This is a genomic window from Mesorhizobium sp. M0189 (assembly GCF_040322135.1).
Lineage (GTDB): Bacteria > Pseudomonadota > Alphaproteobacteria > Rhizobiales > Rhizobiaceae > Mesorhizobium.
Genome location: NZ_JAMYSW010000002.1, coordinates 282,938 through 336,858 on the forward strand (window position 1 = coordinate 282,938; position 53,921 = coordinate 336,858).

63 protein-coding genes and 1 pseudogene (2 of these 64 running past the window's edge) are annotated in these 53,921 nt (G+C 62.9%); 26 read left to right on the top strand and 38 right to left on the bottom strand.

Going from position 1 to position 53,921, the window contains the following annotated elements:
- The 9 genes from NKJ09_RS04205 to NKJ09_RS04245 all read left to right on the top strand — a co-directional run.
- Positions 1-196, top strand: partial view of a hypothetical protein gene (locus NKJ09_RS04205; protein ID WP_245278505.1) — the 3' portion only. Its footprint begins 194 nt before the window's first position; only the last 196 of its 390 coding nucleotides appear in the window; its start codon lies beyond the left edge, outside the window; its stop codon occupies positions 194-196.
- The gene (locus tag NKJ09_RS04210; RefSeq protein WP_352493895.1) at positions 193-1,413 is read left to right on the top strand and encodes an NRAMP family divalent metal transporter; all 1,221 of its coding nucleotides are present in this window, start codon (positions 193-195) and stop codon (positions 1,411-1,413) included. Before NKJ09_RS04205 ends, NKJ09_RS04210 begins: the two co-directional genes overlap by 4 nt.
- Positions 1,413-1,775, top strand: a complete 363-nt coding sequence (locus tag NKJ09_RS04215) for a hypothetical protein (protein ID WP_352493896.1) — start codon at positions 1,413-1,415, stop codon at positions 1,773-1,775. The genes NKJ09_RS04210 and NKJ09_RS04215 overlap by 1 nt, the downstream gene beginning before the upstream one ends.
- Positions 1,775-2,113 (top strand): hypothetical protein, encoded by a 339-nt coding sequence (locus tag NKJ09_RS04220; RefSeq protein WP_352493897.1) that lies wholly within the window; start codon positions 1,775-1,777, stop codon positions 2,111-2,113. Before NKJ09_RS04215 ends, NKJ09_RS04220 begins: the two co-directional genes overlap by 1 nt.
- Positions 2,114-2,137: 24 nt before the next feature.
- Positions 2,138-3,436: an SDR family oxidoreductase gene (locus NKJ09_RS04225; RefSeq protein WP_352762359.1), complete on the top strand. Its 1,299-nt coding sequence runs from the start codon at positions 2,138-2,140 to the stop codon at positions 3,434-3,436.
- On the top strand, positions 3,436-3,909 hold the full coding sequence (locus tag NKJ09_RS04230; RefSeq protein WP_352493899.1) for a DUF2269 family protein: 474 nt from the start codon (positions 3,436-3,438) through the stop codon (positions 3,907-3,909). Before NKJ09_RS04225 ends, NKJ09_RS04230 begins: the two co-directional genes overlap by 1 nt.
- Before the next feature lie 270 nt (positions 3,910-4,179).
- The gene (locus tag NKJ09_RS04235; protein ID WP_245278485.1) at positions 4,180-4,908 is read left to right on the top strand and encodes a hypothetical protein; all 729 of its coding nucleotides are present in this window, start codon (positions 4,180-4,182) and stop codon (positions 4,906-4,908) included.
- Positions 4,905-5,300 (top strand): phage holin family protein, encoded by a 396-nt coding sequence (locus NKJ09_RS04240; protein WP_352493900.1) that lies wholly within the window; start codon positions 4,905-4,907, stop codon positions 5,298-5,300. The genes NKJ09_RS04235 and NKJ09_RS04240 overlap by 4 nt, the downstream gene beginning before the upstream one ends.
- Positions 5,297-6,211 (top strand): hypothetical protein, encoded by a 915-nt coding sequence (locus NKJ09_RS04245; protein ID WP_352493901.1) that lies wholly within the window; start codon positions 5,297-5,299, stop codon positions 6,209-6,211. The genes NKJ09_RS04240 and NKJ09_RS04245 overlap by 4 nt, the downstream gene beginning before the upstream one ends.
- A gap of 311 nt (positions 6,212-6,522) precedes the next feature.
- On the opposite strand, the gene NKJ09_RS04250 is transcribed toward NKJ09_RS04245, so the two are convergent.
- The 3 genes from NKJ09_RS04250 to NKJ09_RS04260 form a co-directional block, all read right to left on the bottom strand.
- A complete protein-coding gene (locus tag NKJ09_RS04250; protein ID WP_352482843.1) occupies positions 6,523-7,044 on the bottom strand; it encodes a ferritin-like domain-containing protein in 522 nt (173 codons plus the stop codon).
- A gap of 81 nt (positions 7,045-7,125) precedes the next feature.
- Complete coding sequence (locus tag NKJ09_RS04255) at positions 7,126-7,401, bottom strand: hypothetical protein (protein WP_352482842.1); 276 nt, start codon at positions 7,399-7,401, stop codon at positions 7,126-7,128.
- Between the two features lie 166 nt (positions 7,402-7,567).
- A complete protein-coding gene (locus tag NKJ09_RS04260) occupies positions 7,568-8,653 on the bottom strand; it encodes a M20/M25/M40 family metallo-hydrolase (RefSeq protein ID WP_352482841.1) in 1,086 nt (361 codons plus the stop codon).
- A 452-nt stretch (positions 8,654-9,105) separates the two neighbouring features.
- Between NKJ09_RS04260 and NKJ09_RS04265 the strand changes: the two genes are divergently transcribed.
- The 9 genes from NKJ09_RS04265 (at position 9,106) to NKJ09_RS04305 (ending at position 16,236) form a co-directional block, all read left to right on the top strand.
- Entirely contained in the window at positions 9,106-9,204 is a 99-nt protein-coding gene (locus tag NKJ09_RS04265; RefSeq protein WP_352482840.1) for a pyrroloquinoline quinone precursor peptide PqqA, read from the top strand.
- 87 nt (positions 9,205-9,291) lie between these two features.
- Positions 9,292-10,224, top strand: coding sequence for a pyrroloquinoline quinone biosynthesis protein PqqB (gene pqqB, locus NKJ09_RS04270; RefSeq protein WP_352482839.1), 933 nt, complete (start codon positions 9,292-9,294; stop codon positions 10,222-10,224).
- A gap of 14 nt (positions 10,225-10,238) precedes the next feature.
- Positions 10,239-10,979 (top strand): pyrroloquinoline-quinone synthase PqqC, encoded by a 741-nt coding sequence (gene pqqC / locus NKJ09_RS04275; protein ID WP_352493902.1) that lies wholly within the window; start codon positions 10,239-10,241, stop codon positions 10,977-10,979.
- Positions 10,976-11,272 carry a pyrroloquinoline quinone biosynthesis peptide chaperone PqqD gene (gene pqqD / locus NKJ09_RS04280; protein ID WP_023716589.1) on the top strand — a complete coding sequence of 99 codons (297 nt, stop codon included), beginning with the start codon at positions 10,976-10,978 and terminating at the stop codon, positions 11,270-11,272. The genes pqqC and pqqD overlap by 4 nt, the downstream gene beginning before the upstream one ends.
- Complete coding sequence (gene pqqE, locus NKJ09_RS04285) at positions 11,242-12,387, top strand: pyrroloquinoline quinone biosynthesis protein PqqE (protein WP_051409553.1); 1,146 nt, start codon at positions 11,242-11,244, stop codon at positions 12,385-12,387. The genes pqqD and pqqE overlap by 31 nt, the downstream gene beginning before the upstream one ends.
- A gap of 192 nt (positions 12,388-12,579) precedes the next feature.
- Entirely contained in the window at positions 12,580-13,758 is a 1,179-nt protein-coding gene (locus tag NKJ09_RS04290) for a lanthanide ABC transporter ABC transporter substrate-binding protein PedA1 (RefSeq protein WP_352762363.1), read from the top strand.
- Positions 13,746-14,714 carry a PQQ-dependent catabolism-associated beta-propeller protein gene (locus NKJ09_RS04295; RefSeq protein WP_023716592.1) on the top strand — a complete coding sequence of 323 codons (969 nt, stop codon included), beginning with the start codon at positions 13,746-13,748 and terminating at the stop codon, positions 14,712-14,714. Before NKJ09_RS04290 ends, NKJ09_RS04295 begins: the two co-directional genes overlap by 13 nt.
- Positions 14,711-15,436, top strand: a complete 726-nt coding sequence (locus NKJ09_RS04300) for a lanthanide ABC transporter ATP-binding protein PedB/LutE (protein ID WP_023716593.1) — start codon at positions 14,711-14,713, stop codon at positions 15,434-15,436. The genes NKJ09_RS04295 and NKJ09_RS04300 overlap by 4 nt, the downstream gene beginning before the upstream one ends.
- Positions 15,433-16,236, top strand: coding sequence for a lanthanide ABC transporter permease protein PedC (locus tag NKJ09_RS04305; protein ID WP_023716594.1), 804 nt, complete (start codon positions 15,433-15,435; stop codon positions 16,234-16,236). The genes NKJ09_RS04300 and NKJ09_RS04305 overlap by 4 nt, the downstream gene beginning before the upstream one ends.
- Positions 16,237-16,239: 3 nt before the next feature.
- Here the strand turns inward: NKJ09_RS04305 and NKJ09_RS04310 are convergent, their stop codons facing one another.
- The 10 genes from NKJ09_RS04310 to NKJ09_RS04355 all read right to left on the bottom strand — a co-directional run bounded on the left by NKJ09_RS04310 (position 16,240) and on the right by NKJ09_RS04355 (position 25,461).
- Positions 16,240-16,653, bottom strand: coding sequence for a c-type cytochrome (locus NKJ09_RS04310; protein ID WP_352482833.1), 414 nt, complete (start codon positions 16,651-16,653; stop codon positions 16,240-16,242).
- Entirely contained in the window at positions 16,634-17,512 is an 879-nt protein-coding gene (locus NKJ09_RS04315; protein WP_352482832.1) for a cytochrome c oxidase assembly protein, read from the bottom strand. Before NKJ09_RS04315 ends, NKJ09_RS04310 begins: the two co-directional genes overlap by 20 nt.
- Positions 17,509-17,811, bottom strand: a complete 303-nt coding sequence (locus tag NKJ09_RS04320) for a hypothetical protein (protein ID WP_352547417.1) — start codon at positions 17,809-17,811, stop codon at positions 17,509-17,511. Before NKJ09_RS04320 ends, NKJ09_RS04315 begins: the two co-directional genes overlap by 4 nt.
- Before the next feature lie 40 nt (positions 17,812-17,851).
- On the bottom strand, positions 17,852-18,457 hold the full coding sequence (locus tag NKJ09_RS04325) for a cytochrome c oxidase subunit 3 (RefSeq protein WP_352482830.1): 606 nt from the start codon (positions 18,455-18,457) through the stop codon (positions 17,852-17,854).
- The gene (gene ctaD, locus NKJ09_RS04330) at positions 18,454-20,430 is read right to left on the bottom strand and encodes a cytochrome c oxidase subunit I (RefSeq protein ID WP_352482829.1); all 1,977 of its coding nucleotides are present in this window, start codon (positions 20,428-20,430) and stop codon (positions 18,454-18,456) included. The genes NKJ09_RS04325 and ctaD overlap by 4 nt, the downstream gene beginning before the upstream one ends.
- Positions 20,427-21,401 carry a cytochrome c oxidase subunit II gene (gene coxB / locus NKJ09_RS04335; RefSeq protein ID WP_352482828.1) on the bottom strand — a complete coding sequence of 325 codons (975 nt, stop codon included), beginning with the start codon at positions 21,399-21,401 and terminating at the stop codon, positions 20,427-20,429. The genes ctaD and coxB overlap by 4 nt, the downstream gene beginning before the upstream one ends.
- 38 nt (positions 21,402-21,439) lie before the next feature.
- Positions 21,440-21,973: a c-type cytochrome gene (locus NKJ09_RS04340; RefSeq protein WP_023716601.1), complete on the bottom strand. Its 534-nt coding sequence runs from the start codon at positions 21,971-21,973 to the stop codon at positions 21,440-21,442.
- Positions 21,970-22,839, bottom strand: a complete 870-nt coding sequence (locus NKJ09_RS04345) for a substrate-binding domain-containing protein (RefSeq protein WP_352482827.1) — start codon at positions 22,837-22,839, stop codon at positions 21,970-21,972. Before NKJ09_RS04345 ends, NKJ09_RS04340 begins: the two co-directional genes overlap by 4 nt.
- Positions 22,820-24,613 carry a methanol/ethanol family PQQ-dependent dehydrogenase gene (locus NKJ09_RS04350; RefSeq protein ID WP_502901760.1) on the bottom strand — a complete coding sequence of 598 codons (1,794 nt, stop codon included), beginning with the start codon at positions 24,611-24,613 and terminating at the stop codon, positions 22,820-22,822. Before NKJ09_RS04350 ends, NKJ09_RS04345 begins: the two co-directional genes overlap by 20 nt.
- 71 nt (positions 24,614-24,684) lie before the next feature.
- Positions 24,685-25,461, bottom strand: coding sequence for a heme-binding protein (locus tag NKJ09_RS04355; protein WP_023716604.1), 777 nt, complete (start codon positions 25,459-25,461; stop codon positions 24,685-24,687).
- Between the two features lie 212 nt (positions 25,462-25,673).
- Between NKJ09_RS04355 and NKJ09_RS04360 the strand changes: the two genes are divergently transcribed.
- From NKJ09_RS04360 to NKJ09_RS04375, 4 genes are all read left to right on the top strand, one after another.
- Positions 25,674-26,504, top strand: a complete 831-nt coding sequence (locus tag NKJ09_RS04360) for an SIR2 family NAD-dependent protein deacylase (protein WP_502895875.1) — start codon at positions 25,674-25,676, stop codon at positions 26,502-26,504.
- Between the two features lie 84 nt (positions 26,505-26,588).
- Positions 26,589-26,774: a hypothetical protein gene (locus NKJ09_RS04365; RefSeq protein ID WP_352482822.1), complete on the top strand. Its 186-nt coding sequence runs from the start codon at positions 26,589-26,591 to the stop codon at positions 26,772-26,774.
- 49 nt (positions 26,775-26,823) lie between these two features.
- On the top strand, positions 26,824-27,414 hold the full coding sequence (locus NKJ09_RS04370; protein WP_352494026.1) for a LysE family translocator: 591 nt from the start codon (positions 26,824-26,826) through the stop codon (positions 27,412-27,414).
- An 85-nt stretch (positions 27,415-27,499) separates the two neighbouring features.
- Complete coding sequence (locus NKJ09_RS04375) at positions 27,500-27,997, top strand: hypothetical protein (RefSeq protein ID WP_352493906.1); 498 nt, start codon at positions 27,500-27,502, stop codon at positions 27,995-27,997.
- Positions 27,998-28,026: 29 nt separating this feature from the next.
- Here the strand turns inward: NKJ09_RS04375 and NKJ09_RS04380 are convergent, their stop codons facing one another.
- The 3 genes from NKJ09_RS04380 to NKJ09_RS04390 form a co-directional block, all read right to left on the bottom strand.
- Positions 28,027-28,326, bottom strand: coding sequence for a DUF982 domain-containing protein (locus tag NKJ09_RS04380; protein WP_352482820.1), 300 nt, complete (start codon positions 28,324-28,326; stop codon positions 28,027-28,029).
- A 70-nt stretch (positions 28,327-28,396) separates the two neighbouring features.
- A complete protein-coding gene (locus NKJ09_RS04385; protein WP_352493907.1) occupies positions 28,397-28,690 on the bottom strand; it encodes a DUF982 domain-containing protein in 294 nt (97 codons plus the stop codon).
- A gap of 127 nt (positions 28,691-28,817) precedes the next feature.
- Positions 28,818-29,021, bottom strand: a complete 204-nt coding sequence (locus NKJ09_RS04390; RefSeq protein ID WP_023676144.1) for a hypothetical protein — start codon at positions 29,019-29,021, stop codon at positions 28,818-28,820.
- A 290-nt stretch (positions 29,022-29,311) separates the two neighbouring features.
- Between NKJ09_RS04390 and NKJ09_RS04395 the strand changes: the two genes are divergently transcribed.
- Entirely contained in the window at positions 29,312-29,896 is a 585-nt protein-coding gene (locus NKJ09_RS04395; protein ID WP_036244131.1) for a sigma-70 family RNA polymerase sigma factor, read from the top strand.
- Positions 29,897-29,907: 11 nt separating this feature from the next.
- Here the strand turns inward: NKJ09_RS04395 and NKJ09_RS04400 are convergent, their stop codons facing one another.
- The 12 genes and pseudogenes from NKJ09_RS04400 to NKJ09_RS04455 form a co-directional block, all read right to left on the bottom strand.
- Complete coding sequence (locus NKJ09_RS04400) at positions 29,908-30,084, bottom strand: hypothetical protein (protein ID WP_352762370.1); 177 nt, start codon at positions 30,082-30,084, stop codon at positions 29,908-29,910.
- 179 nt (positions 30,085-30,263) lie between these two features.
- A complete protein-coding gene (locus NKJ09_RS04405; RefSeq protein ID WP_352494027.1) occupies positions 30,264-30,482 on the bottom strand; it encodes a hypothetical protein in 219 nt (72 codons plus the stop codon).
- 222 nt (positions 30,483-30,704) lie between these two features.
- Positions 30,705-31,472: pseudogene (locus NKJ09_RS04410) on the bottom strand (class I SAM-dependent methyltransferase); the annotation flags it as partial.
- Positions 31,469-32,458 carry a GNAT family N-acetyltransferase gene (locus tag NKJ09_RS04415; protein WP_352493908.1) on the bottom strand — a complete coding sequence of 330 codons (990 nt, stop codon included), beginning with the start codon at positions 32,456-32,458 and terminating at the stop codon, positions 31,469-31,471. The pseudogene NKJ09_RS04410 and the gene NKJ09_RS04415, both read right to left, overlap by 4 nt.
- Before the next feature lie 7 nt (positions 32,459-32,465).
- On the bottom strand, positions 32,466-33,530 hold the full coding sequence (locus NKJ09_RS04420; protein ID WP_352493909.1) for a glycosyltransferase: 1,065 nt from the start codon (positions 33,528-33,530) through the stop codon (positions 32,466-32,468).
- Between the two features lie 20 nt (positions 33,531-33,550).
- Positions 33,551-34,483, bottom strand: coding sequence for a glycoside hydrolase 5 family protein (locus NKJ09_RS04425; RefSeq protein ID WP_023716616.1), 933 nt, complete (start codon positions 34,481-34,483; stop codon positions 33,551-33,553).
- Positions 34,476-35,237: a TIGR04290 family methyltransferase gene (locus NKJ09_RS04430; RefSeq protein WP_023716617.1), complete on the bottom strand. Its 762-nt coding sequence runs from the start codon at positions 35,235-35,237 to the stop codon at positions 34,476-34,478. Before NKJ09_RS04430 ends, NKJ09_RS04425 begins: the two co-directional genes overlap by 8 nt.
- Before the next feature lie 2 nt (positions 35,238-35,239).
- Positions 35,240-36,040: a nucleotidyltransferase family protein gene (locus tag NKJ09_RS04435; RefSeq protein ID WP_023716618.1), complete on the bottom strand. Its 801-nt coding sequence runs from the start codon at positions 36,038-36,040 to the stop codon at positions 35,240-35,242.
- Positions 36,040-37,143: a CgeB family protein gene (locus tag NKJ09_RS04440; RefSeq protein ID WP_023716619.1), complete on the bottom strand. Its 1,104-nt coding sequence runs from the start codon at positions 37,141-37,143 to the stop codon at positions 36,040-36,042. The genes NKJ09_RS04435 and NKJ09_RS04440 overlap by 1 nt, the downstream gene beginning before the upstream one ends.
- A gap of 14 nt (positions 37,144-37,157) precedes the next feature.
- Positions 37,158-37,754 carry a histidine phosphatase family protein gene (locus NKJ09_RS04445; protein ID WP_023716620.1) on the bottom strand — a complete coding sequence of 199 codons (597 nt, stop codon included), beginning with the start codon at positions 37,752-37,754 and terminating at the stop codon, positions 37,158-37,160.
- Positions 37,751-38,854 carry an inositol-3-phosphate synthase gene (locus tag NKJ09_RS04450; RefSeq protein ID WP_352493910.1) on the bottom strand — a complete coding sequence of 368 codons (1,104 nt, stop codon included), beginning with the start codon at positions 38,852-38,854 and terminating at the stop codon, positions 37,751-37,753. Before NKJ09_RS04450 ends, NKJ09_RS04445 begins: the two co-directional genes overlap by 4 nt.
- A gap of 213 nt (positions 38,855-39,067) precedes the next feature.
- The gene (locus tag NKJ09_RS04455; RefSeq protein WP_352609245.1) at positions 39,068-39,265 is read right to left on the bottom strand and encodes a hypothetical protein; all 198 of its coding nucleotides are present in this window, start codon (positions 39,263-39,265) and stop codon (positions 39,068-39,070) included.
- 63 nt (positions 39,266-39,328) lie between these two features.
- Here NKJ09_RS04455 and NKJ09_RS04460 point away from each other — a divergent pair, with 63 nt between their 5' ends.
- Positions 39,329-40,846 (top strand): hypothetical protein, encoded by a 1,518-nt coding sequence (locus NKJ09_RS04460; RefSeq protein ID WP_352609244.1) that lies wholly within the window; start codon positions 39,329-39,331, stop codon positions 40,844-40,846.
- A 251-nt stretch (positions 40,847-41,097) separates the two neighbouring features.
- On the opposite strand, the gene NKJ09_RS04465 is transcribed toward NKJ09_RS04460, so the two are convergent.
- From NKJ09_RS04465 to NKJ09_RS04500, 8 genes are read right to left on the bottom strand one after another with little or no spacing between them, the layout of a single operon-like run.
- Positions 41,098-42,144 (bottom strand): UDP-glucuronic acid decarboxylase family protein, encoded by a 1,047-nt coding sequence (locus NKJ09_RS04465; protein WP_352493912.1) that lies wholly within the window; start codon positions 42,142-42,144, stop codon positions 41,098-41,100.
- A gap of 23 nt (positions 42,145-42,167) precedes the next feature.
- Positions 42,168-43,277 (bottom strand): CgeB family protein, encoded by a 1,110-nt coding sequence (locus NKJ09_RS04470; RefSeq protein ID WP_352482807.1) that lies wholly within the window; start codon positions 43,275-43,277, stop codon positions 42,168-42,170.
- On the bottom strand, positions 43,274-44,368 hold the full coding sequence (locus NKJ09_RS04475) for a CgeB family protein (protein WP_352482806.1): 1,095 nt from the start codon (positions 44,366-44,368) through the stop codon (positions 43,274-43,276). Before NKJ09_RS04475 ends, NKJ09_RS04470 begins: the two co-directional genes overlap by 4 nt.
- Positions 44,365-45,495 (bottom strand): CgeB family protein, encoded by a 1,131-nt coding sequence (locus NKJ09_RS04480; RefSeq protein ID WP_352482805.1) that lies wholly within the window; start codon positions 45,493-45,495, stop codon positions 44,365-44,367. Before NKJ09_RS04480 ends, NKJ09_RS04475 begins: the two co-directional genes overlap by 4 nt.
- A gap of 2 nt (positions 45,496-45,497) precedes the next feature.
- The gene (locus tag NKJ09_RS04485; RefSeq protein ID WP_352482804.1) at positions 45,498-46,598 is read right to left on the bottom strand and encodes a glycosyltransferase family 4 protein; all 1,101 of its coding nucleotides are present in this window, start codon (positions 46,596-46,598) and stop codon (positions 45,498-45,500) included.
- On the bottom strand, positions 46,583-47,875 hold the full coding sequence (locus NKJ09_RS04490; RefSeq protein WP_352482803.1) for a TIGR04295 family B12-binding domain-containing radical SAM protein: 1,293 nt from the start codon (positions 47,873-47,875) through the stop codon (positions 46,583-46,585). The genes NKJ09_RS04485 and NKJ09_RS04490 overlap by 16 nt, the downstream gene beginning before the upstream one ends.
- Positions 47,872-48,951, bottom strand: a complete 1,080-nt coding sequence (locus tag NKJ09_RS04495) for an NAD-dependent epimerase/dehydratase family protein (RefSeq protein ID WP_352482802.1) — start codon at positions 48,949-48,951, stop codon at positions 47,872-47,874. Before NKJ09_RS04495 ends, NKJ09_RS04490 begins: the two co-directional genes overlap by 4 nt.
- Positions 48,948-50,054 carry an NAD-dependent epimerase/dehydratase family protein gene (locus tag NKJ09_RS04500; protein WP_352493913.1) on the bottom strand — a complete coding sequence of 369 codons (1,107 nt, stop codon included), beginning with the start codon at positions 50,052-50,054 and terminating at the stop codon, positions 48,948-48,950. Before NKJ09_RS04500 ends, NKJ09_RS04495 begins: the two co-directional genes overlap by 4 nt.
- A gap of 238 nt (positions 50,055-50,292) precedes the next feature.
- On the opposite strand from NKJ09_RS04500, the gene NKJ09_RS04505 reads away from it, so the two are divergent.
- Positions 50,293-50,565 carry a hypothetical protein gene (locus NKJ09_RS04505; RefSeq protein ID WP_023716631.1) on the top strand — a complete coding sequence of 91 codons (273 nt, stop codon included), beginning with the start codon at positions 50,293-50,295 and terminating at the stop codon, positions 50,563-50,565.
- Between the two features lie 29 nt (positions 50,566-50,594).
- On the opposite strand, the gene NKJ09_RS04510 is transcribed toward NKJ09_RS04505, so the two are convergent.
- Together NKJ09_RS04510 and NKJ09_RS04515 are read right to left on the bottom strand one after the other, a co-directional pair.
- Positions 50,595-51,191 (bottom strand): response regulator, encoded by a 597-nt coding sequence (locus NKJ09_RS04510; RefSeq protein WP_352493914.1) that lies wholly within the window; start codon positions 51,189-51,191, stop codon positions 50,595-50,597.
- Between the two features lies 1 nt (position 51,192).
- Positions 51,193-51,390: a hypothetical protein gene (locus NKJ09_RS04515; protein WP_352493915.1), complete on the bottom strand. Its 198-nt coding sequence runs from the start codon at positions 51,388-51,390 to the stop codon at positions 51,193-51,195.
- A gap of 148 nt (positions 51,391-51,538) precedes the next feature.
- On the opposite strand from NKJ09_RS04515, the gene NKJ09_RS04520 reads away from it, so the two are divergent.
- Positions 51,539-53,921 carry the 5' portion of a CheR family methyltransferase gene (locus tag NKJ09_RS04520; protein WP_352493916.1) on the top strand. It continues 722 nt past the right edge of the window, so the window shows 2,383 of its 3,105 coding nt (coding positions 1-2,383); it begins with the start codon at positions 51,539-51,541; its stop codon lies beyond the right edge, outside the window.

Here is a 53,921-nt window from a genome sequence, read left to right on the forward strand (position 1 = left end):
CGCCAAGTCGCCTGAGCCCAGCGAGCAAGCCGGTCTGACGACGGCGGTCGGACAGCTTTCGGCGGCGGTAACACGCGCAGCGACCGCAGTGCAGAACGGCAACCGTTCGGACGTGGAACACGCGCAACAGGATCTGCGGGCCGCCGCCGCCGATCTGAGCGCGTCCTACGCCAGATATTTCGCGCCGAAATCATGAAGAAGCTACTCGAAATATCGCTCGGCGTCGTCACCAGCGTTGGCGGCTTTCTCGAGGTCGGATCGATGGCGACCGCAGCTCAGGCCGGCGCGGCGTTCAGGTTCCAGCTGATATGGGCCGTCGTCCTGGGCACGATCTGCATCATCTTCCTGGTCGAAATGGCCGGACGCTTCGCCGCCGTTAGCCATCACACCATCGTCGACGGGATCCGGGAACGGTTTGGCTTCAACGCCTTTCTGTGGCCGCTGCTTGCGACTTTGCTGGTCAACTTCCTGGTCATGGCAGCCGAAATCGGCGGTGTTGCCATTGCGCTCGAGCTCGCCACCGGCATCGGCTTTCAGTGGTGGGCGCTGCCGGTCGCTTTTCTGGCATGGCTGTTCCTTTGGAAAGGCACGTTCGGATTCATCGAAAAAGGTGTCGCGGTCCTCGGGCTGGTCACGCTGTGCTTCGTGGTTGGCGCCGTCATGCTGAAGCCCGATTGGGGGCAGGTTGCGGCCGGTGCCGTGCCCACTCTGCCCGAGCACGACGCGGCCAATTACTGGTTCATGGCGGTCAGCATTCTTGGTGCATCGATCTCGCCCTATTTGTTCATGTTCTATTCGTCGGGAGCGATCGAGGACCAATGGGACAAGAGCTATCTCGGAGCCAATCGGGCCATTGCCGGCTTGGGCATGTGTTTTGGCGGCACAATCGCTATCGGTGTGTTGATCGTGGCAGCACTGGTGCTGGCAGCGCACGGCATTGAGCAGATCGACGACTACCACCAACTGCCGCTGATGCTGATTCCGATCTTCGGTTTCTGGGGGTTCGTCCTATTCGTTGCTTCACTAGGCATAGCTTGCTTCGGTGCCGCGCTCGAAATCGGGCTGCAGCAAGCGTACCTTGTGGCGCAGGGCTTCGGCTGGACCTGGGGCGAGGACCTGAAACCGCGCGACGATCCCGGCTTCAGCACCGTCTATACGATCTCGTTGTTTCTCGCCGCCATTCCGATCGCATTGGGTCTCGATCCGCTGAAGCTCACCATCTTTTCCATGGCTCTGACGGCCGCCAGCCTGCCGCTGACCGTGGTTCCGTTCCTCTTCCTGCTGAACGACGAGCGTTATGTCGGCGAGCACCGCAATGGGCTGATCGCGAATGCAGCGGTCATCTTCATCATAGCGCTCGGTTTCGTGCTCGCAGTCGTGACTATTCCTTTACAGATATTCGGAGGCACTTGATGGATTTGCTGCGCGACATCCTGGACAAGCAAGTGGTCGACCGCGAGCAGGTCAAGATCGGCAAGGTGGACGGGCTGGTGGCCGAACTCGGGCCAGGCAAGCCGCCAAAAATTATTGCGGTCGAGCTCGGTTCGATCACGCTGGCGCGCCGGCTTGGCCAGCGGCCCGGGCGCTGGATGGCGCGGCTTGCGGCAAGGCTCGGCGGCAGGCGCCATGCCGAGCCGCACCGCATCGCATGGAACAAGGTGCGCGACATCGGCGTCGACATCGAGTTCGATATCGACGTCCGCGAAACGGCGATTTTCGACTGGCAGGACTGGCTGCGCGATCATGTCATTGGGCGTATCCCGGGAGCTGGATGATGGCCACCGTCAATCTTGAGCAATTGGCTGGCAGGAATGTGCTTTCGCAGCGCGGCAAAAGCATCGGCCATATCGAGGAGATACGCGCCGAACCGGATGGCGATGACCTCGTGGTTACCGAGTACCATGTCGGCATCTACGCAGCATTCGAGCGCCTGTCCGCTTCTGCCATCGGCACAGCGGTCCTCGACGTCTTTCGAATGCGCAGTCGCGACAGCATGTACCGCATTCCCTGGGACAAGCTCGACATCTCCGACCCGGCGCGGCCGCGGTTGTTATGCACGAAGGAAGAACTTTCCGCTATGAAGGGGAGTATCGAGGGCGATAAGCGGGAATGAACGATACTGTCCCGCCGTCGGAGAATGGGGTCCAGTGTGAAAGTTCTGGTTGCCGGCGCCACCGGCCTGATCGGTGCCTCGGTCGTCGCACGCCTTCTTTCCGAAGGGCATGAGGTGATCGGCTTGGTCCGCAGCCCCGGCGCAAACCGGGCCGGCAATTATCAGTTGCTGGTGCTGGACATCGCGGTGGCGCTGCAGCCCGAAGACTGGTTGCCGCATCTCACGGGCATCGACGCCGTCGTCAATTGTGCCGGCGTTCTGCAGGACAGCCCCCGTGAAAAGACGCGGGAAGTCCATCGCGATGCGGCGGCAGCACTCTTCCTCGCCTGTGCGAGGGTAGGGGTTGCTCGGGTGATCCACTTCTCGGCGATAGGCGTCGATCGGGCGCAGCCTTCGACGTTCTCGGCGACGAAACTGGCCGGCGACCAAGCGCTAATGGCGCTTGATCTGAACTGGGTGATCCTGCGCCCGTCCGTGGTGCTCGGGCGGCCGGTGTTTGGAGCCAGCGCATTGTTTCGGGGTCTCGCCTCGCTGCCGGTGCTGCCGTCCATGCCCGGCACCGGCCGGCTCCAGGTGGTACAACTCGACGACGTGGTCTCAACCGTCGTCTTCCTTCTCGCTCCCGCCAGTCCGTCTCGCGTCGTGCTGGAACTTGCCGGTCCCGAACAGCTGACCCTGGACGAGGTCGTCGGCAGCTATCGCCGATGGCTCGGCTGGGCCCCAGCGGCCACGTTTGTGCTTCCGGAACCGCTTGCGAGCCTCCTCTACCGCCTCGGCGACTTTGCCGCGATGTTCGGCTGGCGCCCACCAATGCGCACCAACGCGGCCAGGGAGATCGCCCGAGGGGCGGTTGGAGATCCCTCCAACTGGACCGCCTTGACCGGCATACGGCCGCAAACCCTGGCGGGTTTCCTCGCGCTCAATCCGGCAACGGTGCAGGAAAAATGGTTTGCCCGCCTGTATTTCATCAAGCCTGCGATCTTCGTCGTCCTGCCCTTCTTCTGGATCGTGACGGGTGTTGTGTCGCTGACCACCGGCTATAACGGTGGCATCGATCTGATGCAAAGCACTGGGGCTGGCATCTTGTCGGCACCTACCGTGATCGTCGGCGCTCTGGCCGACATCGCCATCGGCGCGCTCATAGCTTGGCGGTCGACGACGCGAAAAGGCCTCTATGGCGGCATCGCGCTCTCGCTCCTCTACTTGGCCATCGGAAGTTTCCTGCGCCCGGAGCTGTGGAACGAACCGCTTGGGCCGTTCCTCAAAGTGTTGCCGATTCTGGTGCTGCACTTTGTGGCGTTGGCAGTGCTGGAGGAGCGTTGATGCTCTATTTCCTGCTGAAATTTCTGCATGTCATCGGCGCAGCCGTGCTGCTTGGCACCGGCGCCGGCATCGCTTTCTTCATGCTGCTCGCCCACAGGACGGGCAATACGTCAACGGTTGCGGCGGTGGCGCGCATGGTCGTCGTAGCCGACTTTCTTTTCACAGCGACGGCCGTCGTCGCGCAGCCGCTGACGGGCGCCGCGCTCGCCTGGCAGGCAGGCTACTCGCTGTCGGAAGGTTGGATCGTGCTTTCGATCACGCTCTATATCTTCACCGGAATGTTCTGGCTCCCGGTCGTCTGGATGCAGATGGAGATGCGCAAGCTGGCCTCGCAAGCCGCCGCTGCAGGCGCGCCGTTGCCGCCACGGTATCATCGGCTCTTCTGGCTGTGGTTCGCCTTCGGCTTCCCCGCCTTCGCTGCCGTACTCGGAATTTTCTGGCTGATGATCGCGCGGCCTGCGATTGAGTGGTAGGTCGCAGGCAGGTCCCACTGCGATAATGCCCAGTCAAAGCACTGCGGAAAAATTCCCGGCCCATGCAGCGCGAATATCTGCCGGAACGGACCTGCGTCTCGACCTGTAAGTCGCGCCGGACTCCGGTCTCGTATCATTTCCAACCGCGCTCACCGCCATCGGCACAGGACAAGATCCCGTCTTGAGGCGGGTTAGGCTTCGCTTACCAAAAAAGATGACGTCCGAGGGAACACGGGAAGCACAGGCAAGTTCGGTGCGCAGTGGAGGAGATTGCGCCATGAACAGTGTTATTTATCTCATCGGCCTCGTCGTCGTCGTGCTTGCGATCCTCTCCTTCCTCGGATTCCACTAGGAGACACCATGCAGGACCAGGACGATCAGGGCCGTCAGCCGGCCGATTTCGAGACAGCCAGAAGCGAGCTTTCGGAAAGACTACAACGGGAAAAGCAGACCGCGACGGAAGCGCTCCACGATGCGCGTGACGAGATCACCAGGAAAGCCGGAGATTACGCATCGGAAGCAAAGCAAGCATTGTTCAACAAGGCGGAGGGAACGCAGCGCGACGTGAGCGCCAACCTCAAGGCCTTCAGCGGCGCATTGCGCGCGGCAAGCGAGCATCTTGCCAACAATGATCAACGGACCGCTTCGAAATTCGCCCTTGACGCCGCAGGCGGGCTCGAGCGGCTTTCCTCGTCCCTGAAGGATAAACCGTTCGACGAGGTGCTTGGCGAAATTCAGTCGTTCGGCCGCGAAAACTCGGGCGCGCTGATCGCCGGTTCGGTATTGGCAGGCCTCGCGTTGGGGCGGTTCATCAAGAGCTCGCCACCCTCTGCCCAAACCGGAGCACCGGGCCAGTCGGAAACAGGCCGGGCGCCCGAGACGGGTCCTCGCTCGAATGAGTTCGGATGGCAATCGGCAGAGGCAGTTGAGCCGGCCCCGCTAGGATCCGATCAATCCGGCGATGACTGGGCCAATGCAAGCCTGGAGCGAAACCCATGACTGACAATCAGGACACTCGCAGCCTGACAACCCTTGTCAGCGATCTGGCACAGCAGGTCACAACACTGCTTCAAACCGAAAGCAGGCTGTTGCGGGCTGAAATGTCGGAAAAGGTAAGCAAGGTCGGCGCCGGCGCCGTGGAGGTAATGGGAGGCGTCATTTGCCTGCTTGCCGCCCTGATGGTGCTTTTGCAGGCGCTGGTGATTGCCTTGGCGAGCGCCGGGCTGGGGGCCGGATGGTCCTCGCTGCTGGTCGGCGTCGTGGTGGCAGTACTGGGCGTCGTACTCTTGCGGTCCGGCAAGGCAAGCATGGCTCCCTCAGAGTTGACCCCCGACCGGACACAAGACCAACTTAAACGCGACGCACGCGTGATCAAGGAACAGATAAGATGACCGACAAATCCGCAGCCGAGTTGGAACGCGATGCTGATATTGCTCGCGCCAGAGTGGCAGATACCGCAGACTCGATCCGCAGCAAGATGACACCGGGCCAACTGATCGACGAATTCACCGGGATGTTCAGCGGCGAGGGATCCGCCATGCTCAGCAATCTTAAGACTCAGGTCAGGGACAATCCGTTGCCGCTTACATTGGTCGGCGCGGGCCTGGCCTGGCTGATGCTTGGCAAGGGCACGTCGGTAGACAGTTCAGCACTTGGTGCCTATTCGACCGGCAGGGAACATGACGCCACCCGAAACTTCTCTGACCAGAGGGGCTTGGGCGGGGCCTGGCAGGGCTCACGCGGCGATGAGTACGGTGCCGAGGGCGAAGGTTCCGCCGGCTCCATGCTCTCCGATGCCGCTCGTTCGGTCGCTTCCGTGGCAGGCGGTGCGACTGAGGCTGTGGCAGACGTTGCGAGCGGCGCCAAAGAAAGATTGACAAGCACGGCCGGGCAGGTCGGCTCGGCCGCCACCGATATCACGGGGCGGGTGCGTCAGTCGGCGCAGGACCTGTTCCAGCGCGAACCTCTGGCAATGGCCGCGGTGGGCCTTGCCGTGGGCACCGCCATCGGCGTGATGCTGCCTCACACCGCCGCGGAAGACGCGCAACTCGGCCCCTACCGCGACAAGCTTCGTGACAGTGCCGAAGAAGTCTTTGAAGAAGGCGTGGAACAAGCCAAGCAGGTCGCCGCCGAAGCATATGAGACTGTAAAGGAAGAGGCTGACCGACAGGGTTCCAGCGGCGACGCCGAGACGTTGGTCGACCGCGTCGAGAAAGTCGTGAAAAAGACGGCAAGCAAAACCGAGGAAGCCATTCGCGATCGTTTGCCGGAGACCGACGAGGCTCCCAAATCGACGTCATAGCGCTGCCACCGGTCGTTCCTGGTGATTTCGACCGCGGGTCGCCTTGCGGTGGGAACATCGAAGTCGGCCAGGAGTCCGCAACCTTCCGCAGACAAATGGGATCGCGGCGTTCAAGCCATCAGAACCGGGGCGCTCCGATCCGTTCGGATTCTTAGCTCTGAATCCGTTCGGTTCTTCGGGCTCCAAGGAAGCGTGTCTGGCCGACGCGTGGCGCGCGGTCCTTAGCAGCACTTCCGATCCCAGAAAAAACAACCACCCCGTCAATTCGGCTGGGGTGGTTGTCAGGAATTCCTCTTCCCCAGCGGGGCGGCCTAACTCTTGGCGGTCTCTCCCGCCTCACGCAGCCTGGCGTATTGCAAGGTGACGGCGCGAAGGTTCTGCTTCAACCAGTCGGCCATTTTTTCTTCTTCGCTGAGATTCTGCTGAAGAGAGTTGGTTGCCTGACTAAACCCTCCGGCTTCGGCGAGTACGAGCAATGAGTTGTAGGCGGCGATCTCGTAATTTTCGAATGCAAAGTTGGCGAAGCTGTTCTTGAGGATTTCGTCGCCGGCTACGGAATGTCCCATCGCCGCCATGCTGCCGACCATCGACATGGCCGTGTCTTTCAATGTGGAATGGTCCTCGCCGAGGCCATCCAGAATGGATTCCAGCCGGGCGATCTGCCCTTCGGTCTCCGTGATATGCTGCTGCAGGCGATCGGCGACCTGCGGATAGTTCTCGATCCGCTTGACCTGAGGCTTCATGATCGAAAGTGCCTGGTTCTCCATGGCGTGGGCGTTGCGCAGCCCAACAATGAAGATCGAACGGGTTTCGGAGTTGACGTCAGTGTCCATAGGATTTCCTCGCGATTTGATTTGTAGAACCAAACCTCGGCTTCGCCGATTTGTTCCTGGCGAGATTTGATGGACTCGTACCTATCCTTGCTCTTTAAGCAGCGCTGCACAAACATCGCTCACGACCTGCGGCAGGACGTCGAAAGCATAGCCGATGTGAAGCCGCTCAGGCGGCGTGTGGTAGTCTCGTCCCCACGGACCGATATTGATGGTGGGAATGTTGGCTAGCCCACCTGACTTCGGCCAGCGAATGCCGTCCCGCCACATCGGCGTGTTGCGGGCGACGACCTTGAGACCGGACTCGGCCGCCTCGCCAAAGAAGCTCATATCCGAGATGCCGGCGAAATAAATCCGCACAGCCGATTGCCGAGCCATAGCGGGCGCTTGCGTCGGCCGCGACGTCCGAAGCGATCGCCCGCAGCCGCGCCGCTGCCGGCCGGTCCGAAAGGTTCGTGGGCAAGTAAGGTATCGAGCCGAAGCCGGTGACGATTGCCGGTCCCGGCAAGCGGCTCAATCGCCATGCCTAGTCGGTGACCAGCCGGCATTGCTCCGGCAGTGGAAGATCGCGGGCGGCAAGCGAAGCCCCAACGGCGCCAAGCCTCGATCTTGCCTCCGCGTCGAGACGGTCCAGCACTGCCTCGTAACGATGCAGGGGGATTGTTTCGAGGAGATCGATCGCGGCGCTGCCGTGCTGGAAGTGCCGCCGCCGCTTCAACTCCGCCAGGCAGGCCGAAGCAGCATCGGCGCAAAGCCGGTCGAAGCGTTCGAGCACCTCATCCGGCGTCCGGCGATAGCTCAGCACGTTGAAGGTGGCGAACGCCGCAGCCGGCGTGGTCACGTCATAGCCGGACTTGCCGTCGCGAATGCTGAGCAGACTCGGCGGTGTACCCGGAAGCGACCGGGAGTCGTCGGTCAGCTCCGATGCCCATTCCACCCGGGCGGCTATGGCCGCGGCAATGGTCGCCGCATTCAGGCCACTCAACGGAAAGCCGCTATGCGCGGGAACGCCGACGACATGGGCCGTCGGAAGCAGCTTGCCGACCGTTCCAAGCGCGATGACGCGACCCTTGCTGCCGTCCCCGTCGTCGGCGATCGCATCGAGATTGATCGCCGCGAAAATGTCCAACTCGTGCTCGCCGGCTATCTCGGTGAGAACCTGTGCCGCTTTGCGCGCACCGGCAGAATTGTTCTCTTCGTCGGGAACCGCGATAAACAGAAAGTTTCCCGCCGCGTTGGTGCTTTCGGCGAATGCGGCGCAAACCGCCAGCCCGGCGGCCAAACCGGCCTTCATGTCGAGCAGCCCGCGGCCGGCGAGAAACTCCCCCGAGGCGAAGTCGTCCCGCGCCCGCCTCACGGCAGGCGCCTCGGCCATGGCCAAAGTTTTTCTTAGCGCTTGGGTGAGTTGTTGCGGCTGGGTGGCCAGATCCTCCAGATCGCCATAGTCGCGCGTCGTGACGGTGTCGTAGTGACCGGTCAGCACGATGGTGGCGCGGCCAGTACCGCGGACCAGCATCGCCACGCAATGGCGGCCATCTTCCGGCTCGACCTCTATGGTCCAGGTTCCGCGTGGCGAAACGCGGCTTCGCGGCGTAACTCGTCTGCCAGCCACGGGCCGAACGAGGCTTCGCCGCCGGTCCCGGTGACGCTCTTCTGCTCGGTCAATGCGATGGCCCAGCGCATGGCGCGCCCGGACAGGCTGCTTTTCGCCTCACCGTTCATCATTGTGCCCGATACAAGATGCAGGAGAACGAGCTTAGCGCCAGCAGGGCGATTTCCTCAAGAGTTGCGTTGCGCCGGCTTACATCCTCCTGGCTTCGTCAGAAGCCGGTTGTTTCACCGGGGCTTGCTTCTGGTCACAGGTGGCCGGCCGATGCTGTAAGCTTCGCGCGAACATCCGCCACCCCGGTTCCGCTTTCGGTTGATCTGTCTTTTCTTTGACGCGAGCGTCCGACGCCCAATCCGAAAGAGCACCCCTCGCATACCCTGTCGGGAACAAAGCTTGGGCTGCGTGCTTATGGGATTGGCTGCGGTATTTCCAAGGCAGCCAGATCGGAGAAAGACATGAAGAAGAAGACTTGGAAGAAGCCCGTCATGTGCGAAGTCGCGGCGGGAATGGAGATATCGCGCTATTTGCCTGCCGAAATCACCACAAAGAAATGACATTACGCAACCGGCGGGTACGGCATCGGCTGTGCTCGACCGGTTCGCGACATTGCTGGAATAGAGAAACGCGGAGTTTGTCACGGCGTGTGGATTAGGATCATCGGGTCCGCCGCGGGTGGCGGTTTTCCTCAGTGGAACGCCAACGACAGGCTGAACAGGGCCGCGCGGGCGGGTAATCCTGGGGTCCGCCCGCGTCTTCAGACGAGTGTTGCGGCATCTCCAGACGGGCGACACTGGGTGCTTTTCAATGCCTCTCCCGATATCCGCCAGCAGATTGCTGAAAACCCTGAACTCCAACCGCATCCGGAGATGTCGGCACGCGCCACACCGCTGGCAGCCGTCGTCCTGACCGGCGCCGAGATCGACCAGATTTCGGGGCTCCTCAGCTTGCGTGAGCGGCAACCCTTCGCTCTTTATGCAACGGAGCAGGTTCTGGCGGTTATCGCCTCCAATTCGATCTTCGATGTCCTCGATGCTCAGATTGTTTCGCGCCGCTGCCTTCCTCCTGAAGGCTTCATCGATCTTTGCGATGCCGAGGGCGCGGAAATCGGCATCCGCATCGAGGTGTTTTCCGTTCCTGGCAAGGTGGCGCTCTTTCTTGAAGATGGCGGCCGACAGGATCCGGAGCTCCGTTCCGCCGATGGCGGCACGATCGGGGTTCGTCTGATGGAGGGGAGCCGCTCGCTGCTCTTCATTCCCGCTTGTACAGCCGTCGATGAATCGCTGCGGCAACGGATTGCCGGCGCCGACATGGTTCTCCTCGACGGCACAGTGTTCACGGACGACGAGCTGATCACGGCCGGCGTGGGCGTGAAGACCGGCGCGCGCATGGGACACATCGCCATGTCCGGACCGAACGGTGCGATCGCATGTCTGAACCACCTGCCGGTCGACCGCCGGATTTTCATCCATATCAACAACACAAATCCGGTTCTGGACGAGGAATCGCCCGAACACGCGGCGGTGCGCGCAGCTGGATGGGAGATTGCGCAAGACCGGATGGAGCTCATGCTGTGAACGATTTTTCCGACGTGGTCGGCCGCGGCCTCAATGAACAAGATTTGCGCACAGTCCTTCTGCAGGTCGGCCGCGAGCGTTATCACAACCGACACCCCTACCATCGCAGAATGGTGGAGGGAGCGATGTCGAAGACCGAGCTGCAGGCCTGGGCGCTCAACCGCTACTGCTATCAGGCGGCCATCCCGCGCAAGGACGCCACCATCCTGTCCTACGCCGAGGATCCGGCATTCAGGGCCGCATGGCGCAAGCGCATCGAGGACCATGACGGCGAGGACGGCCGGAGTGGCGGAATTGCGCGCTGGCTGCATCTCGCGACGTCGCTCGGCCTTGAGTCGGAAGAGGTGAAAAGCCAAAGGCTGGCGCTGCCGGCAACACGCTTCGCGGTGCAGGCGTATGTCAATTTCTGCGCGTCCCATACGCTGCTCGAAGCAGTTGCTTCCTCCCTCACCGAACTCTTCTCGCCCGATATTATCGCAGAACGCGTGCCAGCGATGCTGGCGCGATACGACTTCGTCAGGGCCGACACGCTCGCCTATTTCGATCGGCGGCCCGATCAGGCCGCACGCGATTCCGATTTCGCGCTGGGCTACGTGCTTCGCTACGCCGATACGCCGGAACGTCAGCAGAAGGTTGTCGACGCCTTGGTCTTCAAGTGCGATGTGCTCTGGGCGATGCTCGACGCGCTCGACTACGCATATGGGCGTGACGGCGTCATACCCCCTGGCTGCTTCCGGCCGGAGACCAACGGATGACAGCGGACCGCCGGAGAGGGATTGTATCGGCGCAATCTCGCCCGCGCCTCGCGCCCTATGTACGCCTGCGTTTCGATCCCGTCCGGAATGCCTGGGCGGTGCTGGCACCCGAGCGCGTTCTGTGGCCCGATGCAATCGGACTGGACATCCTCCGGCGCTGTGACGGCAAGACGTCAATCAGTGCCATTGTGAGGGAGCTTGCTTGCGAATATGACGGTCAGGGCCAGGAAATCGACGCCGACGTCGGCGCCTTCCTGCAGGAATGGGCAGACCGGCTGTTGGTGCGGCTGTGACGCAGGCGCCGTTCCCTCCGATCGCGATGCTGGCTGAGCTGACGCATCGCTGCCCTCTGCAGTGCCCCTACTGCTCCAATCCCATTGATTTGCTGAAAGCCGACCGTGAAATGGAGACGGAACGCTGGCTCGACGTGTTCGAGCAAGTGGCGGCTATGGGCGTTCTTCAAGTGCATCTTTCGGGCGGCGAGCCGACGCTGCGCCGGGACCTCGAACAATTCGTGTCAACGCTGTCGCAAACCGGTGTCTACACCAACCTCATCACGGCCGGCGTCGGCCTTGCCGGCATCCGTCTGGAAGCACTTGCCAGCGCGGGGCTAGACCATGTTCAGGTGAGCTTCCAGGGTGCCAATGCCGAAACCACCGCGCGGATCGGACGCCATTCCGGCGCCCACGCGCAAAAGCTCGCTGCCGCCAGACATGCGCGGGCCCTCGGACTGGCGCTGACGATCAATGCGCCGATCCATCGGCACAACATCGCGGAAATTCCCGATTACATCGACCTGGCGCTCTCGCTCGGCGCCGAGCGGCTGGAGATTGCCAACGTGCAATATGCCGGCTGGGCGTTGCTCAATCGTCGCTACCTGCTGCCCGACGGCGCCTCGATAGAGCATCAGGTCGCGACCGTGGAGGCCGCACGGGCACGTCTTGTCGGCGTGCTGGAGATCGATTTCGTGGTGGCGGATCATTTTGCGACCTATCCCAAGCCCTGCATGGGCGGCTGGGGGCGCGATGCTTTCGTCATCGCACCGGACGGCTTGGTGCTGCCCTGTCATGCTGCGATGACCATTCCATCGCTGCGATTCGAGCGCTTCGGCTCTCGGCCGCTGGCCGACATTTGGCGGGACTCGCCGGCATTCAACGCCTTCCGTGGGACGGACTGGATGCTGGAACCCTGCCGCAGCTGCGAGCGCCGTGATGTCGACTGGGGCGGCTGCCGTTGCCAGGCGCTGGCGCTGGCCGGCGATGCTGCGGCGGCCGATCCCGTATGCGTCAGGTCGCCCCTCCATGCCCGGATGGCGATGCTGCTCGAGGAGACGCTTCCGCCGTCCGATGCGAGGACCGGCGGAGACCTCATCCCGCCCTTTGCCTTTCGCCGTATCGGCCGCACATGATCTCGATCAAGAGTCCGGGGCCACCCTCGTTCTCACTCGGCGGCTGGAAGGAACAGTCGAGGTGAGGCCGATCCAGATCTGACCAGCCGTCACCACAAGGCCGTGAATATCCAGAGTGGAACCTTTTCAATGGCGGGGAATTAATCCAACTCCGCCTCGGTCAGTCACTGCGGGAGAGGGAGCTGCAGCGGAATGAGGCTGGCGCTTGCTGTTCTTGCCCTGTTGCTTTTCGTCGCTGCTCCCGGTCTTGCCGAGCCTCAGACGGTGGTAATCGGCTATCTCGGCCAGTCGCGCAAGCCGCCCTTACAGTTGGGTCCGCTGGACCAGTTCGCGACAGATGACGGGCTGCAAGGCGCACGTCTTGGCATCGCCGACGACAATACGACCGGGCGCTTTCTCGGCCAGCATTTCCGGCTGGAGGAGCGAGTGCTGAAGCCCGCCGAGGCGGCATCGGACGCGATAGGCCAGTTCGCTGGCGCCGGCCTTGCGTTTGTCGTCGCCGATCTTGACGCTGTGCCGCTCACGCAGGCGCTTGCGGCGCCTGGCGCCGAGAAGATGCTGCTGTTCAACAGCCGCGCTACCGACGATGCGCTGCGCCAGCAGGACTGCAGGAAGAACCTGCTACACACCATTCCAAGCCGCGCCATGCTCGCCGACGGCCTGGCGCAGTACCTGGTGTGGAAGCGCTGGCAGCGCTGGTTCCTGCTTGTCGGCACGCATTCTGCCGACCAGGCGATGGCCGCCGCTTTTCGCCGCGCGGCGCAACGTTTCGGGGCCGAAATCACCGTCGACCAGCCATGGACGTTCCGTCCGGCGAACGGACGCGCTGATACTGGCCATGTCACGCTGCAGTCAGAAATACAGGCCGCCACGCAGGTCGCCGATTATGATGTATTGGTCGTCGCCGACGAGGCTGACGAATTCGGCGCCTATCTCGATGACCGCACGGCACTGCCGCGACCGGTCGCCGGCACGCAAGGGCTGGTTGCGGCCGGTTGGAGCGCCGTCACCGAGGAATGGGGAGCGACGCAGTTGCAGGACCGCTTCCGGAAGCAGGCGGGGCGATGGATGACGCCGAGCGACTATGCCGCCTGGCTCGCCGTGCGCAGCGTCGGCGAGGCCGCGACGCGGCTGCGCAGCGTCGATCCGTCAGCCATCGCCGGCTACGTGCGCGGCGACGATTTTCTTCTCCCCGGTTTCAAAGGCCAAGGGCTCAATTTTCGTCCATGGGACGGGCAACTGCGGCAGCCGATCCTGATTGCTGGGCCTCGCCTGCTGGTCTCCGCCTCGCCGCAGCCCGGCTTCCTGCATCAGCGGACGCCGCTCGACACGCTTGGCATCGATCTCGAGGAGAGCGCATGCCGCTTTTGACCGCAATCCTCCTGGTGGTGTCCGTGCTTATCTCGGTCGGTCCTGTTGCTGCCGAAACCGTCTACGTGTCGAACGAACAGGACAATGCGGTTGCCGTCGTCGACGGGGCAAGTATGAGCCTCTCGGCAACGATCGACGTCGGACGGCGGCCGCGCGGACTGGCGCTTTCCATTGACAAGAAGACCCTCTTTGTCGCTGTCGGCGACGACAATCGCATCGATGTCGTCGACCTTGCCAAGAGACGAGTGGTCGGCCAACTGCCTTCGGGGGCCGATCCGGAATTCTTCGTCGTGCATCCCGACGGCAAGCGGCTGTTTGTGGCCAATGAGAACGACAATCTGGTCTCGGTAGTGGAAATCGCCTCGGCCAAGGTCATCGGCAACGTCGATGTCGGTGTCGAGCCCGAGGGAATGGCGGTCAGCGCGGACGGCCGTTACGTCGCCTGCACCTCGGAGACGACGAGCATGCTGCATCTCATCGACGCCGGCACGCTCGATCTCGTGGATAATTTGCTGGTCGACACGCGACCGCGCGCCGCGGCGTTCTCCCCGGACGCAAAGCGGCTTTGGGTCTCTTCCGAGATCCGCGGCACGGTGACGGTCTTCGACACCTTAACACGGGCTGAAACCGGCAAGGTCCAGTTTGAGGTGCCGGGTATTCGCCGCGAAGGCGTCCAGGCCGTCGGCATCGAGATGTCGCGTGACGGCGGCACTGCGTATGTCGCGCTGGGTCCCGCAAACCGGATCGCCGAGATTGACACGGCCACGCTGGCGGTGCGCCGCCTTTATCTTGTCGGCCAGCGGCCATGGCACGTCGCGCTGGCAGACGATCAGAGACGCCTATTCAGCGCCAACGGCAATTCCGGCGATATCTCGGTCATCGACCTTGAGAATGAAGAGGTGGTCAAATCGCTGCCGGTCGGGCGCGGTCCGTGGGGCGTCGTGGTTGGGCCATGAAAGCGCTGTCGCTCGACAATCTGGGGCACAGTTTCAAGGACCGGCGGGTGCTCGACGCTATCTCCTTCTCGGTCGAGCAGGGCAGGATGTGCATCCTGCTTGGTCGCAACGGCGCCGGCAAGACCACCTTGTTCTCGCTGATTACCGGTCTCTATCACGCTCGTTCTGGCTCGGTGCAAGTGTTCGGACACGCCATGCGCACCGACCCTGCGACCGCGCTCGCCCAGATGGGCGTCGTCTTCCAGCAGCAGACGCTCGATCTCGATCTCACGGCGGGCGAGAACCTACGCTATCACGCCGCCCTGCATGGTCTTGCCGCCGACGTTACCAAGGTCCGAACACGCGAGGAACTCGGCCGCCTCGAAGTCCTCGACAGGCTCGGCGATCCCATCCGCTCATTGTCGGGCGGCCAGCGGCGGCGTGTCGAGATCGCCCGTGCGCTCATGCACCAGCCGCGCCTTCTCCTGCTCGACGAGCCGACCACCGGACTGGACGTGCCCGGGCGCCGGGCACTGGCGCAGCATGTTCGCGGCTTATGCCGCGAACGCGGCATTGCGGTATTGTGGGCGACGCATTTCCTTGAGGAGGTGACTGCCGAAGATGATGTTGTCGTGCTTCACGGCGGCCGTGTGCGATGGGCAGGCCGCGCCGATCGCATTACCGCCGAACTCGGCGTCGGCAGCATGGCAGACGCGTTCGCTCGCTTGACGGAGTCGGCATGATAACCCGTCATGCGCTGCGGGCGCTCATCGGCATCTTGCAGCGAGAACTGCTTCGCACGCTGCGCCAGCGCGGCCGCCTGATCTCGGCGATTGCCCGGCCATTGGTATGGCTGGCCATCTTCGCCGCCGGCTTCCGCTCCGTGCTCGGCCTGTCGATCACGCCGCCTTACCAGACTTATGTGCTGTATGAAGTCTATGTGGTGCCCGGGCTGGCCGCGATGATGCTGCTGTTCCACGCCATGGCCAGTTCGCTGGCAATGGTCTATGACCGCGAAATGGGCAGCATGCGTCTGTTGCTGACCGCGCCGCTGCCGCGCTGGTATCTGCTCGGCGCTCGCCTGCTCGCCAGTGTGGTCGTCGGCCTGCCGCTCGTGTACCTGTTCTTGCTGATCGCGCGCTACTGGGACGTGCGGCCACCGATGCTCGGCTATCTCGCGGTTCTGCCGGCGCTGGTGCTGTCCGGGCTGATGCTTGGCGCCTTCGGCCTGCTCGTCTCGTCAGTATCGGCCCAGATGGAGAATTTCGCCGGGGTGATGAACTTCGTCATCTTTCCGATGTTCTTCGCCTCGACCGCGCTCTATCCACTGTGGCGACTTGCCGAGGCTGGTCCGGTGCTTGCGACGGTCGCAGCGCTGAACCCGTTCAGCCATGCAGTCGAGCTGATCCGCTTCGCGCTCTATCTGCGCTTCGAGCCGGTCTCATGCCAAGTAGTTCTGGCCTGCCTCGTCGTGTTCTTCCTCGCCGCGGCGGCCGCTTATGATCCCGGTCGTGGCCTGTGGTCGCGACGCGGCGAGCAATGACTTTCATTTGAGCGAATAGAGGTAGGCAGCCACGTCCCGCGCCTCCTGCTCGGAAATTCTGGTCGAAGGCATTGCCGTATGCGGGCTGATCTCCCTTGCCGCACGGATCCAGCGGATCAAGTTTTCCGGCTTGTTGTACAAGACGCCGCCGACGTAAACCCGGTTGGCCAAGCTGGCGTCGAGGCGCGGGCCGACCAGCCCTTGCGCTCCGGGAACGCCGGTGATGGTGTGGCAACCGGCGCAGCCATTGGCCATCATGATCGGTATGGCGCGGGCGCCGACACCGCCGGTCGCATCGTCGGCCTTCTGCTCGACCCGACGGCTTTGCTCGAAGTACAACGCAATCCCGGCCAGGGCTGCAACGAGCACGACAATTACCGCAGCGCCGATTATGGCTTTAGACAGCGTGAAGCGCATGCGGCGCCTCCTTTCGGCTGCTCGAGCGGATCCACAGGCCGGCCAGCAGCAACGCCGCGCCGCCATAGATCAGGCCGGCCGGAACCCACATCACCAAACCGGCGAGTTGCTGGTCCTCGAGCGGACTAAGGCTCCACAATTCTGCGCCGGCGGCGTTTTCCGGGTACCACAGCCTTGGCGAGACCAGCAGCAGCACTCCGAGCAGGCCGGTGTGCAGCGAGGTGAAGAAAAGGTGCATGACCGCGCTGCCATAGGCTTGTTCGCGGCCGGGGCGCGGCAGCAGCACCCACCAGAACAGCAGGCCGCTACCGAGGAAGCTGGCATGTTGCGCATAGTGCAGGGCACCCTGTCCAAGCGCTGCCTCGAACAGGGCCGGAACGTGCCACGCCCATATCGCGACGCCGTGCAGGACGGTGGCGGCTGCAGGGCGGCTGATGGCGACCCAAACCGCTCGCAGCATCTTGGCGTGCCCGGCTGTGCCCAGCGCCTGCCGCAGCTTGATCGGCAATGCCCACATCATCGCCGCGGCCGGACAGGAGGCGACCAGCAAGGGCGCCGCCACCGCCATCAGCAGCTCATGTTCGATCATATGGGCGGTGAAAACGCGCTCACCCAATGCATGGAGCGGATTGACCAGCGCTGCTGCCAGAATGACCCAGCCGGCCGCGAACAGCAGGGCTTGCCACAGCCGCAACGGGCGGCTGCGAGCACTCCGCCGCCACAACCGAGCGGCTCCAGCGGTGTAAAGCAGTGCGATCGCTGCCAACGGCAGCGTAATTGGCAGCGCCAGCGTCCAACCGGCCTGAGGGGCGCCGGCACCGTAGCAGATGGAGGTCGAGAAGAGCGCCTCGAAGCTCATCGTATGCAGCCGTCAAGAATGAGCGAGGCAGCGCCCTGCATGACGATTACCAGCGTAAACAGCACCGCGCTTAGAATACTGACATTGGCGACGAAATCTTCGGTGCCGCGCGTACGCTCCGGTTTGAAGGCGGCGCCGCCTTGCTGTCGCGCCCGCCACGAAAGCGCGCCGCCGAGCAAGGCCAGCACCGCCAACACCAACGCAATGACGGGGATGATCGCAATCCTGTGAGCGCACTGCCACTCGACAACCGCGTAGTTCAGTTGCGTCGATACCGCCCAGGCCAATGGCCCCGACAACAGCCCACCCCAGGAAGTTCCGTACCGAACCGCACGCATCTCAACCCAGCCTCGGCGTCCAGTAAATAAACAGATAGATCGGGATCCAGGTCGCGACCACGAAATCCCAGTAGAAGACGTTGTCGCCCACATCCCCGAAACGCCGGCCGCTATAGCCATGGCGCGTGAACATCAGAACCGTCAGCACCAGCGTGTCGCCGACATCGGTGATCAGATGTGTGGTGTGGAGGCCGAGCAGCACCCACAGCATCGAGCCATACGCATTGGTATCCCAATAAATGTTGAGGGCCGGAAATTCGAACCAGCGCACGACAAGCGGTGCGATGCCGAGCAGCGACATCACCAGCAGGCCGATGCGCACCGGCACCATGGCACAGGCTTCGGCGTAGCGGTTCAGTATGTGGTTGGGCACCACGCTGGCGAGCAGCAACAGCATGACGATGGTGCCCGGCCAATGGTTGGGCGGCGGCACGCCGAGCGGCCATTCGGGGGACAGGTAGGCAAGGTAGAGATAGGCGCCTGCGGCGAGCGCGAAACCAGTGCCCTCAAGCGCCATGAAGGCGAGGGTGCCCCACCAGGTCGGGCTGCGCGGTCCGAGCCCGAAGGTCGGGAGTTCGGAAAGATCCGCGGCCGGGCGCTGTTTCATTCCTCGTCCTCCGGATCGCCTTTCGGCCAGAACCAGCCGATCAAGGTGATGGCGATCGGCCCGGCTCCCCAGACCACCGCCCACGGGCTGAAGATCGAATAGAGAAAGGTGGCGCCCACGGCGAGGGCGGCGAATAACGGCCAGATCGATGGCGTCGCCGACTTCTCGCGCACATCGGGATGCGCCTCTGCCACGGTCGAAATAACAAGTTCGCGCACGTCGACACGAAGCCCAGTCGCCACCGGCAGCGTATCGCGTTCGGCCCACAGCGGCTCGGCATGTGTAACCACCGGAATATGGGCGAAATTGTAGTTAGGCGGCGGAGACATTGTCGCCCATTCCAGAGTGCCCGCATTCCAGGGATTGTCCCCGGCCGGCGCGCCCCTCAAGGCGCTGTGAACCAGGTTTATGGTAAACAGCACGAAGCTCAGGAACAGGACGACCGCGCCGGCTGTGATGCACAGGTTGATGTTGCCCCAGCCGAGCTCCGCCGGATAGGTGTAGACCCGGCGCGGCATGCCCCACAGCCCGACAATGTGCATCGGAAAGAACGCCGCATTGAAGCCTATGAAGGCAAGCCAGAAGTGCCAGCGTCCGAGACGCTCGTTCATCATCCGGCCGGTGATCTTGGGGAACCAGAAATAGGTCGCGCCGAGCAGCGGGAACACCGACCCGCCGATCAGCACGTAATGGAAATGCGCGACCACGAAATAGGTGTCGTGCACTTGCAGGTCCAATGGGACCGAGGCCAGCATCACGCCGGTCAGGCCGCCTGCGACGAAGGTGAAGAAGAAGCCGAACACGAACAGCAGCGGCGTCCTGACTATCGGCTTTCCGTCCCACAATGTCGCCAGCCAGCAGAAGATCTGCAGCCCATTCGGGATGGCGATCAGCATGCTCGACGCGGTGAAGAAGCTCGCGCCGAGCTTCGGCAAGCCGGTTGCGAACATGTGGTGGACCCATAGGCCGAACGACAGAAAGCCGACCGAAATCAGCGACAGAACCATGCCCAGATAGCCGAATACCGGACGCCGGGCGAAAGCGGCGATGATCGAGGACACCATGCCGGTGGCCGGCAGGAAAATGATGTAGACTTCGGGGTGGCCGAAGAACCAGAACAGGTGCTGGAAGAGCAGTACGTCGCCACCCTCGGCGGGATTGAAGATATGGGTGCCGACCAGCCGGTCGAGGATCAGGAACGTCGACGTGATCATGACCGCCGGCATGGCGAACACGATCACGAAGGAGGTGACCAGCAGCGCCCAGACGTAGAGCGGAATCTTGTCCAGCGACATGCCCGGCGCGCGTTGCTTCAGCACGGTGACGATGGTGGCAACCGCGACCGCCAACGACGACACTTCGGTATAGGTGATCATCTGCGCCCACACGTCGGAACGCTTGCCTGGCCCGAATTCAGGGCCGGACAGCGGCACATAGGAGAACCAGCCGACGTCGGGCGCCATGTCGAGTGCAAACGACACCCAGGCGAAGAGGCCACCGGAGAGATAAATCCAGAAGCTGAATGCATTGAGGCGCGGAAAGGCGATGTTGCGGGTGCCGACCATCAGCGGCACGAGGTAGATGCCAGTCGCCTGAACGATCGGCACTGCAAACAAGAACATCATGGTTACGCCATGCATGGTGAACAGCTGGTTGTAGCGGTCGGGCCCGATCAGCCCGCGCTCCGGCCCCGACAGTTGGATGCGCATGGCAACGGCGCTGAGGCCACCGAGGCACAGGAAGAAGAAGGCGGTGATCAGGTAGCGCCGCGCGACAATTTTGTGGTCGACGCTCGAGAGCGCACCGATGATGCCCGGTGCCGTCTGCCATGTCCGCGCCAGCCAGCGGTCAAGGCTGGCGTCGTCGAGGCCGGTATCGCGAGGACCGTCGTGCTCGGGAGCTAGGTCACCCTTTTGTGCTGCGGCGCGTTGCTGGGCGAGGTCACGCTCATGGGCTAGGTCGGCGCTGCTCATTTCAGGCCTTCGAGATAGGCTACGATCGCATTCAGCTCGTCCCCGTTTAGTCCCACCACGGGCATGTGGGCACCTGGCTTGATCCCTTGCGGATCGGCTATCCAGGCTGCGAGATTGCCGCGGCTCATCGCCAGCGTTCCGGCAGCGAGCGTCTGCCGGCTTGCGATATGTGTAAGGTCGGGAGCGACCGTACCGCCGGCGATGGTGCCGCCGATCTTGTGGCACATCACGCAAGGCCGTTTGAGGAATAGGTCATGGCCGGCTTTTGCCTCGCCAGAGGCAGGAGCGACCGCCGGCCGCAGCTGATCGTTCAGCCACGCGTCGAAGACGGGCCGGGGTTCGGCGACGATGAAGGTGCTCATATTGGCATGCTGCGCGCCGCAGAACTCGGCGCACTGGCCGCGATAGACGCCGGGCTTGTCCGCCTTCAGATCGAGAACGTTCTCGTGGCCTGGAATGAGGTCCAGCTTGCCCGAGAGGTTCGGCACCCAGAAGGAATGGATGACGTCGGTCGAGGTCACGACAAGCCGCACCGGCTCCCCCGCCGGGATGTGGATTTCATTGGCGGTCGTCAGGATGCGGTTCGGCTGATCGTTTTCGTAGCGCACCTCCCACCACCATTGATGCCCGGTCACCCGGATCGTCAGCGCCGCATCCGAGCCGATGGCGGCGAGCGTCCGGTTAGCGAAGTAGCTCAGCAGCGTCAGGCCGACCAGGATCAGGGCGGTAGCGGCGAGTGCGGCGACGACAATTCGCATCTTGCTGCGCTCGGCGGCAGCGTCGAGGACAAGCGGATCGCCGAGCGGCGCCGGGCGCCGGGCCAATGGCGTAATCAGCACGGCCATCACCAGAAGCCAGACCGCCGTGCACAGCGCGGTGAAGAACCAGATCAGCCATGCAAGCTCGCCCGCGGCCGGGCCTTTCGGGTCGAGCGCGGATTGCCAGCCGCTGCATCCTGCAAGGAGCAGCATGCAGGCTGTGCTGCAGCACACCCTGCAAAGAAGGCGGTTCACGGCGACTTCCCCAGCGTCGCGGCGTCCGGCAGGCGATTTTCGGATGGATGGGGCATCATGTCGTCGTCGCGGCTCGGCGCAGCGGACTTTGGCGCGTTGCCGCTCAGCGCGCGGACGAAGGCGGCAAGCTCCCAGATCTGGTCGTCAGGGATCTTGTCGCGGAAGCTCGGCATGCCGTTCGGCCGGCCGTCCCTGATCGTGGCGTGGATGCTTTCGATCGAGCTGCCATAGAGCCACTTCTGGTCCATGAGGGCCGGGCCCATGCCGCCGCCGCCATTGGCATGGCAGCCGGAACAGTTGAACCAGTTGAACAGACGCTTGCCCTCGCTGAGGTGGAAGGCGTTGGCCTCGAACACGCCGGCCTTGTTGTCGGACGAGGCCGGCCGTTGGCCGCCCGGCTCGAGGGCCGTCACGGCCGCCGGTTGGTCGCCCGAGCCGAGCACCGACTGTGGACGCGTGTCGCGTTCCTCGCGCTGGCAAGCGGCAAGGACGAGCATCGCCGACAGCAAGCATGGAAGGCCGCGGTTCATCGCACTGCCGCCCCGGCGCCGTCGAGGCGAGGCACGCCATATTCCGCCAGGATCGTATCGATCTCGGCGCGGTGTTTGGCAATAGCTGCGTCTACCTCACCGCGCAGTGCATCGTCGTCGCGGCGCACGGCCATCGAGATGTCGTAGATCATCGGCAGCAGCGGACCGTCGATACGCGGCGCAACCGGCGTAATTCGTAACGGAGCTTTTTGCCTGGCGGCGAAGTAGCCGGCCAACGGTCCCCAGACGACGGCAACATCGATGTCGCCATTCGCCACCGCCTCGATGATGCGCGCTGGCGGGTTTGGCGCGGAATAGTCGCCATAGACCGGGAAGCCGATGAGATGGCCGACGATGCCGCGGCGCCCGAGCGCCTGGACGGGTGGCGAGTTGGCGCCGTCGTCGCCGATCAGCTGGACGCCGATGTGCAGATCGCGCAGGCGAGGATCGTTGAAGGACGTGATTTCCGGCGCATCCTTTCGTGTCACGAAGACGTAGGAAGACCGGTAGTAGGGCGCGGTGGTGCGCAGCATTTCGAGATTGGCGGGTGTGCCGGGCACCAGATCGCACAGGCCGGCTTTCAGCGTGTTGCGCACAAAGCCGCGCCGCTGTGCCCACCATGTGTAGGAAACAGTCGCACCAAGCTCCTCGGCGACGAGTTCGGCAATCTTGTTTTCAAAGCCCTCCCTGGCGGCATTGGAGAACGGCATGTTGTTGGGATCGGCACAGATTCTCAATTCGCGCGCATCGGCAAGGGGGGCAACAAGCGAGAGCGCCAGTGCACCGACCGCGGCGGCAAGCCGCCGCGGTCGCGTTCTCCGTGGCCGCGCAACTCGGCCGATCGTCTCAAGGCAGCCGGAACACATACAGCGTACCTCCCGGCGTGGTTACATCCTTCAGATCCTTCATGACGTTGACGAAGCCCAGCGCGGCGGTGGCGTCGCGCGGGTCGAGATCGCCGGATACGATCGCCCCAGCCCAGCCACCAACGCCCGAAAGGACCGCGACATATTGGTGCCCGTCTGGGCCGCGATAGGTGATCGGCTGGCCGATGATGCCGGACGACGTCTTGAACTGCCAAAGCAGCGCGCCGGTCCTGGCGCTGACCGCCTTGAACCAGCCTTCCATCGTGCCATAGAACACGACATTGCCGGCGGTGGCGACGGCGCCGCTCCACACCGGAAAGTTCTCCTTCAGGCTCCACGCCGGCTTGGCGGCGGCGACATCCCAGGCGGTGAAAGCGCCGCGATTGCCGCCCGGCCCCGGAATCATGCGCACGTTCATGCCGACATAGGGCGTCCCGGCGATGTAATTCACCTCGACGCCTTCTTCGTCCATGCACATGTTATTGTGCGGAATGTAGAGCAGGCCGGTCTTTGGCGAGAACGCCGAAGGCTGCCAGTCCTTTAGCCCGGATGCGGTGGGGCAGATGTCGCGCACGACCTTACCGGTGCCGGTTTTTTTGTCGGGATTTACAATCAGCCGGCCGGTCTTGAGGTCGACGCCCTTGCTGGAATTGACAGGCCCGAACGGCACCGCCGACAATACCTCCCCCGTCGTGCGGTCCAGCAAATAGACATAGCCGTTGCGTTCCGGTCGGACCAGGACCTTGCGGAGCTTGCCCTGCCAAGTCATGTCGAGCAGCACCTGCTCGTTGATGCCGTCGTAATCATGGAGGTCGTGCGGGGTCCATTGATAGAACCATTTGGCTGCGCCGGTGTCGGGATCGCGGGCAAAGATGCCGGCGGTCCATTTGTTGTCGCCGGGCCTCAGATCCGGATTCCACGGGCCGGGATTTCCGGTGCCGTGGAAGATAAGGTTCAGATCCGGATCATAGGAGATCCAGCCCCACACATTGCCGCCGCCGATCTTCCACGCATCGGGCGGCCATGACGTCACGCCGAGATCCTTGCCCTTGTCCATGTCGTAATGCGGCTTGAAATCGGGGCCGATCAGCACCTCGGCGTCCGGGCCGGTGTTGTAGGCCGTCCAGACGACGTGCCCGTCGCCGGCGTCGAGCGCCTTGATCCAGCCGCGCACGCCCATTTCGCCGCCGGAATTGCCGACCAGCACCTTGTCCTTGACCACCAGCGGCGCCATGGTGATGGTCTCGCCGATATTGATGTTGCCGATATGGGTGTTCCAGACCGGTTTGCCGGTGGCTGCATCAACGGCGATGGTATGGCCGTCGAGCGTGTTGAAATAGATGCGCCCGTCGAAGAAGACCGCACCGCGGTTGACCACGTCGCAACAGGCAACGCCCTGCGCCGCAGGCTCGGGATTGGGCTCGAATTTCCACTTCATCGGCGCGCCGGGCTTGGTAAGGTCAAGCGCGTAGAGGATGTTGGGAAACGGCGTCACGATGTACATCGTGTTGCCGACGACCAGGGGCGCAGCCTCCTGGCCCTTGTTGACGCCAGTGGAGAATGTGAAGGCCACCTGCAGGTTCTTGACGTTGTCCTCGGTGATTTCCGCAAGTTCGCTGTAGCGGGTCGAGGCGTAGTTCTTTGCCGGCATCGCCCACTGGCCGTCGTCGGGCGGAGCAGCTGCGGACGGCGGATTTATCGCAAAGCTTGACGTTGACTGAGCAACCGCCGTGGTAACTAGCGCGAAGCATGCCAGCAGCGTCCATCCCAGCATCGCAGCCATTGGCCTTTCTCCCCTTTTGGCTGACACACTGGTTTTCGCTGCCACCTGTCGCACTTGCCTCATTAGCGTATCGACCCGCCGACACCGGCGCCAAGCTCTGCGGCTACGTCCGCCTCGGTTCCGGCACACAATGGATGGCCCCAGCCGGAAGCGCTCTTGCCGCCGGGATCGAGGTCGAAAATGATAGCGTCCTTGCGGTTTGGGTTGACGCCGGCCGGTACCTTGTCCAGCCCGAGTGCGGCCCGCACCCGCCAGGCGACATTGTGGTCGGCACAAGAGGAATCGCCGCTTATCCCGAGGGCCCCGACGATCCCCTTGCCGTCGTAGAGAGCCAGGCCACCGCCAAACACGACGACACCGCCGATGGGCTTTCCCAGCAATGGATCGCTGGAGCTTCCATACGTAGAAGGATCGCCCGCATAGGCTGCCGCCTGATTGACCGGATTGGTGGCCAGGAGGCCGAATAGAGGACCGCCGGGCTGCACCGGCGCGTAGAGGTTCGCGGTGGACAAAGCCATCTGCGCGAGGCTGAGCCCGTTGGCCGTATTGGCTTTTTCGGCGGCGATCAGTCGGCTGCCGGGCCACTGGGCGTCGGCGGTAGGCCCGCTGAAGGCGACGGCGCAGACAGTTCCGTCGCGAGCCACGATTGCCGCCCATTCATTGGTATCGAAGCCGCCATTGCCGGGGCCGCCGCTGGCTTTGACGTTGGCCTTGAGGGCGGCCAGCAATTTGTCATGGTCGGCCGGGCAAGGTGCTTGAGCCCAAGCCTTTTGCTGGACGGCGCCGATTGTAAGCAGGAACAGACATAATGCTACTGAGACAATCCGATGGCGATCCATTAGCTGCGCCGTCTTTGTTGAACACTCCCAACGCGCGAGAGGCGCAGAAGTGCCAAATGGAATGAAATAAATGTCGGATTCCGTCGGCCAAACTCGGCGGCCGGCGCTCGGGATAGTTGATCCGGGCGTTCTCATTCAACCGCAAATTGGAGTTATTCCCGCGGTGGTCCGGGCTCGGCCGGAACGGAGGGCGCTGTTCGCAGTTGTGTCGGATGCTGTCTGCAGTCGAGCAACTGGCTCAATCGGTGAAAGAGCGGCGAGCGGTCTTGTTCGTTGGCGCCGGAGTATCGATGAGCGTCGGCTTACCGTCCTGGCAAAAGCTCATCGAGCACATGCAAAACGAGCTCGGCCTCGACGAGGACATGATCGGCGCACCGGAGGCCAACTATCAGGCCCTTGCCGAATATTACCGGCTGAAGCAGGGGAGCCTCGGCCCTTTGCGCAGCTGGATGGATCGCGAATGGAGCGTATCGCGGGAAAAAGTGCGGGGCTCGGCGATCCACAAGCTTATCGTGTCGCTCGATTTTCCGATCATCTACACCACCAATTATGATCGCAACCTCGAGGTTGCCTTCGAGATCCATGGCCGGCCCTTTGTGAAAGTGGCCAATGCAAAGGACTTGCCCAAGACAACAGGCGAGGTCACCCAGATCATCAAATTCCACGGCGATTTCGACGACGACAAATCGCTGGTTCTGGCGGAGACCGATTATTTTGAACGGCTGTCGTTCGATTCGCCGCTCGATGTGAAATTTCGGGCCGACGCGCTGGGGCGCACCATCCTGTTCATCGGCTACAGCATGTCCGACATGAACATCCGTCTGCTGCTGCATAGGCTTTGGCAGACCTGGCAGCGGTCGGGCTACGAGAAGAGCCGTCCGAAATCCTTCATCTTCATGTCGCAGCCGAGCATCGTCCAGGAGGCTGTTCTCGGCCGCTGGGGCATCGATATGCTGACCGAAGAGGCCGACGATCCGGAGGACGCGCTGCTCGCATTCCTGAACGAACTCAAGGACAGGGTCGGCCGGCCAGACGGCGCCTGAAAAGCCTGCGCCGTGACGAAGCTGTGGGGAACCGGCCGGCCCGATGTGAGTTGGGGAGGCTAAGTCTCACGGGATCAAGCCTGTATGAACGAACGCAAACACAAGCGAAGAGTGCATATCAAACATGGCCTGTCGGCCGAGCAGGTCTATGAGATCAATTTCTTTGCCCGCAAATGCGGCCTGACCAGGGATGAAGCGCTCAAGATGATGCGAGATGCCGGTCGGTTGAAGGATAGCGCGAAGGCATCTTACCAAACCTGGGCGAAGTAGCGGCATGGATCACGCCTCTTGGGCGGCCTTTCTCGGGACGGTCATCTTGATGCAGATGCCGCCGGGGCCTGACAGTCTGCTGGTGATGGCGCGTGGCATCGGGCAGGGCCGGGAGGTTGCCCTGTTAACCGTTCTGGGCATGACCCTCGGCGCCGGCATGGTCCAGTTGCCGCTCCTTGCCCTCGGCATATCGTCGCTGCTCCAGGCGTCGCCCCTTGCCTTTGCCATGCTTCGCTGGATGGGCGCGGCCTATCTCGTTTGGCTTGGATCACGTTTGGTATTGTTGCCGTCGGACGGGGTCGAAGTCGAGAAGCCTGCGGCCGTCGGGCCGCTCGCGGCTGCGCGCGAAGGGATGATCGCCAATCTGGTAAATCCCTGGCCGATAACCTTCATGGTGGCTTTCCTTCCACAGTTCGTCGATCCGGCTCGCGGATCGGTTACACTGCAATTGCTGCTGCTCGGAGGCACCCAGAAGATGACCGGTGTGCTGGTGCTGGGCACATATGCGCTCGCATCCGGCACGCTCGGGGCCTGGATCATGAGGCGACCGAAGGTAAGGCTCTGGCAGCAGCGCGTGGCAGGCTGCTTCGTCGTCGGTCTCGGTATCCGCATGGCACTCGGTGGTGGCGCACACCGCTGAGGATCGAGCGATGCACCGGCGGTGCGTCATGGAACATCCGCCGACAATTTTCGTTGACATGCTCCACAAGGCGAAGAGGTCGAGCATGTCGAAGGTCCAAGCCGCCACCCCGGAGCGTTTGCAGCAGCTCAGGCTCGAGGCGACAGCGCACTTTGCGCCGCTCATATTGCGCGAGGCACTGGTGCGTCTCTGCCGGGCGTGTGGAAGCGAGAGCCTCGAACGGTTCGAAAAGACCATGGTCGACCAAATCGAGGCATCGCGTGACGAAAAGGCCGATTTCGACACAATGAAGGAATTTGCCATCGAACAGCTCTATGGCTGGATTCGAGAAGTCAGGTCTTCACCGGACATGACACAGCCGCTGGAGAATGTAGACACCCGAAGGACCCCTGGCCGCTCGGAGGAGCCGCAGACGCTAGAAGACCAGCTGCAGGCGGGTCTGGAGGATTCTTTCCCGGCAAGCGACCCGCCGGCTGTTGTTTCCACCGCGATCCCCGGCGGATCGAAGAAGCTGGTCGGAACCGACGAGGTCCTCAGGCAGCAGCGGAAGAAAAAGGCCGAGGAAGCCAGCCATTCGCGATAAACGGCACTGCGGGGAAGCAGCCTGCCAGCTCACCCGCCGTCCGGCATGAAGGCTGTCGGGGCATGCGTGTCATGCGGCTCGCCTTCGACAAGAATCTTCGCTTCCAAAGCCGCGTCGATAAATGCTTCGCGGGCTTCCGCTGCCGTAATCTGGCCGATCTGGGCGCCATCCAATGCATCTGCCGCCATCAGCGACAACGGGGCATTGCGGGCAGGCCATTTCTCGCTTTTGAGGCAGTAAGAAGCCTCGAAAACGGAGCTGACCATTCGCGATCGGCCCGGCTTGCCGAAGTAGATGCAAACCGGAGCATCGAACTTTATCTCCAGCATGGCGGTCCTCCCGATTTAACCACCCTTGATATAAATTAGCCTCAGCGAGTCACATGGCCTGCTGGGCATTTTAGCCGACATCGCGAACCTCAGTGGGATTGGTGCCTGCTGGTATTTCGGCGGCGACATCGTGCGCCAGAATGCCCGCTTTTTGGGCGAATGCTTCGAACGCCGCGCGCACCGTCTCGGCATCGACCTCGTCAGCCAGCCCGGCGCGACAGGCGTTGAACGCCGCCATGTGCGCCGGGCCGCGGCTCGGCCATTCGTTTAAGACGTCATAGGCCTGCCACATATTTTCGACATGGCGAGGGAAACCAAGGCCGACAAGAATTGGAACGGGGCGGCCAAACGAGCTTTTTGTCATCTGTGTCTCCGCGAAAGTGCCTGTCGCATCAACGCTCGATGCGGACACGAGGCCGATGCCCGTTAACGCGGGATTGGTGCACGGGTTGCAGCGGATTTGTTCGATCGTGCGCCGGCCGATGCTGGCGTCACTTGTTGGTCCGCATCTTTTGCCGGGGATTGATACCGCCTTGAGGCGTGGTGTCGTTCTCGACATCGCCTTCGAACGTGTTGTCGCCCTGATCGAGCCGGTCGCCCTCCTTGATCGTGCCCTTGGAACTGCCGATGCCGGGATCGTTGGCAAGGTCGCTATCGGCCGGCGTTTTGCCTTTGGCGTGCTTGTTTCCTGTCATGGATTCCTCCTGTTTTGAGGTGGCGGACTGTCCTTGAGGTGGCGGCCAAGGCTCGCTGCGAATCGCGTTTCGACGCGCCAATGGCGGTCCCCCGGATTTTCGGACGACCTCGATTCGAACTCCGCGATACCGGTGGTTGTTCCGTCAAAAATATCGCCGCCGGCTGGAGTGCCCAGCCAAGCCTCTCCGGTTTCTGGAGCCGGGTGATTTTCGCCAGCCGGAACGATCTTTCGCCCAATGCATTTAACTGGTCTGCGCTCACGAACTCATTCTGGACGGGAGCTGGACCATTGCCACCCACAGCCTACGCCTTCGCGACCCGCGAAACCGAAGAAGTTTCCATCGTCCACCTCATACCCGCCTTAAGGGCTTTCGCGCGTACTTTCTGCCGCACCCCCGATGATGCAGACGACCTGGTCCAGGAGACGCTGACCAAGGGACTGGCCAACATCGACAAGTTCGAGGCTGGAACGCGCATGAAGTCATGGCTCTTCACCATCATGCGCAACACCTACTACACGCGTGTCAGAGCCGCAGTGAGGGAAGCGCCTGGCCTGCTCGACTGCGCTTCGCTGCGGCCGATCTCGGAAGCGACGCAGGAATGGTCCGTACAGGGCAAGGAAGTCCACCAGGCCATCCAGAGCCTTCCCGAGCACCAGCGCGAGGTTCTGATGCTGATAGGCGTGCTGGGCGTCAGCTATGAGGAGACTGCCGAAATATGCGGTTGCGCGGTGGGAACCGTGAAAAGCCGGCTCAACCGCGCACGCGCCGGCGTGCTGGAATACCTTGGCGAAAGTTCCTCGCAAACGCTGATGGAAAGGCGCAGCTATCTATCCGAAGGACAATTGGACTTCGAAGCCGAGAGGCGCCGCTAATACATGTCACGCTAATTGCTGGTTTCGCGCAATCGTCTTTCCACAAGCGCGTTCTGCAATTCAATCGCAAGTTTGGTCAGCCGGTCAGGAACCCTTTCCTGTTCGATGGCCGCAAGCAAGGAAGCGATTTCCCGGTCTATCCTCAGATCGGCACGCGTGCTGACGGAATCTTCCCTTGAGCGAGACATCGCGTTCTCTTGGCAAATGTTAGTCCCTTCACCTCACTCTGGTGGCAACAGTGCGAGTTTGCAAGAATTTGCAAGCTATCCATGCGACCGGCTTCGGTCCTTGCACAGCTTCGTCAGCGGTTGGCTCTCGCTGCGTTTTCAATTGCTCACCGGCTGCAAGCCACATGCTGCCGCAACGATCAGTCTTCAGGCCGTCGATCCGCTGAATGATCCTGGTACTGCTCGGACTTGACCCGATTGCCGTCGAGCCCACGCTCCTTGCTGTGCTGCTTCTTGTCTCTGTTGGACAGAACAGCGTTCTCTCCGATCTTGTCCTTGGGAAGATCGGTCATTGCGCCAGCGCCAGCGCCTTTGCCATGACTGCCGCGACCGATGTGCTTCTTGCTGCCGGACGCCATCTTATCCTCCTTCATACTGTCGAATAGCGGCTTTTCCTGTTCGGCATCCGAACCAGCGTTGGGCCACAATGTTCCGCTGGAAATCGTAAGCAGGAAGGCATCGCCGTCCCAGTGCCGGAACGGCTTTTCGCCGTCGACGAGGATTTGCATGCCATTTGCATTGGCGAAGTTATGAACGTCGGCGCGATCCAGCGCCGGCGATCCGCGATATGAATAATTCAAAAGCACGGCCATGCCCGGCCTCTTCAGCACGCGCCCGATTTCCACGAAATGCCGTTCGGCGAGGCCGGCCAGCACCAGATAGGGAAAGCTGTCGACGGCCAGCACGCGGTCGAAGCTCGCATTGCCGAAATCGGCAAGATCGAAACCTTGGGTAGGGCGAAATTCCACATTGCCGAGCCCGGCGCATCGCCGGCGAGCGATCGAGATCATCGCCGCGGATATGTCGATGCCGACGATCCGGTGCGATAGAGCGGAGAGCGCCTGTTCGAAGCGACCGATACCACAGCCAATATCCAGGATGTCGTTATTTGCGCCGCTAAAACCTCGCCTCTCCAGCCATGCAACGATCTCAGCCGTAGCGGCCGAGAGCTTTTCCTCGTTGCCCAGCGACGACAGCTGGACGCTCGCCGCCGGGGAGATCGCCGCCGCCGCGTCAAACCCGGCTGCCAGCCGCTTGACGACCGCATCGCCGGTCTCTCCCTCACCGCGTTCGTGCCGAACGGCAGCACCCGTTTTGCGCAGCGTGGCGAAGATCTCGGGCCTGCGCTGAAGCAGGTCGGCAATCCGCTGTAGTTTTGCCGTCTTTCGCGGTTCGGCCGAGTGCATGTCTTGCGCAATCTTCGCCAGTTCTGCGGCTTCGATTCCTGTCTCGAAACGGAGAGCCAGCCTGGCGATGACGGCTTCGACGCCGGCACCATCTGCCATGCATTCCTCCAGCACCCGCCTTGCTGATGTCGACCACCGAGATCCCGGTTGGGTCGCGCTCATCGCCCTTTGCTCCGCGTCCAGATCTTGCGCATCGTCCACCGGTCGACGGCGCCCCAGCTGTATTTGTAGGCCTCTTGTCCGCGCAGAAAATCGAACTCTTCCGCGCCTTCGCAGATCGCCTGCCTTATCGCCTGGCCGATGAGCAGCGCGCCGGGACTTTCCTCCGCATAGGCCAGATCGAAGCCACCGAGGTAAGCGTAAGCGCGGCCCCGATGATGAAACCCGTAATAGGCGCCCACGATCGCGCCACCGATGGCGACAAGCCAGCATCGGGCAAGTGCCTGAGCAGCCAACAGCGGCAGCGCCTGACGGTGGAATTCTTCCACGCGGGTATCGGACAGGACGCCGTCGCCGTTTCCGGCCCAGCGCGCGCGGTGGAGGCGGATCAAATGATCGAGGAATGTCTGCGGATCGGACAAAACGGGTTCGATGGCGACCCGGCCACGTCTCGAAGCAGCTCTATGGGCGCGGCGCAATTGGCGCCGTCGCCGCGCCGGAACACAGCTGAGAAGCGTCTCATCGCCCGTGAGGGAAAGCACCGGGCAAGCAGCGTGGCTGACAGCCTGGCTTGTTTCGAGCGCGGCATGGCAGATGGCGAGGCCGGCACCGCCGGCCGGCAGATCCGGCAAGATCCACTGTGACCAGCCGATGGAAAGAACCGAGCCGGCGATGACGGCGCCGACCGGTTCGGCGATCTCGGGAAGACAAAGGAGGTCCAGATAGTCGCTCAACGAAATCCCGAGCGGAAGCAATCGCGCGCCGGCTTCCCGGTGTTCCAGATAGAGTGGCGCCAAGCCGACCAGGTCATCGCCACTCCAGACGGCGACCGTCGCAAGCTCACCAGGAGCGAATGTCCGCCACCACGGCACCAGCCATGCGGGAGACTGGAACGGCGTCGCCGAGGGACTGCGCGACCAGAGTTCCCACCAGTGTGGCGCGAGGGCTTCGAGGCCCGCCGCATCGTCGATGATCTCGCTGCGGAGCATGTCCCGCTCACTTCGCCGCCGCGAGCTGTCCGCTGTCTGTGCCGAGCCGTGCCAGCGCCCGATAGGCGTCCATGTAGGAGGAGACCATGCGGTCGAGTGAAAAGCGGCGCCGCGCCTCGGCCCGGCAGGTCTCAGGGTCCAGGCCGGGTGCGGCAACGATGGCTTCCGCCATTTCGTCGACATCTCTGACGAGATACCCCGTCTTGCCATGCTCGACCACATCCGGCAGTGCGCCATTCGGGAAGGCCACCACGGGGGTGCCGCAGGCGAGTGCCTCCATGGCGACGAGAGAACTGGTTTCCGCGGCAAGGCTCGGGACGACCAGGCAGCGGGCTGTGTTGAGCAGGCGCCGCTTGGCGACAAAGCCGAGCGGACCGAGGAAGCGGCGCCGACTGTCCAGCCGCGGCTCGACCTCGTCGCGAAAATACGCTGTGTGGGTTTCGTAGGGATAGACTTTGCCGCCGATGACCAGCGGTACGTTGGCCTTCTTGGCTGCGTCAAGCGCCAGATGAATGCCCTTTTCCGGGCAGATTCGGCTGAGCACGAGCGCAAACTCACGCTTGACCTGTGGCTCGCTCAGCGCGTCGATGTCCACTCCGTTGGGGATCGGCCCGATCAGCCTGGCGCCCGGTGGCGCGGTTCGTTGCTGAGCCGCCGATACCGCATGCAGCCACAGATCCTCTCGCGCCGGACTGAGAGCATCGGCCGGATACCAGTCGAGCGGCAGGTGCAAGGTCACCAATGTCGGCCCATCGCCCGGCAGATAGGCATCGAAATCGATGCCATGCAAATGAACCGCGTCGATTGGCCAGCGTGCGCGTGCGGTAGCTATTGCTGCGCGATGAGCACGCTGGGCCCGGCGCTTCGCCGCTTCATCGAGCACGCCCGGTTCGGCCGGCGTCTCGATGAGGACACCCGCAGCGCGCGAGCCCTGGCAGCCGATCACGATCGAACGGTGTCCGGCCTGTACGAGCGCCTGATCGAGCATCGACAGCACCTGCTCGGCGCCGCCGACCGCATCCGGCCCGACCGGGGCGAGGGGATAGGCGACGTTGAGGACGGTGAGCGTCATGGCTGGCGAGCCGAAGCTCCTCACGCTGCGGAGGCGCGCTGCCTGCCGGCGGAAGGGGCAGCGATGCTGCCGGCATAGCGGCGCGTCATTGCCGCGCAGAATTCGGCGAATTCCGCCGGCACCAGCGGCGGGCTGGCGTGGTGCGGCATCATTCCGCGGTGTTCCGGCGTGAAGCAGAAGGTGACCGTCACGTCGAAGTCGGCCAACGCCTCCATTTGCCGGTCGAACCAGTCAAGTGCGTTCGGCCTGAAACTGTCGGCCCAGGAAAGCCCGGTGCGCAGATTGGTGACGCCGAGCCGTTTCATCCAGGCGACGGCGTCATCCAGCCGGTGATCTTCGAAATGGAACCACTGCACCAGTCCCATTGCCGGCGCGTGGTGCAGGAATTCCTCGAGCGCGGGCTTTGGCGTGCCGTCCTGGCGCAGCAGGCCCATGTAGAAATGGCGGTAGTAGGAAGAGCCTTCCGCCTCGCGATGGCGCGTCGTCGCTTCCCATTCGCGCGGCAGGTCGTAGAGGCTATACCATTGGATGCGCGGTGCGTTGCCGATCAGCAGTTCCGCTGTCCGGCGCAGGCCCCAGGCCTGTACCTCCTCGGCACCGAAGGTCGACACGCCGACCTCGCTGACCCATACCGGAAGATCGGTGACAGCCGAAATTTCGCCAATCTTCTGCGGCCATTCGTGGATCTGCCAGAGGTTCCAGTCGAGCGGAAAGCCGTGCACGGCGACCGCGTCGACATGATCGAGCACGCCGAATTCCTGCATCCGTGTTATGAAGGCGGCGTCGATCGGCGAGATGCCGCCAAGGACCTTGGTCAAGGCCGGATTCTCCGACGCTATCGCGTCGGCGGCCAGGATTGCCATGTTGGCGAAGCGGCTCCAGTCGGGATCGAGCTCTGGATCCCAGTGGGATTTGTTGTTTGGCTCGTTCCAGATCATCGCGGCTTCAATCATTTATCTGTCCTTTCGACGGGTAGATGGCGCCGCCGCCGGCCGGTACGTCGGCGGTGCGGCAGAAATAGACCTCCTGCTCGGGTTGCAGCACGATCTCGAAGCCGGCGCTGCGCAGCATGGCTTCGGTGCAGGCGCGATTGGGAATCCACCAGTTGGTCGGGTCGTCGGCATAACGATGCTCGATGAAATGCAGCTTTGGGAACTCCGGCCGGTCGAACAGGTCGTGCGTCCAGAAATGATAATTCTGCTCGAGTGCCGGCACGTCGGTGCTGCCGCGCTGCATCGACTGGAAAATCATCAGGTCGTCGGCAACGTGCTCCCGGATCAGATCGAGAGCGAGCAAGGGATGGCGCAAATGGTAGAGCACTCCCATGAACAGCACGATGTCGAACCGCTCACGCAGCGCGCCAACGTCGTAGACCGAGAGCTGCTGGAATTCGATGTCGCAGTCCGCAACCTCAGCGGCAAAGCGCGCCTGCGCAAGGTATGCCTCGTCGAAGTCGATGCCGAGCACGCGACCGGCGCCGCGGCGTTTCATCTCGATAGAGTAGAAACCTGCATTGCAGCCTATGTCGAGCACCGCCTTGCCGGAAAGATCGGCGGGAATGGCGTCGGCGAATTTGCGCCATTTGATCAGCGGGTAATTGCCGAGGAAATGATCGGGAGCCGTTTCCACGCCGGCCAGCTCCATATTGTGGAACCATGGGCCGAGCGCATCGATGCGGCGGCGGATTTCGGCATCGGAATGCAGCATGGCTAGCCTCCTTCGCCTGCGAGGATAGGGACGTGCTGGTGGCCGGGCAGCGTCATGGCGGCTTGGTCGTCCTTGGTACCGGCGGCGCTTTCGAGCAGCCGAAGTGCCGTGCGATAGCCGTTGAAGGTGCCGACGTCGACATAGGCGGTGCCAGCCTTGATGCCATGCGCTTCACCCCCGGCGGCCAGATAGGCATTGACCAGCGTGCCAATATATTCGTCGCACCGGTCCCGCTCCCGCCACAGCGCGGCAAGCCGGTGAAGGGTGTGGCCGGGCATCTTGAACGCACCCCAGATCCAGTTCGACGCGGCATTCTGCTGCTTGACCTGGATTTGCTTCACCCGGCTGTTCTGGTCGACAACGACGGCATCGAAGAATTCCGGCTGGTCCACCGGAAACAGCAGGAAGGACAGGCCGTCGTCCGGAAGCGCTAAGAAGCCGTCTTCGGGAAACCAGATCGTATCGGGCAACCCGACCAGAACGGTCTCGTCGGCTGCGACGAGTGGTGCGGCGCGGAAGATGGCGTCGCAAAGGCCGACTGGAGAGGGCTGCACCACGAACAGAGCGGCCGCATCGGCATAGCCGGCAGAATAATATTCGAGGATATCCGACTTACCCGAGCCGATGACGAAGCAGATCTTGTCAGCCCCCGCGCGCACCATGCGGCGCACCAGGTATTCGCTGACCGCGCAAGGCCGCTCGGTATTGCCGTCGATGCGGCTGCCGACCGGCAGAAGCTCCTTCGAAAAGCCGAGCGGCTGGATGCGGCTTCCCCGTCCGGCTGCGGGCACGATGCCCAACATCAAACTGCCTCCTTCAACGGCTCGCCATGCGTGGAGCCGTGCAGTGCATCGGACAGGATGCGGTCGAATTCCTTCGCCCGCCGCGCCGAGGTGTGTTCGTCCAGCACCCGCTCGCGCGCTCGGCGGCGGATCGCGTCAAGCTCGGCGTCGGGCAGGTCGAGCGCGGCGACCACGTCGTCGGTGCTGTTGGCCACGACGATCTCTTCGCCGGGCCGGAAGAAGGCCTCCAGTCCCGGCCACGTGTCGCTCACCATCGCAGCACCGCAAGCGGCGGCTTCGAATAGCCGGCCGGAAGGACACCAGCCCCTTTCGGCCATCGCCTCGCGGGTCACGTTCAGGGTCAGCCGTGATGATGAAAAGAAGGCGGGGTGTTCGGCGGGCGGCAGGTGACGGACGAAGAAAATATTGTCGCTCCACGGGAATTCTTGCGGATATTGTGCGCCGCCAATGATGAAACGGCGATCCGGCAGGCGCGCAGCCGGACTGACCAGCAGCCTTTCGACCCCGGTCTGGCGGTCTGCCGCATACGTCCCGAGATAGGAAAGGTCGCCGGCAAACTCCGGCTTGGGCGGGGCCGGCCGGTGTCGCTCTGGATCGACATGGCCGTAGAGTGGCATGACGCGGCGCGCGCCCAGCATCGTCTTCAGCGCATCGATCGCGGTTCCTCCCGTGTAGCTCAGCACGAGGTCGAAATCCCGAAGCCCTTCCGGCCCGAAATAGGCCGGAGGCTCACCTTGTTCGATTCGCGCCAGCGTCACCGGCGTGTCTAGGTCATAGAAGACCTTCAGCCCGCGACAGGCCTGGTGGGCAAAGCGCGACGCGCTCACCGCATCGGGGCAATAGGAGGTGACGATGACGACATCGGCCTCATTCACCGCCTGCTCGGCAGCGCTCTGGATGTCCTGCCAGTCCGGATAAAGGACAATGCTGCCGCCATCCAGCTGGTCGAGGTCGCGCGTCCCGGCATAATAGGGAGTGTTGCGTTCGAAGAAGGTGATGGACCAGCCCAGCCCGGCCATCGCCCGGATCAATCCGCGCCACAGCGTGGCGTGCCCGTTGCCCCACGACGATGTCACGGTAAGACCGAAAATGACCATGCGCATCCGGCAATTCCTCGTCAGGCAGCTTCGTTGAGTCTGATCAGCTTCGACCCCCAGTCTCCCCAAACAACCGTGGTGATCGACGCTGGGTCGATATCGAAACGAAAGCAGTTCCCCAGCGACAGGCCGAGCACTTTGCACACGGCGGCCTTGATGACGTCGGCATGGCTGACCAGTGCAACGCACTGGTTCTGGTATGTTCCGCGGACCTGCTCGATCAGCGAGACGACGCGTTGCTGCACGTCCAGCATGGTCTCGCCGCTCGGTGTTCTCGCCTGCTGGCGCTGGTCGTTCCACACCCGCCAGTCGGCATCCTGGTTCAGTTCCTCGAAGGTCTTTCCCGACCAGGTGCCGAAGTCGATCTCATCGAGTTCCTCGCGGATCACGATTTCACCGGCATTGCAGGCGAGTGCAATCGGATTGGCCGTCTCCTGCGTGCGTTCGCGCGGGCTACAAAAGATTGCCGCTATCGCCTCGCGTGCCATACGGTCAGCCAGATGCGAGGCCTGTGCCCTGCCGGCTTCGCCGAGGCAAACGCCCGCCATCCGTCCGGCAAGATAACAGCCGACATTGTCATGCGCGGCGTGGCGGACCAGAAAGAACGTCGTCGTCATTCCGCGGCATCGAGCATCGGCTCGTCCTTACCGGCGATGAAAGAGAGCGTGCGCTGGCGGGCTTCCGCGTCGGTGAACTGCTCGGGCGGCGATTTCATGAAATAGCTGCAGGGACCGGTCAGCGCGCCTGCGATGCCGCGGTCGAGCGCCAGCTTGGCGCAACGCACCGCATCGATCACGACCCCGGCCGAGTTGGGCGAATCCCACACTTCCAGCTTGAGCTCGGCATTCAGCGGCACACCGCCGAAGGTCGTGCCTTCGACCCGGATATAGGCCCACTTGCGGTCGGTCAGCCACGGCACGTGGTCGCTCGGCCCGACGTGAATGTTGCCGGGCTCCAAGGGAACATCGATCTGGCTGGTGACGGATTGCGTCTTTGAGATCTTCTTCGATTCCAGCCGCTCGCGCTCCAGCATGTTGAGGAAATCGGTGTTGCCGCCGAAATTGAGCTGGTAGGTGCGATCGATACGCACGCCGCGCTCACGAAACAGGTTGGCAAGCAGACGATGTACGATCGTCGCACCGACCTGGCTCTTGATGTCGTCGCCGATCAGCGGCAGGCCGTGTTGCTCGAAGCGGCGGCGCCACTCCGGCCGCGAGGCGATGAAGACTGGTATGCAGTTGACGAAGGCGCAGCCCGCATTGAGCGCGCACTCGGCATAAAAGCGCGTTGCCTCCTCCGAGCCGACTGGCAGATAGGACACCAGGATTTCGGCGCCGCTGTCGGCGAGGATCTTGCCGACATTGGCGACCGGCTCGTCGGCCTCCTCGATCTCGTCGCGCAGATATTTGCCGATGCCGTCCAGCGTCGGTCCGCGTTCGACGCGAGCGCCGGTAGGCGCCACATTGGCAAAGCGGAAAGTATTGTTCGGCGCGCTGTAGATCGCGTCTGCCACATCGCGTCCGACCTTGCCCTTGGCGACGTCGAATGCGCAGACCACTTCAATGTCCTTGACATGGTAGCCGCCAAGATCGGCGTGCATCAGCCCGGGTATGGGCTCATTGCTCCTTGCGTCGCGGTAATAGGTGATGCCCTGAACAAGGGAGGAAGCGCAGTTGCCGACGCCGACTATACCGATTCGAACTTTCTTCGATCCCACGAAACCGCTGCCTATGCTGTTGAAGGTAAGTTCTTCGTGCCAAACCGCCTTCCTCCCGGATTGTTCCTTGCCGGCTGCAAAAATCGTGCAACCGATAGTGGATCAAAGTAGCGCCCGCCGAGTTGTGCAGCGAAGGGTGAGGCCAACCGGGACGGGACAATGATCGTCTATGGCGACCACAAGCGAATGCAGAGCGCGCAACATGTTCGCGGCTCAGCGTGCAAAGCGGCCGAGCACATTGCCGACATGCCAAGTGGGATCGAACGCCACGCAGCCTTGGTCGGCCTGTTCATCACGGCCTCGGAACTGGTCCAGGGTCTTGCCGATGCTGAATTCGAGGCCAACGGCACGGACAGGAATTCCCGATACCGGATCGCGGGCGCAAATCTCCTGGTCGGCTTGGCCCGGCACGTGGGTAGATCGTGGGACGCCGGATTCACGATCGATGGCCCAGTCGATGCTGACGTGCCGCGAATGTTGGCCGAACTCGAATGCGATGGCGAAATCCTCACCGGCACGGCTGAGGGATATGCTCACTATGCGCTCTATCCGGAAAGCTATTTCGTCGCCGCGCGGCATTCCGGTCTCGATGCGAACACATGCGTAATCGGCATCCGCAGCATCGGCCTGGGGCTTGCAGCGATGGTGGCTGCAGCCATCGGCACGCCAGCACCCGTCAGCGTCCGTCCGACCGGCCACCCGTTTCGCAGGCGGCTTGCCGCCGATCCGGAGCTGATCGGTGGCTGGATGACGAAGCCATCGGCCCGCTTTGCCATCGTCGACGAAGGCCCGGGCCTGTCCGGCAGTTCGTTCCACGCCGTCGTCGCATGGCTGCAGGGGCTAGGCATCGGGGCCGGGCGCATCCATCTGTTCCCCAGCCATTCGGGTGGCGCGGGTCCCGAGGCTTCGGCGGACAGTCGTGAGGCATGGATGCACTGCAAGAAACATACCGCCAACTTTGAACGCACTTTCCCAGCTGGATCCGCTGTCCCGACGCTGCGGGACTGGGTAGCCCTGACGATCGGCAGCACAGCGGTCAGCCTGACCGAAATATCCGGCGGAGAGTGGCGTCGCTTTCGAGACAGGACGGAGGACCATTGGCCACCCGTTCACCGCGGCTTCGAGCGGCGAAAGTTCCTCGCTTCTGCAGGCCGGGAAAAATGGTCGGTCAAGTTCGTTGGCCTGGGCGAAATCGGAATGCACAAGGCCGAGACCGCCAGGAGGCTGCACGATGCAGGCTTTGGCCCGGAAGTCGCCGGGCTGTGCCATGGCTTTCTCGTCGAACGCTGGATCGACGGTACAACGCTGGACCGGGCAAGGCTTTCGAAAGAAAAAGTGGTCGCACATCTCGCGCGCTATCTAGCCTGGCGCGCAGCCAATCTGCCCGCCTCTGAGCCGGGCGCCTCGCTGGAGGCGCTTGCCGACATGGCGGTGCGGAATACAAGTGAGGCGCTGGGCGAAAGCCGCGCGGCGGAGCTGCAGAACTGGTTTTCGACACAGGCTCCACCCAAGAATATGCAGCGGGTCGAGATCGACGGGCGGCTTCATCGGTGGGAGTTCATCCTTTCGCGAGGCGGAACGCTGATCAAGACGGACGCCCTCGACCATTGCCGGTCGCACGATCTGGTCGGCTGTCAGGACATCGCCTGGGACATTGCCGGCGCCCGCGTCGAATACAGCCTCTCCGACGCGGCGACTGCGGCGCTTTGCAAGGCTGTGGAAGCGAGAGCCTCCCGTCCCGTCGATGCCAATCTGGCCCACTACTACGAGCCCTGCTATCTCGCCTTCCAGCTTGGCTTGTGGAGCATGGCTTTACGATCTGGCGATGATCGGGAACAGATCCGGCTGGCGGCCGCGGCAAGACGTTATACGGCGATGTTGCTTCGGTTCCTGGATACCCAAGGGCACCTGCGGCCCTTCGAGCAGGATCAGTCCAGCCGGCGAAGCATATCCGCTTCCTTTTCGAGGATGGCGGCTACCTCTTCCCGCTGAAGATGCGTCAGCATCAGGCTCACGCAACATTCCAGATAGGTGATGGAGGCGCGCCGCAGGAAGGCAGCCGTCTCTCTTGCGGCCATTTGCTCGATGTCTTTGGCGGATCGCTTCGGATGCACAAATCGTCTCCGTGCCGGTACCCTGGCCGAACCGGAAGCTGGACGGGTTGTTCCCGCGACGAGAAAAAGTGACCGACGATCGGCGCGAAACGACCGTGATCTCCGAGGGGAACGTGGCAAATACTGCCGTCAGGCCGGCAGATTTTGCAGCCGGCCTGATGCAGAATGCACGCTGGTGGCAATTCGCCGTGTTCTGTCGACCGTCTGCGTCGTCTCAAGCTCGGTAAAATAGCTGACTGTATGCATCAAACCTTGCCTGAGCGGCACTTTTGGCGACCAGCCGAGAAGCTTCTTTGCACGGGAAATGTCGGGTTGCCGACGACGAGGATCGTCTTGCGGCAGCGGCAGGAATTTCAAGGCCGATCCGGTTCTGGTCATGCGCCTCACCAGGCCCGCCAATTGCAGGATGGTGAACTCCCCCGGATTGCCCAGATTGACGGGCTGGCGCGGGCTGGGATTGACCTCCATCAACCGGATCAAGCCGTCGACCAGATCGGAAACGTAGCAGAACGACCTGGTCTGCAGCCCGTCGCCGAATATCGTCAGCGGCCGTCTCTCGAGTGCCTGCACGATCAAATTGGAAACAATCCGTCCGTCCGCAGGGTCCATCCTGGGACCATAGGTGTTGAAGATGCGCGCGACACGGATATCGGCTTTTCCCATTCTCAAATAATCGAAGCACAATGTTTCGGCGGTGCGCTTGCCTTCGTCATAGCAGGCGCGGGGGCCGATGCAGTTCACGTGGCCGACATAGTCCTCCTTTTGCGGATGCTGTTCTGGATCGCCATACACTTCGCTGGTGGACGCCTGCAGGAAACGGGCGCCGTTGCGGGCGGCGAGCTCCAGCAGATTGAGCGTCCCGATGACGCAAGTCCGCGTCGTGTGGACCGGGTCGGCCTGATAGCGTGGTGGCGAGGCCGCGCACGCCATGTTGAAAATGCGGTCCACAGGTTCGCCAAGCTCCAAGGGCCGGCAAATGTCTTGCTTGATCAGCCGAAAATCCGGACGATCGGCGATCGATGCAATGTTCTCCATGCGGCCGGTAAGGAAATTGTCGACGCAGATCACGCGCCAGCCGGCCTGGAGCAATGTCTCGCAAAGATGCGAACCGAGGAAGCCTGCGCCGCCGGCGACAAGCACGGTCCTGGTCCGTTCCGCCTTCCTTGATAGCTGCATCTCTATTTTCTCCCGTCTGCGGGTCATGCTGCACTCTCGACATCCAGATCGAGAGCAGAACGTGGCGATTTGGCCCGCGCCAGCAGCGAAACGAATTCGCGGGCTCTCGCGGTGCTTGTGTGGGCTGCCAGGACGAGCGCGCGCGCGTGCCTGGCCATGGCAAGCCGGGCACCGTCGGATTCCCCAGACAGGATGCCGATCACGTCCTCGGTCCTGCGCGCCGTGTGGATTGTCCGCTCCGGAAACAGGCTGTCCAATCCGGTCCAGCAGTCGCTGATGATCGCGGTGCCGCAGGCGGCTGCCTCGAAGAGGCGCACGCTGGGCGACCATCCGGCCGCGATCATGGAACTGCGCGTGACGTTCAACGTGTAGCGTTGGCGGCTATAGAAGACTGCGTGATCTGCCGGTGGCAGGTGTTCGATGCGATCGACATTGTCCGGCCAGGCAATTTCGCGCGGATATTGCGAGCCGGCCACGACGAAGCGGCGCTCCGGCATGCGACGCGCCGGTTCGAACAGCAGCGCCTCCAGCGTCGCCTGGCGGTCGGGGCTGTAGGTGCCGAGATAGCCGAGATCCCAGCGGATTGGATCACCGGTTCCGTGATGCCGTTCCGGGTCGACGGAACAGTAGAGCGGCTCGGCCCGCCTCGCGCCGAATTCCGCCGTCAGACGGGCAAGCGTCGGTCCGCCGGTGAACGAGAAATAGACGTCGAAATACGGGACCTGCCGCCTGGCAATGTACTCGCAATCATCGGTTGAAAGTTTCGCCAGCGTAACCGGCGTGTCGATATCATAGAAGCAGAACTGACCCGTGCACAGGGACGCCACGATGTCGATGATTTCAGGGCCTTCCGGAACGAAGGAGCCGACGACCACGATATCGGCCTCGCGCAGGCAGCGCGCAAAATTGCGGCGAAGATCATCGGTCGTTTCATAGTAGCGCAAGGCGCAGAAATCGGGATCGCGCAGATCCCGGTGACTTGCGTACCACGGCACGTCGCGTTCGAGAAAGGTGACGCGGTGGCCGAGCTCGTGGAGACCTCTAAGCAGCCCCCGAAAAGTCGTGGCGTGGCCGTTTCCCCACGATGAGGAGAGCGACAGGCCAAGAAAGACGATGTCGAGTGGCTTCGTCATTCGGCGGCCTCCACGGTCGGGCGCTCGAAATGGCGCCTGAAAATGGCATCGGCCAAAACGGCCCGTGTCGTATAGGTATGTTCGCCAAGCACCCGCCGAAGCGCAGATGCCCCGATCGCCTTGGCTCGTTCGGCGGTAAGGCTTTGCATCATCTCGGCGACATCCCTGCCGTCGCGCGCGACCAGGATTTCCTCGCCAGGTTTCAGGAACAGGTCCACACCGAGCCAGGCGTCGGTGATGAGGCATGCGCCGGCGCCCGCGGCCTCGAAAACCCGCGTCGCAGGCGAAAAACCGTTGGCCGCCATGCTGTCGCGGCTGATGTTCAGCACCGCCTTGGCCGTGACGTTCAGTGCATTGTGGTCACGCGTGCCGACATGGCCGAGCCACCGGACATTGGCGGGCATCTGCTTGTCGCCCCAGCCCGATCCGCCGAGCAGGAAGCGCTGATCGGCCAGGCGGCTGGCCGGGTCGAGGAAGAAGGCCTCGACGCGCGCCTCGCGGTCCGGCAGCCGGTTACCGAGAAAGGCGAGATCGCAGGCAAAGCGCATATCCTTGCCGACAGGATGATGCGTTTCCGGATCGAGCGCATTGTAGATCGGCACACATTCGGCGGCCCCCATGGCCCGATAGGCCCAGACCACGGGATCGCCGCCGCCATAGGTCAGCACCAGGTCGATTTCCTGCAGCGCGCGATGCAGCGGGTGGTCGGGCTCGTCGCGTAACTGGCCAAGTGTCGCCGGCGCATCGACATCCCAGAACACGGTCAGCGCATCGGCACGGGCGTGATCGAGCACCGCCCGCAGCAGCGCGTCGTCGGCGAAACCGACGCCACTCGCCTTGACGACGATGTCCGCGTCGGCCGCCCGCGCCGCCACCTGCATGAGCGCATTCGGGGTGGCCTCGTAGACGACGACGGCACACCAGTCCGGCGCCTCGATGTCGCGGTTCTTCTGGCGATCGTAGACGTCCGGCTCATAGAAGATGATGTCGTAGCCGAGCCTGGCCAGAGCCTTGAGCAGTCCGCGGTAATAAGTCGCCGCGCCATTCCAATAGGACGACAGCAGGCTCGACCCGTAAAATGCGATCTTCATTCGGCGGCCTCCTTTGCAAGGATCGTATCGGCGGCTTGGCGGTGCCCGCATTCGGCGAGCACGCCGAACAATTCATCCGCCCGATGCCGGCACGTGTGCCGTGAGCGAATAGTCTCGAGGCCCGATGTCGCCAGAGAAGCGGCGAGATCCGCGTCACGCAGCACGGCGCGAAGATGATGCCGCATCTCGAAGCCGGTGTTTGCAAACAGGAAATCGGTGCCCGGCCTGAACAGACGTTCGACATCGGACCACGGCGCCGAAACGAGTGGGATGCCGCAGGCGAGCGCCTCGAACATGCGGATGGTCGGGATGCCGGGCAGGCTTTCGCGATATGGACGCCGCGGGATGTGAACCGTGATGCGGTTCGCCGCGAATGCCTTCGGCACGTCGGCATTGGCGATCCAGCCTTCGTAGCGCAGGCCGGCGGTGGCGAGGTCGGCGAGCGCCTCGCGTGGATAGCGGACGCCGTGGACAGTGCCGCTCAGGCCAAGTTCATGCACCGGGTCGACCAGGAACTCCCTGATTTCGGTGCTGCGCTCGTCGTCGCCCCAATTGCCGATCCAGATCAGGTCGGCGCTACGCTCGATTTCAGGATGCGGCTGGAACAGGTGGTCATCGGCTGCCTCGTGCCAGGTGAAGACCCGCTTGCCCCATCCGGCGCGAAGATAGCTTTCCCGCAGCGCTTCGCCGAAGGCGAGCACGCCATCGTAATGTTCAAGCTGCAAGGCGGAAATCGCTTGCGTGGCCGAGATGGCGCGATGGTGCGTGTCGTGAAACAGCAGCGTGAAACGGCCGCCAATTGCTTTCGCCCTGCCCAGCCGCGCGACAAGGTCCGGCGCGGTCCACTCGTGCACGATCACCACATCGGCATCGGAGATCCAGGCTTCGTGGTCGAAGGCGGCGTCATAGGTGACCGTCATCAACTCCGGAAAATCTTTCCGGAATCGCTCGATCGCGAAGGACCCTTTCTCGGCCAGCAGGTTCGACCGGCTCCAGCCGTCGGCGGGCTCCAGCGCAATCGCCTGGTGCCCACGCGCGACCAGCTCGCGCATGATGCCGCGCAGGAAATGTGCGTTGCCGTGGTTCCAGTCGGAAACGATCGAATGGGTGTAGAATAAAAACCGCATAATCAACTATCCGCCATGGTGGCCAGGGCCGCCTTGTCGTAGACGCCGCGCATGGCGGTCGCCTGTCTTGCCAATGAAAATCTGCGGCTTCGGCGGGCGGCTGCCTCACCGAGTTCTCGCCGGCGCTGCGTGTCGCTGCAAAGACCATTGATGCATCTGGCGAGATCGCCCGGATCGCGCGCGTCGTAGAACATGGCCGCCCCGTCCCACAATTCGCGGTAGGTCGAGATATCGGCAAGCACCAAAGGCGTCGCCGACATTGCGGCTTCCAGCGTGGCCAGGCCGAACGGTTCGTAGAGCGACGGCGATACGAAAATGCCGGCCCGCGCCATCAGCGAGCGCACTTCCTCGTGTGGTACCGGCCCGACGGGAACGGCGTGGCTGAAGCCAACATGCTGGCCGTCCGGCCCTTGCAGCGAACCGGCGACGAAGACCGGCCATTGCGTTAGGGAGGCGGCCTGGTCAAGCACCGCCGCGTTCTTTCCTTCATCCCACCAGCGCGCGGCGGCGAAAACCACCGATTCCCGCCTTTCGCCCTTCGCGCCCGGCCGTGCGCCGTTGCCGACGACGCTCAGCCGCGCGATCGGCCCGTAGCAGGTTTCGAGCATGTCGGCATGGCTGCGGCTCGGTGCAACGACCATGCCTGCTTTGTCGAAACCGCGCCGGTTACGGTCCTTTTGCCAGGCCCACTCGCCGTCCGCCGCCTGTCCCTTGACGGCGTGGAACCATGTCACGACGCAGGAATGCGATACCGCAACGATGGGGCAGGGCACGTCGAGCGCCGCCGCCTGCGTCGGCGCATTGAGATGGACGACGTCGACAGCGTAGTCACGTATGAGTGGGCGCAGCTCCTGCTGCAATGTGTCGAGAACGTGCTCGCTGCGGGTCATCCAGTCCGGCGGCGTGTTGAGCCATGTCAGCGCCGCGAAAGACTGGGCCTCCTCGGCCTGCTGCCTGGACGGTTCCGGACCAAGCCCGGCAAGCACGACGCTGTCGCCGCCGGCGACCAGTTGCCCGGCCAGATCGAGCGTATAGCGCCAGACGCCACCGACGGCATCGACGGTCATCAGTATGCGACGCGGCGGGCTCAGTGTCCGCAACATGTGGCCTCCAATTCGGCCAGCGGACGCGGCCGCTTCTCCTGGATGTCGCTGAACGTTCGGAAGGATGCGAGGTAATGTTCATGCGCGCGCTCCCAGGCGAGGTCGTCGGGCTCGCCCCAAAGTTCGCGGTAGCTCGGCGAACTCGGATAAGGATAGAGCGGCACCGGTTCGTTGGCCCAAACGCCGTTGTCGATCAGGTGCTTTCGCCAATAATCGACGAGCGCGGGATCGTCCTCGACCACGCCGATCAGATTGGCCTGCACGAACGGCACGTGGCGCCTTGCGTCGACCAGCAGCGCGGCCAGCTCCTCGGTGCCCAGCCGGCAGCGTTTTGCCAGCATGGCGCGGCCTTCCACAGTCAGGCTTTCGAGGCCCGCCTCGATCGAGACGCAGCCGGCGGCACCGAGCAGCTTCAGCAATTCCGGCTTCCAGAGGTCGATACGGGTCTGCACGCCGAACTTCACATCGCGATCGACCAGCGCCTCCAGCAATGCCTTTTGCGGCAGGAAGATCTCGTCGATGAAGTAGATGTAGCCGACACCCTGTGCGATCAGCCGGTCGATCTCGGCGATCACTGCTTCGTGGTTCCGGCGGCGATAGGCATCGCGGAAATCGATCTTGGCGCAGAAACTGCAATTATACGGGCAGCCGCGCGACGCCTCGACCTCCGCGCCAAAACCGACCTGGTTGTCGTCGAAGCGGTGATGGTGGTGCGAATGCGCGGCAATCCAGTCCGATGGCCATTCGAGCGGCGGGTGATCGATGAACGAGCTCGCATGCACGCCGCCGTTCGAGACCAGTTCTCCATCCTCGAAATGGGCGGTGGACGGCACCGCGGTCCAGTCGTCGCGCCGGGCAAGTTCCGCGACCACTTCCTCGCATTCGCCGCGCACGACAATGTTGACGCCAAGCTTGCGCAAAGTCGGCGTCGGCGTCGCCGAGCCATGCGGCCCGACGGCGACGGTGCGACCGCCGCGCCCGGCAAGATGATTGAGGAAATCGGCCGGCACGCGCAACTCGGGCGGTGCGCAGCGCCAGAACAGGTAGGTCGGCGCGGTGCTGACGACGGTTATGTCAGGCTCGAATGCGGCGGCGCGATCGGCGAGCGCGGCGTTGTCGAGCTTCTGGATCTGCCCGTCCAGCATCAGCACCTCGTGGCCGGCAGCTTCGAGCAGCGCTTTCGAATAGCCGAGTTCGAGCGGCAGATGCGGCTGGCGGCAGCCGAAATAGATGCTGTCCTGGTAGGTCCAGGACGGATTGACCAGGGCGACCTTCATGCCACGTACCTCGCCGGTTCGGGATGCGGGTCGAGGCGATGACGCTGCAGCCAGTCGGCGAGGTCGCGGATGCCGTTTTGCCACGAGACATGCGCTTTCCACCCCAGCGCCGCCTCGATCGCGCGCGTGTCGGCGACGAAGAACGGTTGGTCACCGGTGCGTTCGCGGTCATAACGAATCGGAACGTCCCGTTTCGTTATGTCGCGGATCTCCTTCAGCAGCATGCGCAGGCTGACAGCGTTTTCCGGTCCGCCGCCGAGATTGAATGCCTGGCCCTTGACCGCCTCGATCCGGTCCAGCACAGCGCGATAAGCCGCGACCGCGTCGGCAACATGCAGGATGTCGCGCACCTGCTTGCCATCGCCATAGATGGTGATCGGCCGGTCGGAGAACGCGCTAAGCAGGAAATGGGCGACCCAGCCCTGATCCTCCGTCCCGAATTGGCGCGGTCCATAAATGCAGCTCATGCGCAGCACCGCGGTCGGCAGATCGTATGACTTGGCGTAGTCGAGGACATACTGGTCCGCCGCGCCCTTGGAGCAGCCATAGGGCGTGCAGAAATCGAGGCCGCGCGTCTCGTCGACGCCGTGCACACGGATGCCCGCATCGCAAGGCGCGTAGTTGCCGTCCTCTTCGCGCATGGCGAGGTCGGCGAGGCGGCCATAGACCTTGTTGGTGCTGGCGAAAACGACGGGGATGCGCTTGCCGCTGCAGCGAGCGGCTTCCAGGACGTTGAACGTGCCGCGCAGGTTGATGTCGAAATCCTCGTCCGGCCGAACCAGGCTCGTGGTGACGGCGGTCTGCGCGGCAAGGTGGAAAACTGCCTTCGAACCTGCGACCAGCGGCGTGAGCGCCTTTGCGTCACGGATATCGGCGATTTCGACGGCGAGGCGGTTGCCGTGCTTTTGCGTCAGCCATTCGAGGTTCTGCTCGACGCCGGGACGGCTCAGATTGTCGATGACCAGCACCGGCTCGCCGTCCGACAACAGGCTGTCGGCGAGGTTCGAGCCGATAAAGCCGCTGCCGCCGATAATGGCGATGGGCGCTTCGCGAAAATTGCGTGAATCCGGTCTCATGACACCAGCCCTCGCACTTCGAGTTCCCGCTTCATCTCGGCGCTGCGATCGATGGCGACCGTGTTACGCACCCATGCGACGAAATCGCCGAGCGAATGCTCCAGCCGGTACTGCGGCTGGAAGCCGAGCAGTTCGCGCGCCTTCGAGATATCGGCAAAGCAGTTGCGGATATCACCGGAGCGTGCCTTGCCGAGGATTTCCGGCTGGCGGCCGGGCACGCCCATCGCCTCGGCAAGCAGCCGGGCGACCTCGCTGACCGCGTAGGCGCGCCCGCTGCCGATGTTGATGACGTGGCCGCACGCCTTGGGCTGTTCCAGCGCCAGCCGGAAGGCGAGGGCAATATCGCGTACATGAACGAAATCGCGCTGCTGTTCGCCGTCTTCGAAAATCAGCGGCCGCTGGCCATTGGCGATGCGGGAGGCGAAGTTCGCCAACACGCCGGTATATGGGTTCGAGAGCGCTTGTCCTGCGCCGAAGACATTGAACAGGCGCAGCGCCACCGCGTCGACGCCATAGGCTTCGCCGAAGATCAGCACGGCACGTTCCTGGGCATATTTTGTCAGCGCGTAGATCGAGGCGAGGTCGACCGGTTTTTGCTCGTCGGTGGGCAACGGCGACAGGACTTCACCTTCCGGCGACAGGGGATTCCATTGGCCGCTGCGGATGTCGTCCGGCTGCCGTTTTGCATTGTCGATGCGCCGGCCGTCCGGCGTGGCATAGAGACCCTCGCCATAGACACTCATCGATGACGCAACGACGATCCGTTCGATCGGGCGTTTGATCAGCGCCTCCAGCAACGTGGCAGTGCCGAGGTCGTTGGCGCCGACATAACGGGCGATCTCGTACATGGACTGGCCGACGCCCACTTCAGCCGCCAGGTGAATGATCGAGTCGACATCTTCGACGGCTTCGGCGATGGCGTCGCGATCGCGAACGTCGCCTTTGATCAGCTTGGCACCTGGCGGCAGGCTGATTGCCTCGCCGCCATGCACCTGATCCAGCAGCGCATCGAGAATTGAAACCCCATAGCCATGTTCAACGAGTTCCTGGGCGACGTGGCGGCCGATGAAACCGCAGCCTCCCGTGACCAGTATACGTTTCACGACAGCTCCTCATACGAATGGCTTTGCCGCCCCAAACTTCCGGGCGAAAGGTTTGTTCCCTTGCTTCAACAAAGTTCAGGAGGCTCGCCGGGGTAGGTTTCAACCAGGCGTGGGAACATCGAAGGCTGCTTGGTGTTAGGAGCCATGTTCGACCAACCGCGCGCACATGCCGGGCAGCGATGCATCTGCTGGTTGTGCAACGCGGGGGATCTCGCGGTGGAATCGAAGGGAGATTGCGATGTCTGAATCGAAGACGACCACCGATCACGACGAAATCCGCCGCTGGGCCGAGGACCGCGACGGGCGGCCGGCGGTGGTGCGCACCAAGGGCGAGGGCGGCATATTGCGCATCGACTTCGGCGAGCCTGAAGAGACGTTTGAGCCCGTTGAATGGGACGAGTTCTTCAGGATCTTCGATGAGAACGAACTGGCCTTCCTCTACCAGGATGAGACCAGCGGCGGAAAGACCAGCCGCTTCAACAAATTCGTCGAGCGCAGCCGGAAAAGCTAACATCGTCTAGTTGCCGGCGGCGGCCGTGGTTAGTGCAGCAGGTTTGCTCCACGTGCCTTGACGATGTTTCGCATGATGCCGTTGAGCCAATCCTCTGTCGAGGAACCAGATCGTCTGTTGTCGATTTCGCCGATGGCCTGCTCGAGCGTTCGCTCGACCAGCCGGTCGGAAGCATCCATGTCTCCCAGCAGCAGACGTGCCGCGAGCCGGAGCTTAGGCAGAAGCGAAAATACGTCGTCTGAGGGCTCGGACGCTCGGCCTCCTTTCGATGCCGACGTCTCGGCCGGAAAAAGAGCGTCGAAAACAGCCTGGCCGTCCGAGGACTTTCTGAGGCTGCTGGCATATCGAAGGCGCTCAGGAATAACGATGTCTTCATCGCCGCTGAAAAACACGAACGGCACGCCACGGCGCATCAGTTCGTCCGCTATCGGGAATACCCGTCTTCCGTTGAGATTGACGTCCAGGATCGCAGCTTCCGCCTCCTCCGTGTGTTTCGACGCCTGTTCGACCGTCGCCACGGGGCCAAGTACGACGGCGCCCATCTTGCTGAAATAACGTGCAAGATCGCCCGCCAGCATCCATTCGTCCTCGACGATCAGGATATGCAAGCCTTGCAGGTCGCGCACCTCATTGATCCTTCTTCCTGCGGGTTTTACGGCTGTCGGCGCAGACTTGTTCAAAGTGACGGGCCAGAACCTCTTGCAACCGTTCCGCGAGCGCGAGCAGGCGAGGCGGAATGTTCTCAGACACCGGGAACTTGGTCAGGTCCGGCGAGGGCAACAGGATGCGCTTGGCCGGCTTTATTTCAGGTGGTCGTTTTGCCATTGGAACCGCCTCCAAAGTCAAATGTTAATGCCCACCGACGGTGCTTTGTTCCGTTGGTAGACTATTCGCTGGCCGGAGGCTCGGCGCGGTCTTAGTCTAAGGCCCGATTTGGCGGCTTTGTGTTCGCGGCAGTTGTCAGGGGCGTGGCGTGGCATCCCAGAATGGAAGATTTCCCATTGTCGGTGTCGGCGCATCGGCCGGCGGCATTCCCGCGATGGAGGGCCTGTTCAAAGGACTGACCGGCGGCACCGGCATGGCGTTCGTCGTCGTCACCCATCTCAGCCCGGAGCGGGAAAGCCTGCTGCACGAGGTCATCCGACGTTATACCGAAATGCCGGTCGTCGTGGCCGAGGAGGGCGCAGCGGTCCAACCCGACCAGGTCTATGTGATGCCGCAAAACGTCGTCCTCACCATCCGCAAGGGCGCGCTTTCGCTGCGCAGGCCGAACACGCTCAACCGCGAGCGCAAGCCGATCGACATCTTCTTCAGCGCATTGGCCGAGGACCAGGGCGAGTATGCCGTCGGCATTATCTTGTCGGGTGGTGATTCGGACGGCACGCTCGGCGCCAGGGCAATCAAGGAGCATGGCGGGCTGACCATTGCCCAGGCGTCCAACGGTTCCGCCCCACGCAATCCGGACATGCCGCTGAGCGCGATTTCGAGCGGCCTGATCGACATAGCGGCGCCCGCCGAGCAGATCGGTGCAAAGCTTCAGGCGTTTGCCCGCGGCTTCGATGTGCTGCACGGACTGACCGAGGCGGACGACGAACACAAGGCCGGGATGGATCGGGCCCGCGATGAAATCTACGCCATTTTGCGCAGCCATTCCGGTCACGACTTTTCCGGCTACAAGACCAAGACGTTCCTGCGTCGCGTAAAGCGGCGCATGCAGATCACGCAGCTGCAGTCGATCACCACCTACACAGAACGGCTGAAGAGGGATCCCGACGAGGTGGCGAAGCTGTTTCGCGACCTGCTCATCAACGTCACCAGCTTTTTCCGCGACGCCGAAGCGTTCAAATTGCTGGAGGACAAGATCCTACCGCAGATTTTCGAAGGCAAGAACGCCTCCGATGCGGTGCGTGTCTGGGTACCCGGCTGCGCCACCGGCGAGGAAGTGTTCTCGATCGGCATGCTGATGCGCGAACGTATGGAGAAGCTTTCCGCGCCGCCGCGCGTCCAGATATTCGCGACCGACATCGACGAGCCGGCGCTCGCGGTGGCGCGTGCGGCGCGTTATCCCGAAGCGCTGCTGCACGGGCTTTCGCCACAACGTAGGCAACGCTTTTTCAACAGCGACGGCGCGAGCTACGTGCTTGGCAACGAGGTGCGCGAACTGTGCATCTTTTCGCCGCACAGCATTATCCGCGATCCTCCCTTCTCGCGCATGGATATGATTTCCTGCCGCAACCTACTGATCTATTTCGGCCCGCAGATCCAGAACCGGGTGATTCCAATCTTCCATTACGCGCTGAGGCCGGGCGGCTATCTGTTCCTCGGCACCTCGGAAAGCGTCGGTCAGCACGGCGACCTTTTTGCCACGGTCGACAAGAAGCATCGGATTTTCCAGGCGCGGGAACATTCCACGCCGCGGCCGCTGGTTCTGATCGGCAATGGCCCCACGGGTGCCCTTCCGGTCGGACGCGGCGGCTCGACGAAGGATGCCGCCAGCCATTCACTACGCCAGGCGATCGAGGCTCAGGTGCTGGAGCGGTTCGCCCCGCCTCACGTTCTGGTCAATGGCGATGGCGACATCGTCTACTATTCGGCGAGGACGGGCAAATATCTGGAAGCACCGCAAGGCGCCCCGAGCCGGCAGTTGCTGACACTGGCCCGCCGCGGGCTGAGACTTGAGCTGCGCGCCGCGTTGCGGGAGGCAGCCACGACGCGCCGCACGGTCGTTCGGGAGAACATAGCGGTCGAAGAAGACGACGGACAGCTTCAGTTCATTACACTGATGGTCGAGCCGTACACGGAACGCGGCAATGGCGAGCCCCTCTACCTCGTCCTGTTCAATCCGGTGGGACAGGCCCAGATCCGCTCCGATCCGGCACGCGAAAGCCGCGGCGCCGAAGATACGACCGATCTCGAACGGGAGTTGCGCGACACGCGCGAGCGGCTGCAGTCGACCATCGAGGAATACGAGACCGCGCTGGAGGAAGTAAAGTCTTCGAACGAGGAACTCGTCTCCGTCAATGAAGAGGCGCAGTCGACCAATGAGGAGCTTGAGGCCTCGAAGGAGGAGATGCAGTCGCTCAACGAAGAGCTCAACACCATCAACGCAGAGCTGACTGGCAAGATAGAGGAACTCGACCGCGCCAACAGCGATCTCAGAAACCTGTTCGAAAGCACGGAAATCGCCACCATCTTCCTCGACCGCAATCTTGTGGTGCGGACCTTCACTCCCGCCGCGTCGTCGTTCTTCAACTTGCGTCCGTCCGATGTCGGCCGACCGCTGACCGATCTTTCGAGCCAGCTCGACTACCCCGAGTTGAAGCGGCACATCCAGGCGGTGTTCGAGACGGGAGAGA

Excerpts from the sequence above, each read along its gene's own strand:
- NKJ09_RS04305 (WP_023716594.1), top strand. The coding sequence starts at position 15,433 with ATGATAACCCGTCATGCGCTGCGGGCGCTCATCGGCATCTTGCAGCGA.
- ctaD (WP_352482829.1), bottom strand. The coding sequence starts at position 20,430 with ATGAGCAGCGCCGACCTAGCCCATGAGCGTGACCTCGCCCAGCAACGC.
- NKJ09_RS04355 (WP_023716604.1), bottom strand. The coding sequence starts at position 25,461 with ATGGATCGCCATCGGATTGTCTCAGTAGCATTATGTCTGTTCCTGCTT.
- NKJ09_RS04345 (WP_352482827.1), bottom strand. The coding sequence starts at position 22,839 with ATGTGTTCCGGCTGCCTTGAGACGATCGGCCGAGTTGCGCGGCCACGG.
- NKJ09_RS04415 (WP_352493908.1), bottom strand. The coding sequence starts at position 32,458 with ATGCTCCGCAGCGAGATCATCGACGATGCGGCGGGCCTCGAAGCCCTC.
- NKJ09_RS04515 (WP_352493915.1), bottom strand. The coding sequence starts at position 51,390 with ATGGCAAAACGACCACCTGAAATAAAGCCGGCCAAGCGCATCCTGTTG.
- NKJ09_RS04300 (WP_023716593.1), top strand. The coding sequence starts at position 14,711 with ATGAAAGCGCTGTCGCTCGACAATCTGGGGCACAGTTTCAAGGACCGG.
- NKJ09_RS04230 (WP_352493899.1), top strand. The coding sequence starts at position 3,436 with ATGCTCTATTTCCTGCTGAAATTTCTGCATGTCATCGGCGCAGCCGTG.
- pqqD (WP_023716589.1), top strand. The coding sequence starts at position 10,976 with ATGACAGCGGACCGCCGGAGAGGGATTGTATCGGCGCAATCTCGCCCG.
- NKJ09_RS04495 (WP_352482802.1), bottom strand. The coding sequence starts at position 48,951 with ATGAGACCGGATTCACGCAATTTTCGCGAAGCGCCCATCGCCATTATC.
- NKJ09_RS04490 (WP_352482803.1), bottom strand. The coding sequence starts at position 47,875 with ATGAAGGTCGCCCTGGTCAATCCGTCCTGGACCTACCAGGACAGCATC.
- NKJ09_RS04315 (WP_352482832.1), bottom strand. The coding sequence starts at position 17,512 with ATGAGCTTCGAGGCGCTCTTCTCGACCTCCATCTGCTACGGTGCCGGC.
- NKJ09_RS04350 (WP_502901760.1), bottom strand. The coding sequence starts at position 24,613 with ATGCTGGGATGGACGCTGCTGGCATGCTTCGCGCTAGTTACCACGGCG.
- NKJ09_RS04430 (WP_023716617.1), bottom strand. The coding sequence starts at position 35,237 with ATGCTGCATTCCGATGCCGAAATCCGCCGCCGCATCGATGCGCTCGGC.
- NKJ09_RS04215 (WP_352493896.1), top strand. The coding sequence starts at position 1,413 with ATGGATTTGCTGCGCGACATCCTGGACAAGCAAGTGGTCGACCGCGAG.
- NKJ09_RS04265 (WP_352482840.1), top strand. The coding sequence starts at position 9,106 with ATGAAGAAGAAGACTTGGAAGAAGCCCGTCATGTGCGAAGTCGCGGCG.
- NKJ09_RS04290 (WP_352762363.1), top strand. The coding sequence starts at position 12,580 with ATGAGGCTGGCGCTTGCTGTTCTTGCCCTGTTGCTTTTCGTCGCTGCT.
- NKJ09_RS04370 (WP_352494026.1), top strand. The coding sequence starts at position 26,824 with ATGCAGATGCCGCCGGGGCCTGACAGTCTGCTGGTGATGGCGCGTGGC.
- NKJ09_RS04470 (WP_352482807.1), bottom strand. The coding sequence starts at position 43,277 with ATGACGAAGCCACTCGACATCGTCTTTCTTGGCCTGTCGCTCTCCTCA.
- NKJ09_RS04295 (WP_023716592.1), top strand. The coding sequence starts at position 13,746 with ATGCCGCTTTTGACCGCAATCCTCCTGGTGGTGTCCGTGCTTATCTCG.
- NKJ09_RS04385 (WP_352493907.1), bottom strand. The coding sequence starts at position 28,690 with ATGACAAAAAGCTCGTTTGGCCGCCCCGTTCCAATTCTTGTCGGCCTT.
- NKJ09_RS04375 (WP_352493906.1), top strand. The coding sequence starts at position 27,500 with ATGTCGAAGGTCCAAGCCGCCACCCCGGAGCGTTTGCAGCAGCTCAGG.
- NKJ09_RS04220 (WP_352493897.1), top strand. The coding sequence starts at position 1,775 with ATGGCCACCGTCAATCTTGAGCAATTGGCTGGCAGGAATGTGCTTTCG.
- NKJ09_RS04425 (WP_023716616.1), bottom strand. The coding sequence starts at position 34,483 with ATGATTGAAGCCGCGATGATCTGGAACGAGCCAAACAACAAATCCCAC.
- NKJ09_RS04475 (WP_352482806.1), bottom strand. The coding sequence starts at position 44,368 with ATGAAGATCGCATTTTACGGGTCGAGCCTGCTGTCGTCCTATTGGAAT.
- NKJ09_RS04325 (WP_352482830.1), bottom strand. The coding sequence starts at position 18,457 with ATGAAACAGCGCCCGGCCGCGGATCTTTCCGAACTCCCGACCTTCGGG.
- NKJ09_RS04210 (WP_352493895.1), top strand. The coding sequence starts at position 193 with ATGAAGAAGCTACTCGAAATATCGCTCGGCGTCGTCACCAGCGTTGGC.
- NKJ09_RS04420 (WP_352493909.1), bottom strand. The coding sequence starts at position 33,530 with ATGACGCTCACCGTCCTCAACGTCGCCTATCCCCTCGCCCCGGTCGGG.
- NKJ09_RS04310 (WP_352482833.1), bottom strand. The coding sequence starts at position 16,653 with ATGCGCTTCACGCTGTCTAAAGCCATAATCGGCGCTGCGGTAATTGTC.
- NKJ09_RS04225 (WP_352762359.1), top strand. The coding sequence starts at position 2,138 with ATGGGGTCCAGTGTGAAAGTTCTGGTTGCCGGCGCCACCGGCCTGATC.
- NKJ09_RS04480 (WP_352482805.1), bottom strand. The coding sequence starts at position 45,495 with ATGCGGTTTTTATTCTACACCCATTCGATCGTTTCCGACTGGAACCAC.
- NKJ09_RS04405 (WP_352494027.1), bottom strand. The coding sequence starts at position 30,482 with ATGGCGTCCGGCAGCAAGAAGCACATCGGTCGCGGCAGTCATGGCAAA.
- NKJ09_RS04435 (WP_023716618.1), bottom strand. The coding sequence starts at position 36,040 with ATGTTGGGCATCGTGCCCGCAGCCGGACGGGGAAGCCGCATCCAGCCG.
- NKJ09_RS04440 (WP_023716619.1), bottom strand. The coding sequence starts at position 37,143 with ATGCGCATGGTCATTTTCGGTCTTACCGTGACATCGTCGTGGGGCAAC.
- NKJ09_RS04250 (WP_352482843.1), bottom strand. The coding sequence starts at position 7,044 with ATGGACACTGACGTCAACTCCGAAACCCGTTCGATCTTCATTGTTGGG.
- NKJ09_RS04400 (WP_352762370.1), bottom strand. The coding sequence starts at position 30,084 with ATGTCTCGCTCAAGGGAAGATTCCGTCAGCACGCGTGCCGATCTGAGG.
- NKJ09_RS04465 (WP_352493912.1), bottom strand. The coding sequence starts at position 42,144 with ATGCAGCTATCAAGGAAGGCGGAACGGACCAGGACCGTGCTTGTCGCC.
- NKJ09_RS04365 (WP_352482822.1), top strand. The coding sequence starts at position 26,589 with ATGAACGAACGCAAACACAAGCGAAGAGTGCATATCAAACATGGCCTG.
- NKJ09_RS04240 (WP_352493900.1), top strand. The coding sequence starts at position 4,905 with ATGACTGACAATCAGGACACTCGCAGCCTGACAACCCTTGTCAGCGAT.
- NKJ09_RS04380 (WP_352482820.1), bottom strand. The coding sequence starts at position 28,326 with ATGCTGGAGATAAAGTTCGATGCTCCGGTTTGCATCTACTTCGGCAAG.
- NKJ09_RS04245 (WP_352493901.1), top strand. The coding sequence starts at position 5,297 with ATGACCGACAAATCCGCAGCCGAGTTGGAACGCGATGCTGATATTGCT.
- NKJ09_RS04340 (WP_023716601.1), bottom strand. The coding sequence starts at position 21,973 with ATGAACCGCGGCCTTCCATGCTTGCTGTCGGCGATGCTCGTCCTTGCC.
- pqqE (WP_051409553.1), top strand. The coding sequence starts at position 11,242 with ATGGGCAGACCGGCTGTTGGTGCGGCTGTGACGCAGGCGCCGTTCCCT.
- NKJ09_RS04360 (WP_502895875.1), top strand. The coding sequence starts at position 25,674 with ATGCTGTCTGCAGTCGAGCAACTGGCTCAATCGGTGAAAGAGCGGCGA.
- NKJ09_RS04505 (WP_023716631.1), top strand. The coding sequence starts at position 50,293 with ATGTCTGAATCGAAGACGACCACCGATCACGACGAAATCCGCCGCTGG.
- coxB (WP_352482828.1), bottom strand. The coding sequence starts at position 21,401 with ATGCTGCTCCTTGCAGGATGCAGCGGCTGGCAATCCGCGCTCGACCCG.
- NKJ09_RS04485 (WP_352482804.1), bottom strand. The coding sequence starts at position 46,598 with ATGTTGCGGACACTGAGCCCGCCGCGTCGCATACTGATGACCGTCGAT.
- NKJ09_RS04460 (WP_352609244.1), top strand. The coding sequence starts at position 39,329 with ATGTTGGCCGAACTCGAATGCGATGGCGAAATCCTCACCGGCACGGCT.
- NKJ09_RS04445 (WP_023716620.1), bottom strand. The coding sequence starts at position 37,754 with ATGACGACGACGTTCTTTCTGGTCCGCCACGCCGCGCATGACAATGTC.
- NKJ09_RS04390 (WP_023676144.1), bottom strand. The coding sequence starts at position 29,021 with ATGACAGGAAACAAGCACGCCAAAGGCAAAACGCCGGCCGATAGCGAC.